Below are 56073 nucleotides of genomic sequence, written 5' to 3' on the forward strand. Positions count from 1 at the left end.
CTCGCTCCGGGCTGGACCGCGGTGGAGAAGTCCAACATCCTGCCCGAGACGCTGGAGCGCATCGCCACCGGGAAGGCGTCCGTCCAGGACGCGACGCGCGAGGCGGACCGCAGGATCGACGCGGTGATCAATGAGCGCTGATCCGCCCGGCCGCGGGCGGCGCCGCCCCCTGCCCTATCTGCTGATCGCTCCCGCGTTCCTGTCCCTGCTGGTGGTGCTGGCCTATCCGCTCGCGGACATGGTGGCCCTGGCCTTCCAGGACATGACCCGCAAGGAGCTGTTCAGCGGGCAGGCGCCGCCGTGGGCCGGTCTCGGCCAGTTCCGGACGATCCTCGGCGACGGGTTCTTCTGGACGGTGGTGGCCCGCACCGCCCTGTTCACCGTCGTCTGCGTCACCCTCACGATGCTGCTCGGCCTGTTCGTCGCGCTGCTGATGCGGCGTACGTCGGCCTGGGTGCGGGCGGTCCTGGCCGGGGTGCTGGTCGCCGTGTGGGCGATGCCGGTGATGGTGGCCGCGGCCGTCTTCCGCTGGCTCTTCGACACGGACTACGGGGTGGTCAACTGGCTGCTGTCGACGCTGCCCGGCGTCGACCTCTCCCGGCACAACTGGTTCACCGACCCGTGGCAGGGCTTCGCCGTGATCGTCGCGGTGGTCGTCTGGGGGGCGCTGCCGTTCGCCGCGGTCAGCCTGCACGCGGCGCTCACCCGGATCCCCGCGGAGCTGGAGGAGGCCGCGCTGATCGACGGCGCCCGGCCCGGCCAGCTCTTCCGGTTCGTCACCTTCCCGTCGATCAAGCCCCTGTTCGTGATGGTCACCACCCTGATGGCGATCTGGGACTTCGGGGTCTTCAACCAGATCTGGCTGATGCGCGGCGGGCAGCCGGAGCGGGAGTACTACCTCCTCGGCGTCTACTCCTTCATCGAGTCCTTCGCCGTCAACCGCTACAGCGCCGGAGCCGCCATCGCCCTGGTCACCGTGCTGCTGCTGCTCGCGGGCGCGGTCGTGTACCTGCGGCAGATGCTGCGGCTGGGGGAGGTCGAATGAGCCGGGCACGCACCGGGCGGCGGACGGCCGGGGTACGGCGCCACCGCCTCCGCCACGACCTGCTCGGCCTGCTCACCGCCGCCGTCCTCGGCTTCCCCGTCTACTGGATGGTGCTCACCGCGTTCCGGCCCGCGAGCGAGATCCTCGGTGTGCCGCCCGAGTTCTGGCCGAGCCACCCCACGCTCGACAACTTCACCCGCGCCATGGGCACGGCGGACTTCTGGGCCAACGTCCGCTCCAGCGCCGTCATCGGCCTGGGCACCGTCCTGGTCTCGCTGCTGGTCGGCACCCTCGCCGCGTTCGCCCTGGCCCGGTTCCGGTTCGCCGGGCGCAAGGCGTTCGTCCTGGTGATCCTCACCGTCCAGATGATTCCGCTCGCCGCCCTGATCATCCCCGTCTACCTGCTGCTCAACGACGCCGGTCTCACCGACAGCCTGGGCGGGGTGATCCTCGTCTACCTCGTCTTCACCCTGCCGTTCACCGTGTGGATGCTGCACGGCTTCATCGTCGCGATCCCGGTGGAGCTGGAGGAGGCGGCGATGGTCGACGGCTGCGGCCGGCTCGGGGCGTTCGTCCGGGTCGTCCTGCCGCTGCTCGCCCCGGGACTCGTCGCCACCTCCGTCTTCGCGATGGTGCAGGCGTGGAACGAGTACGTCCTCGTCTACGTGCTGCTGTCCACCCCGGAGAAACAGACCGTCAGTATCTGGCTGGTCTCCTTCCAGACCAGTTTCGGCACCGACTACGGAGGGCTGATGGCGGGCGCCACGCTCACCGCGCTGCCCGTCGTGGTCTTCTTCCTCGCCGTCCAGCGCAAGATCGCCGCGGGGCTGGCCACCGGAGCGGTCAAGGGCTGAGCGAGGGGGCCGGCGGATGGGTGCGGACGTCGCAGCCATCCGCCGGACACCCCCATGCCCTGCCGGGACCGGTGCGCCCCGCGACGACACCCGTACACCCCGCAGAGGAGAACCCTGTGACGCACGACCGCCTCGATCTCGTCTCCAAGCTGTACCAGCCCACCGACTGGCCCCGGGTCGTCCAAGCCGCCTCGGGCGAGCCGTCGGCCGCACCGCTCGTCGTGGACCTCGACCCGACCACGTTCTGCGACCTGGCCTGCCCCGAGTGCATCAGCGGAAAGCTCCTCAACCAGGGCCGGTTCACCCCGGAGCGGCTCGCCTCGCTCGCCGAGGAGCTGGTCGGCCTGTCCGTGCGGGCGGTGGTCCTCATAGGCGGCGGGGAACCGCTCGCCCACCGCGGCACCCGCAAGGTGTTACGCATCCTCGGCGAGGCGGGCCTGGCCATCGGGGTCGTCACCAACGGCACGATGATCCAGCAGAACCTCGCCGAGCTCGCCCGGTACGCCAGCTGGGTCCGGGTCTCCGTCGACGCGGGCACCGCCGAGACGTACGGGCTGTTCCGGCCCGACCGCAAGGGCCGCAGCGTCTTCGACAAGGTGATCGGCAACATGCGGCTGCTGGCCGCCGAGAAGAAGGGCGCCCTCGGCTACTCCTTCCTGGTGATGTCGCGTCAGGAACCGGGCGGGCCGACCGTGACCAACCACCACGAGGTGGGGCGGGCGGCCGAACTCGCCCACGACATCGGCTGCGACTACTTCGAGACCAAGGCCATGTTCGACGACGACCACCACATCGTGCAGGTCCCCGGCGAGATGCTGGAGTCCGTGGACCGCCAGCTCGCCGAGGCCGCCCGGCTGGAGAGCGACCGCTTCCAGCTCGTCAACTCCTCCACCCTCACCTCGCTGCGCGGCCACGTCGGCGCCGTACAGCCCAAGGCGTACGACCGCTGCCGGGTCGCCGAACTCCGCACGCTGATCACGCCGTCCGGGGTGTACGTGTGCTCCTACCACCGGGGCAACCCGCTCGCGAGGATCGGGGACGCGGTCACCGACGACCTCGCCGACATCTGGCGGGACGCGGACCGCCGGGGCATCGTCGACCCGAGCCGGGACTGCCGGTTCCACTGCGCGCGGCACCGCTCCAACCTGGAGCTGGACCGCATCGCCGACGGAACCGGCGAGCCCCCGCTCACGGAGGACTACGACCCCTTCATCTGACCTCCCACCGCGACCGGCTCCGGGTCCCGCCGAATACCCGGAGCCGCCGCGGCGGGCACCACCCGGGCCCCCGGGTGCGCGGTGCGCAGCGCCGCCGCGAGCCGGGCCGCCGTCTCCTCCAGCGCGTCCGCCCGGCAGACGCCGACCAGCGCACCGCCCCCGCCGGCCCCGCTGAGCTTCAGCGGCAGGCCGGCGGAGCGGAGCGCGAGGGCCCGCAGCTCCTCCAGGAGCGGTGTCGACATCCGCTGGTGGTCGCGCATGGCCGCGTGGGCGTCGGACATCGCGGCCCCGAGCGCCGCCAGGTCCCGGCCCCGCAGCGCCTCCCACACCCGGCCCGACGCCGCGTCGGCGGCGGCCCGGTAGGCGGCCAGCACCGGATCGCCCGCGGCGAGCTGCGCCCGGACGTCCCGGATGTGGTGGCGGGTGTCCTTGCGGGTGCCGGAGTCCACGACGAGCACCCGCCACTCCTCGGGGAGGTCGAGGCGGTCCCGTACGGCGGGGAGCCCCTCCTCCCGGCCGTCGATGAGGAGCGCGCCGCCCTCGACGACCGCGAGGTGGTCCATGCCGCCCCCGTTGAAGACGGCGAACTCGAACTCGTACGCCCACCGGGTGACCGTGGCGTCCGGGACCCGCTCGCCGGGCACGGCGTGGTCCGCGTACGCCCGGAACAGGGCCACGATCCGCGCCGTGGACGAGGACAGTCCGCTCGCCGCGGGCGCCTGGCTGCGCACGGTCACCGCGGGCGGGCGCGGGGCGAGCCCGGCCAGCCGCCCGCGCAGGAACGCCCACACCTCCCGCTGCCAGCCGTCCGCGGGCCCGTCGTCGGGCGCGGGGCCGGGCCGCACCTCCACGGTCGTCGTCAGGGAGAGGGCGAGGCTCACCGAGCGGCCCCCGCCGAGCCAGTCCAGGTCCTCCCCGGACAGGCAGGCCCGGCAGGGCACCTCGGCACGTATCGGATCCGTGGCGTTCACCGGGCCTGGAACCTTCCTTCCGCACGGTAGGTCTCGTACATGGACAGCACCACCTCCGTGGGCGGGTGCAGGGGGCGGGGCGGGGCGTCGAGCGGCCGGAAGGCGGCCCGGCGCACCTCGTCGGCACCGGGGGCCAACTCCCCCGACCAGCGCCGGGCGGTGAAGCAGAGCGCGAAGCAGTGCGTCACGTCCCCGTTGGGGTAGGTGAGGGTGTGCACCCGGGGGTCGGAGAGCGTCCCGAACGCCTCCAGGTCCTCCCGCGCCACCCGCAGACCGGTCTCCTCGGCGAGTTCACGGACGGCGGCGTCGGCGAAGTCGCCGTCCTCCTCGCAGGCACCGGCCGGCAGCTCCCAGACCCCGGTGTCCGCGCGCTGCTGGAACAGCCCGCGGCCCGCCCCGTCGACCAGCAGCACCTGTGCGCCGGGCACCAGCAGCTTGCGGGAGCCGACCCGCTGACGCAGTGACCAGATGTGGGAACCGGTGTAGCCCATGGTGTGCGTGTCGCCTCCGTCGCCGCCGGTGCGCCCCGTGGGGGCCGTCGGTGCGCAGCGTGTCACGCCCGGTCCGCCTCCTCGTACTCCTCGGCCAGCCAGCGTGGCGTGGCCTCCGGGGTAGCCAGCAGCCAGCGCACGTACCGGTCCACGCCCTCCTCGACGCCGATCCGGGCCTGCCAGCGCAGGAGTTCGCGGGAGCGCGCGGTGTCGGCGTAGCCGCCGAGCGGGTCGCCCTCGGGGCGCGGGGTGACGATCCGCCGGGCGCCGGGGAAGTACGGGGCGATCAGGTCGGCGACCTCGCGGACCGCGGTGGGGCGGCCGGTGCCGACGTTCACGGTCCGTTCGGCCATCTGCTCCTCGATCAGGGCGAGCGCGGTGGCCTCGGCGATGTCGTCGACGTGGACCAGGTCGCGGACCTGGTTCCCGCCGCCGTTGAGCCGCATGGGGCGGCCGAGGCGGGCCTGGAGCGAGAGCCAGGGCACCATCCAGGAGTGGCTGCCCGGCTTGGGTATCTGGGGCTCGCCGTAGACGGAGAAGTAGCGCACCACCGCGTACTCGGTGCCGGCCTGGGCACCGAGCATCAGCCGGGTCTGGTGCTCCGCCCAGAGCTTGCCGTTGGCGTAGACGGAGACCGGGCTGAGCGGCATGTCCTCGTGGAAGACCTGCGGCCCCTCGACGTCCGGGTCGCCGTTGCCGTACACCGACGCGGAGGAGACGAGGACCAGGCGCCGGACGGGGAAGCGGGCGGCCTGCTCCAGGACGACCTGGGTTCCCTCGACGTTGGCGCGGAAGGCGATGTCGGGGCGGCGGGTGCAGGCCGCGACGTCGGCGTAGGCGGCCGCGTGGACCACGAAGTCGGCGTCCTTCAGCAGGGCTCCGACGGTGTCGGCGTCCCGGACGTCCCCGACGACGAGCCGGGCGCCGCTGCGCGCGGTGCCGAAGGTCTCGTGGCCGGTGCCGGGGTAGGCGTCCATCCGGTCCAGGGCGGTGACGACGGCCCCGGCGCCGTGCAGCAGGCGGACCAGCCTGCTGCCGACGAGTCCGCCGCCACCGGTCACGACGATCCGGGCGTCACGGAGTTTGCCGAGGCGGGAGTGGACGGACTCGTCGCCGCCGGTCCGCTGCGAAAGGGGTAACGCGGGCATGGCAAGCCTCTTTCTGCGTCGGGGAGAGTGGGGTACGCGGCGCTCGGGCCCCGGGCTCCGGCGCATACCGGCCCCAGCATTCCCGGGCCCGCCGTCCGTCTGCCAGAGGGCCGTTTCGGCACTCTTGCGGGCCGTCCGCGCCGCCCGTACTGTCCGAATCCGGCTGGCGGATCCGGGCCCCGCGGGGTGTCCGGTGCGGGCCGGGCCGGTTCGGACCCAGGGAGGACCTATGGCACGCCCACGGCTCAGCGCGGTGGTCATGACCCACCCCAGACGCCGGGCGGCGGCCGAGGAACTGGCCCTGAGCGTGGACGGCGGCCTCTTCCGGGTCGTCATGGACCCCGACCCCACCGGCACCCCGTCGGTGCTGCGCACCGCGCTCGCCGCCTGGTCCTCGATCGAGGAGGGGGCCACCCATCAGTTGGTGGTCCAGGACGACATGGTGTTGTCCGAAACCTTCCTGGACCGGGTGCGGTCCGCCGTCGAGGAACTGCCGGACGCGGCGCTGGCCCTGTTCGCGCTCTGGGACTCGCGCAACGGGGCGGCGGTCCGGATGGGGGCGATGGCGGGCGCCCGCTGGGTCGGCGCGGTCAACGAGTACTTCCCGTGCGTGGCGATCGTGCTGCCCCGCCGGGTCGCCGAGGGATTCGTCGCGTACGGGCGGCAGCGGCTCGGCGGCTGGCCGGACGACATCCTGATGCACCGCTACCTCACCGCCCGGGGCGTGCCGCGCTATGTCGCGGTGCCCAATCTCGCCGAGCACGAGGACCGCGGCTCGATCTCCGGGAACGCCTTCCGGGGCCCGCGCCGCTCGGTCTGCTTCGTCCCCGGCGACCTGCCCGGCGAGGAGGGCCGGACACTGACCGGCCTGTCGGTGGTGCCGTTCTTCAAGCACTCGGTGGCGCAGTGCGCGGTACGGGTCGCGGGGCCCGGCCCCGAGCGGTGGCTGCATCTGGACACCGAGCAGTACCTGCGCGGGGCCGGGCTGCCGGACACACTGCTGCGCCCGCCCGGTGCCGGACAGCCCGGACCGGACGTGCGGGGGACCTGGCTGACCGCCCTGGCCATGGGGTTCGAGGCCGCCCGCACCGGGCTCGGCGCCCCGCCCGGCTCGTCGGCGGCGTACGCGGAGTCGGTGGCGACGATCGGCACCGGCGGCATCAGCAACAGCAGCACCGAGGAGCACCTCGCGCACCGTCGCGCGCCCCTGGCCGAGGTGGCGCACCGGGCGCTCGAAGCCGGGCGGGAGGCCGCCGACGGCCGGCGCTCACCCGGGCGGCGGCCGGGCGGTCCCGTCTGGCACGGGGCGGCGAACCCGCTCGGGGAGCATCTCGTGCGCAGGCTGGCCGATCTGTCGGAGCGGTCCGCCGCGGTGATCGACCTGACCGCGCTCGACTCCCCCGAGCCCCGGGTCACGGTCCGCCCGCCGGACGAGCCGGTCCCGTACACGCTGCACGTGGGCGAGGTGTACGGTCCCGGCTGTTCGCGCCGCTCCCCCATCGGCCGGATGGTGTGGGACGCGCTGCGCAGTCGGCCGGTGGTGGCCGAGGGCGACCCGGACGCGGAGGTGTGGCCGGTGTACGTGACCGACCTCGCCGACGCGATCGCGGTGGTGCTGCGCACCCGGCCCCGGGAGCGCGGGTTCGCGGTCGTGCCCGAGAAGCCGTGCACGGCCTCGGAGTTGGCGCAGGCGGTGCACGACGCCGTGCGGCCCGTGCCGGTGCGGCCGGAGCCCGGCGCCCGGCCCGGGTGGCGGCGCCCGGTGGCGGCTCCGCTCCCGGCGGGCTGGGCTCCCGCCACCGGGCGGGCGCGCGGGCTGCACGCCTTCGCCCAGTGGCTCGCCTACGAGGAGGTGCCCGAGGACTCCGGCCTGCCGTCACCGGCCGGGGACGGGCCGGCCGGTTCGTCCAGGACCAGTTCGGGGTCGTAGAGCTCCATCCAGGCGGCCAGGTCCAGGGCGCGTTCCAGGCCGCGCCGGGAGGCGGCGGTGATCTGCGGTGCGTGGCGCTCGGCGGCTTTACGGAGCCGGTCCCGGTCGACGAGTTCGAAGACGCGGTGGTCGGGGTCGGCGAGGAGCGCGCGGGCGTGTTCCTGGAGGGCGACGGCGTACTTGGGGTCCTGGGTGGAGGGGTAGGGGCTCTTGACCCGGTCGTACACCGAGCGGGGCAGTACGTCGGCGGCGGCCTCGCGCAGCAGGCTCTTCTCCCGGCCGTCGAAGGACTTGAGGGCCCAGGGCGCGTTGTAGACGTACTCGACGAGCCGGTGGTCGCAGAACGGCACCCGGACCTCCAGGCCGACCGCCATGCTCGCGCGGTCCTTGCGGTCGAGCAGGACGCGGACGAAGCGGGTGAGGTGGAGGTGGCAGATCCGGCGCATCCGGTACTCGAAGTCGCTCTCGCCGTCGAGCCGTTCGATGTCGGCGACGGCGGTGCGGTAGCTGTCCTGGATGTATCCGCCGAGGTCCAGGGCCTCGCCGAGGTCGGGGCGGAGAACGTTGGCGTCGTCGCCGAAGTGTTCGGCCATCCGCACCAGCCAGGGGAAGGTGTCGGCGGTGCGGGCCTTCTCGTCGAAGAACTGGAGGTAGCCGCCGAAGACCTCGTCGGCGGACTCGCCGGACAGGGCGACGGTGGAGTGCTCGCGGATGGCCCGGAAGAGCAGGTAGAGCGAGGAGTCCATGTCGCCGAGGCCCATCGGCAGGTCGCGGGCCCGGATCATCCTGGCCCGTACCTCGGGGTCGGCGAGGGTGTCGGGGTCGAGCACGATGTCCTGGTGGAGGGTGCCGGACTGCCGGGCCACGTCGTGGACGAACGGGGTGTCGGGGGTGGTGCGCAGTTCGTCGGCGACGAAGTTCTCGGTGCGTCCGACGAAGTCGACGGCGAAGGTGCGGACCTTCTCGCCGGTCTCGGCGAGCTGCCGGGCGGCGAGCGCGGTGACCGTCGAGGAGTCGAGCCCGCCGGAGAGCAGGACGCACCGGGGTACGTCGGAGACCAGCTGGCGGCGGACGATGTCGTCGAGGAGCGCGCGGACGGTGGCGACCGTGGTGTCCCGGTCGTCGGTGTGCGGGCGGGTCTCCAGCTTCCAGTAGACGCGGGTGCGCAGTCCGGAGCGGTCCACGGTGACGACCGTGCCGGGCTCCACCTCGTACATGCCGTCCCAGACGGCGTGGCCGGGGGTCTTGACCATGGTGAAGAGTTCGCGCAGCCCGTCGAGGGTCACCCGGGGGCGGGCCAGCGGGTTGGCGAGGATCGCCTTGGGCTCCGAGCCGAACAGGACCCCGTCGGGCGTCGGCCAGTAGTAGAAGGGCTTGACGCCCATCCGGTCGCGGATCATGACGAGCCGGTCGTGGCGGCCGTCCCAGATCGCGAAGGCGTACATGCCGTTCAGCCGCTCGGCGAGGTGCTCCCCCCACTCCAGGTAGCCGCGGAGCACCACCTCGGTGTCCGAGTCGGTGGTGAACCGGTGTCCCCGTGCGATCAGCTCCTCGCGGAGCTCGGTGTAGTTGTACGCCTCGCCGGAGTAGACGAGCGCGACCGCGCCCTCGGGGGTGCCGGCGCTCATGGGCTGGCGCCCGCCGGGCAGGTCGATGATCGCGAGCCGCCGGTGGCCGAGCGAGGCGTGCGGGGCGTTCCAGACGCCCTGGTCGTCCGGGCCCCGGCAGGACATCGTCTCCGTCATCGCTTCCACTGCCGTGACCTGCTCGGCCGCCCGTAGATCGCGGTCGAAGGAGACCCAGCCGACTATGCCGCACATGCGCGTCCTCCTGATCCGGTCCGTCCCGGACCGCCCGCACGCACGGCGCCGCCCCTCTCGTGGGCGGGCCGGACGACGGTGGCCGGCAGAACCAGTTGTATTCAGCAGCTATATGACGAGCGTCTGCCTGTGTCCGCCTGCGGTCAACACGAGTGCCACCGGTCCACGGGGTGGCGTCGGCTGCTTTCGGCCGCGGTTTCCCGCTTCGTAAAGCGTTCGTATACGGCCGCCGGACCTCCGCGACCCTTCCGAGCACGGCTTTCGCGCCCGGCGGGCGGGCGGTATTCGGCCACGGGCAAATTCTTGCCCAACCAGGTCGGCGGCTCCCCCGCGCGGCCTCGCGCCGGAGCCGCCCCCGCTCCCCAGTATGCGACCGGGGAGCGGGGGCGGCAGCGGCCGGAAAGGCGCGGGTCAGGGGTAGGAGACCACCGTCGACGGCACGGTGGCGGTGCCGGAGGTCGGGGCGCCGGTGCCGTTGACGACGTGCGCGTACTGGCCCTGGCCGCCGAGCGAGACGACCAGGAGGTGGTGGAACCGCACACCCGGCACGGTGGGCGCGGCGAAGCCGTGCTCCTGCACGATGGACGGGGCGACGTTGTAGTAGCAGTAGCTGCCCAGGCCCCAGCCCTCGTGCGCGGTGACGTGGTCGGCGACCTTGTACGCGGCGTATCCCCTGGTGGAGCCGTTCTGGATGGCGGCCTGGTCGGGGGCGTCGTACGCCTTCTCGTTCTGGTAGAAGACCGTGCGGCCCCGTTCGCCGTTCCACTGCACGTCGTACTTGTTGAAGTGCTCCACGAACAGGCCGGTCGCGAGGACGTCGTCCCCGTTGACGACGACGCCGTAGTCGGCGCGGTTGGTCTCCCATCCGACGCCGTCTCCGTGGTCGGCGCGCCACACCCAGGTGTGGTCGACGATCGTGTGGTCGCTGTTGACGACGATGCTGGTGGTGGCCCGGCCGGCGCCCGCCCCGCCGATCCGGACGAACAGGTCCTGGACGGTGGTCGGGTTGGCGGCGTGCGCGGCGCCCGCGCCCTCGGGGCCGATCTCCACCAGGACCGGGGAGTTCACCGGCCCGGCGTCGACGAGGATCCCGGCCAGCCGTATCCCGTCCACGTCGGCCGTTCGCAGCGCGGCCGCCCCGCCGCCGGGGACGAGCGTGGGGTATCCGATGCCGAGTACCACCGTGTTCGCCCGCCCGACCTCGATCGGCCTGTCGAGGTGGTAGACGCCCGGCGTGAGCAGGAGGTTCAGCCCCTGGGCGAGGGCGGCGTTGATGCTCTCCGCCGAGTCGCCCTCCTTGGCGATGTGGAACGCGGACAGGGAGAGCGACTCGCCCTGCGGGGTGCCCCTGCCCCAGCTGGTGCCGCGCGCCTCGGTGCGCAGCGCGGGCACGAAGACCCGGTACTCGCCGCCGTCGAAGTGGAGGAAGGGCTTCTCCCGGGAGACCGGGGTGGTCTCCAGCGTGGTGTACGGCGGGTCGGGGAAGGCGTCCGCGGGGGCGCCCTCGACGCCGGACTGCACCATGTTCCAGACCCCGTTGAGCCAGCCGCCGACGGCGCTGTCGCGGGTGTACCACTGCTGCTGCGAGTACGGCCGCACGGTGCCGTCGATCCGGCTGTCGGCGATGTAGCCGCCGCTCGCCCATCCGTAGCCGTCCGGCGAGAGGTTGAGGTCGCCGCGCACGTGCATGCGCCGGAACGGGGCCGCCTGCGAGACCGCCCACCGGTTGGTTCCGCTGACCGGGGCGAGCGAGAGGTTCTCCGCCGAACGCCAGAAGTTCTGGGTGGCGTTGCCCCCGAACCAGCCCGCGTCGACGGTGACGTCACCGTTGATATGGGTGTCGTCGGGCGACAGGCCGAGGCCCATGATCGAGGTGTAGAAGCCGAGCTGGGCGTTGAGGCCGCTGTAGGTGCCGGGCTTGAGGAGCAGGGCCCAGCGGCCCGTGCCGAACTGCGCGGACTCCTGCTGCCGGAAGACCTCGTCCAGTCTGGCCTGGATGCCCGGCGTTGAAGGGTCGAAGACAATGACATGCGGCCCGAAGTCCGGGTCCGCGGCATCCGTGGCCTCGGCGCGGTGGGCGGGCCGGGCCTGCGGAGGGGTGGCGGCCGCGACCGCCGGGTGGGCGAGCAGACCGCCGACCGGAACCGCCAGTGCGGCGGCGAGCGCGGTACGGCGGGCCATGGACGTCTTCACGGCGGACTCGGGCGTGGGGGGAAGCTGCGCTGACATGGGCCTCTTCTCACGTGGGGGGCGGCTCGGGGCACGTACGCCCGGGAGGGCGCGCGTGGGAGGAGTGGCACGATCCTGCGTTCATGACTTGAACGAGCTTGGCCGAGAGAGCGCTCTCTCGCGTTGGATGATTGTGCCTTCTGTAAGAAGGAGTCAAGAGTCGTGCACGGGCCCGCCCCGCCGCGGCCCTATCGGCCGGTCATCTCCGCCGTGATGGCCCACCGTTCGTGGTCGCGCCAGGCGCCGTCGATGAGGAGGAAGTCCGGCGAGAAGCCTTCGAGGCGGAAGCCGGCCCGCCGGACCAGCCCGATCGAACCGGCGTTCTCGGGCTGGATGTTGGCTTCCAGGCGGTGCAGTCCGAGCGGGCCGAAGGCGTGGTCCAGGACCAGCCGCATCCCCTCGCCGAGCAGGCCGCGCCCGGCCGCGTGGGCGAAGGCCCCGTAGCCGAGGGCGCCGCACCGGAACGCGCCGGTGACGATGTTGTTGATGTTGATGAACCCGGCGATCGCGCCCGCCCGGCCGCCCGTGCCGCCGCGCTCGCAGACGAGGAAGCCCGCCCTGGCCGGGTCGCCGGTCAGCCGGTCCGCGTACGCGGTGTACGCGGCGGTGTCCTCGGGCGGGAACAGCCAGGGCCGGTGCAGCTCCCGGCTCTCCCGTGCGCGGGCGGTGAACTCCTCGGCGTCGCCCGGGGTGAAGGGGCGGATGCCCACCCGCCGCCCCTCGGCCAGATAGTCGCGTTCGGTCATCCGGCCACCCTAAGGGCCGTTCAGTCCAGCCCGCCGCCGACCACCGGGAGCTCCAGCACGCCGGTGTCCTGCGGGGCGCTGACGACCGTGACCGGCTTGATCCCCCGGTTGCCGGAGTACGCGGTGTCGCTCGCCGCGATCGCGAATTCGAGCCGGTGGCCCGTCTCGTAGCGGTGGACGATGCCCGGGAGCCGTACCGTGAACGGGCGGGTGACATCGGGCACCCGTACCGGTGCGACCAGCCGGTTGACCAGGTTCCTGGTGCCGTCCGGGGCGACGTCGTAGACCTTGGCGAACAGGACGAGCCGGTCGGCGGCGTCGCCGCTGTTCTGGACCCGCTCCGTCGCCGGCGAGACGACCTTCAAGGTGGCCTTCGGCGCGCCGACGACGTCGACGGGGGACGTCAGCGGGGCACTCGTCCAGCCGAGGTACGTGCCCTTGATGTCGTAGGGCTTCGGGTCGGGCAGCCCGATGACCCCGGCGAGCGAACTCTCCGAATGACTGGTCGGAACAAGCCAGTTGGCGTACTGACGGCTGCCCCGGACGACCTCGGACCGGTCCCCGACGAGCTTGCCGTCGCCGGAGAGGTACATCGTCCGCGACAGGGCCGGTACGGAGGACGCCGTGCCGTACCCGCTCCGCCAGTCGCGGTAGTAGGCGAAGGCGGGGCCGGTGTCGGCGCTCCGGTCGCCCCGGAGGTAGCGGTCGAACCAGGCGAGGACGCGCCGGCCGACGTAGCTGCCCTCCAGATTGCCCTGGCCCAGGTCGAGCTCGCCGGGCTTCTGGCCGCCGCTGTGGCCCCAGGACTGCCAGATCATCCTGGTGGTGGTTCCCTGAGCCCTGAGCTTCTCGTAGGTGGCGGTGGCCTCGTTCAGGTTGAACAGGCTGTCGGTCTGGCCCTGGACGATCAGGGTGGGCGCCTTGACCTTGCCGAGGTGGTCGACGGGGGAGACGCTGCGCGCGTAGTCGAGCATCGCGGTGGTGCGGTCGGCCGGGAAGCTTCCGGAGTTGAGCAGCCGGACGGTGTCGCAGGCGCGGGTCGCGAAGTGCAGGCAGGCGAGGTTGTTGAAGCGGGACGGGTCCAGGCTCGCGTTGAGGAGGGTCTGCCCCTCCCCCATCAGGTAGAAGCCGTTGGTCCACTGCCACTTGAAGACCCCGGCGGTGTCGGAGGAGACCCCGGTGCGGGCGTCCGCGCTGTTCGGGGCGAGCGCGTACGCGAGGTCGTTCCAGGTGATCAGCGGGACGAGGGCGTCGACCCGGTGGTCGACGGAGGCGGTGGCCAGTTGTACGGCGCCGCCGTACGAGCCGCCGATCATGCCGACCCGGGGGTCGCCCGCGCCGTCCTGGACGACGTAGTCGGCCCGGGTTCCGTCGTCGGCGGCGCGGGTCCCGGCGAGGAAGTCGATGAGACCGGCGGCCGCCCGGCCGTCGACGGCCGGGTCGTCGAGGGTGATGAGGCAGCCCGACTTCCCGAAGCCGAGGCCTGAGTAGACCAGGCCGACGTAGCCGCGCGAGGCGAACGCCTTGCCGATGGCGTCGGTCGTGCCGTCCGACTTGCTGCCGCCGAAGCCGTTGGTGGCGAGGACGGCGGGGGCCGGGTGGCCGGCGTCGGCCCCGGCGGGGCGGTACAGGTCCGCGTCGACGGTGCAGGAGCGGTCACCGGCCCGGACGGTGAACTTCAGCGGGGTGACGGTGTACCCGCCCGCCCCGTCGGCGGTCGCCCGCGCCGCACCGGTGAGGACCAGCGGTGCGGCGAGGGCGGCCCCGGCCACCCAGGCGATCGACCTGCGGGAGGACGTCCGGTACCCGGACCGGGGGCGGGACACAGCACGCGACACGAGGACCTCCACACCGAGAGCGCCTTACCGAACGGTAAGTGACGGAACGCGCTCATGCTGTGACGGTGTCGCGGGGCTGTCAACGTCCCGGACGGCGATTCCTGAACACTGCTCAACTTCTTTACGAATCGCCGTGGTTCAGCGCAGCGCCGGCTCCTCGACGGTGAGGGTGGCGGGACCGCCGTCCGCCGGGGCGTCCAGCACCGCGGACACCCCGAGCGGAACGGTGAGCGAGGTCGGCCCGTGGCCGAAGCCCAGCTCCTCGACGACCGGCACGCCCAGCGGGCCCAGCCGGTCGGCGAGCACGGCCCGTACCCGCTCGTACGGCCCGCAGCCCGCCCACGACCCGCAGACCACTCCGGCGATCCCGTCCAGCGCCCCGGCCCGCAGCAGCTGGGTGAGGATGCGGTCGAGGCTGTACGGGTCCTCTCCGGTGTCCTCGATCGCCAGCAGCCCGCCGCGCGCCGAGGACCGGGCGGACGGTGTGCCGAGGTCGGCGGCGAGCAGGCTGACGCAGCCGCCGTAGACGATGCCGCGGGCCCGGCCGGGCACCAGCGCACGCGCGGTGGGCAGGCCGAGCGTCCGCACCGACTCGGGCGCGAACAGGGTGGCCCGCAGCGACTCCTGGGTGTCCGGGTCCTTGAGGAAGGTCTCCGTCCCGGCCATCGGGCCGTGCAGGGTGACGATCCCCGCCTGGCGGGCGAACGCCTCGTGGAGCACGGTGACGTCGCTGTAGCCGACGAACACCTTCGGCCCGGCCGCGCGCATCGCCGCCCAGTCGACGAGGTCGGCCATCCGGTGGGCGCCGTACCCGCCGCGGGCGCAGATCACCGCGTCCACGGACGGGTCGCACCAGGCGGACTGGAGGTCGGCGGCCCGTGCCTCGTCGGTGCCCGCGAGGTAGTCGAGCCGGGGGTGGACCGCCCGCGCGTGCGGGGCCTCGACGACCTCCAGGCCCCAGCCGCGCAGGATGTCCAGCCCCGCCTCCATCCGGTCGGCCGGGACCGGGCCGCTCGGCGACACGACGGCGACCCGGGCCCCGGGGCGCAGCCTCGCGGGGCGGGTCAGCGGTTCGAGGGTCACCGCTTCAGCTCCAGTCGGGGTACGTCGGCGTGCTCGGCGCCGAAGGCCTGCCCGTACAGGGAGAGTTCGGCCTCCAGCGCGCGGACCATGGTGTCGGCGCGGCGGAAGCCGTGGCCCTCGCCCTCGAAGGTGAGGTAGGCGTGCGGGATGCCGCGTCCGTCGAGCGCGGCGAGGAAGCGTTCGCACTGGACGGGCGGGCAGATCGGGTCGTCCAGCCCCTGGAGCAGCAGGAAGGGGGTGGTGAGCCGGTCGACGCGGGCGATCGGGGAGCGGTCGCGGTAGCGGTCCGGGACCTCGGCGAGCGGGCCGACCAGGGACTCCAGGTACTGGGACTCGAAGTCGTGGGTCTCGCCGGTCCCCCAGCCGGTCAGGTCGAGGATCGGGTAGATGATCGTCCCGCAGGCGTAGACGTCGGTTCCGGTCAGCGAGGCGGCGGTGGTCCAGCCGCCGGCGCTGCCGCCGCGGATGGCGAGCCGGCGCCGGTCGGCGGTGCCCTCCTTCGCCAGTGCCTCGGCGACGGCGGCGCAGTCCTCGACGTCGACGACGCCCCACTGGTCGCGCAGCCGGTTGCGGTACTCCCGGCCGTAGCCGGTGGAGCCGCCGTAGTTGACCTCGGCGACGCCGATGCCGCGCGAGGTGAAGTAGGCGATCTCCAGGTCGAGCACGAGGGCGGCGTGGCCGGTGGGGCCGCCGTGCGCCCAGACCACGTAGGGCGGCAGCTCTCCGGCGGGGCCGGTGTGGCCGGGGTTGCGCGGCGGGTAGAGGTGGGCGTGGATCTCGCGTCCGCCGGGGCCGGTGAAGGTGCGCTGTTCGGGCATCGGGTAGTACACGGGGTCGACGACGTCCCGGTGCGGCGCGCCGATGACCCGGGTGCGGCCGGTCGCGGTGTCCAGTTCGACCACTTCGTACCCGCTGTACGGGCTCGCCGCCACGCCGACGACGCGGCTGCCGTGCACGGCGAGGGTCTCGGCCCATTCGGTCCGGGGCCCGGCGACGTCGACGAGTTCGCCGGTCCGGGGGTCGAGGATGCCGAGCGTGGTGGTGCCCTTGCCGTGGATGGTGGCGATCAGCCCGTTGTCCAGCGGCCGGAACCAGGCGAGGCCGATCTTCCAGAGGGGGCCGGCGAACTCCTGCTCGCGGGGGCAGAGGGCGATCGCGCCCCGGTCCGGGTCGTCGCGGTAGAGGTTCCACCAGCCGCCGCGGTCGCTGGCGAACAGCAGCCGCCCGTCGGCGTCCCACTCGATCTGCGGCACCGACTCCTCGGGTCCGCCGAGGTGGGACCGGGTGCGGTGGAAGGTGCCGTCCTCGGCCACGTCCGCGAGCATCACCTCGGTGCCGTCCCACGGCATCCGGGGGTGGTCCCAGGCGATCCACGCCACCTGTGTGCCGTCCGGCGAGAGCTTGGGGCCGGTGACGAAGCGGTGGCTGTCGTCACCGAGTTCGCGGACGGCCCCGCGGTCGTCGGCGGCCGAGCCGTCGAGCGGCACGGCGGCGATCACCCGGCGCAGTTCGGTGGGGCCCTCGCCGGTGAACTCCTCCAGGACGCACCAGACCTCGCCCCGCCCGACATGGAGCTGCGGGTCGGCCCAGCGCAGTCCACCGCCGGTGGCCGAGAGCGGGGTGAGCGGGCGGGGCGCGTCCGGCCCGTCGGGGGCGTAGGCGTAGAGCCGCTGGTCGGCGAAGTGGACGAAGACGATCAGCGGGCCGCCCTCGGCGCGGGCGGTTCCGGCCCAGGGCACTCCGCCGTATTCGATGACCCGGCTCCGTACGTTCCACGGGGCGGGCAGGACGGACCCGGTCGTGCCGTCGGCCCGGCGGCGGACCAGGGCGCGGCGGCCGGACTCGGCGGGGCGCGGTTCCGTCCACCACACCTCGTCGCCGACGGTGCCGACGTACTCCGGGCGGCCGTCCTGGGAGGCGGCGAGCGCGGCGTCGATCGGCGAGGGCCAGGTTCCGTGGGGCCCGGTGTGCTGCATGTGTCGATTCCCCCTCTGCCGTCAGGCAGTACGCAGGTAGTGGTCGAGGACGCGGACGCCGAAGTGCAGGGCGTCGACCGGGACGCGTTCGTCGACTCCGTGGAAGAGCGCCTGGTAGTCGAAGCCGATGGGCAGCCTCAGCGGCGAGAAGCCGTAGCCGGTGATGCCGAGCCGGGAGAACTGCTTGGCGTCGGTGCCGCCCGACATGCAGTACGGCACGACGTGGCCGTCCGGGTCGAAGCGCTCGATCGCGGCGCGCAGTTTCGCGAAGGTGGGCGAGTCGACGGGGGCCTGGAGCGGGATCTCCCGGTGGTGGAACTCCCAGTCGACGTCGGGGCCGGTCAGCCGGTCCAGGGTGGTGTGGAACTCGTCCTCGCCGCCGGGCACCATCCGGCCGTCGACGAACGCGGTGGCGTGGCCCGGGATGACGTTGACCTTGTACCCGGCGTCCAGCATCGTCGGGTTGGAGCTGTTGCGGACGGTGGGCGCGACCAGGTCGGCGGCGGGGCCGAGCTTGCCGAGCAGTTCGTCCACGTCGAAGCCGGGGGCGTCGAGGTCGGCGCGGATGCCGTGGAGGGCGGCGATCTCGGTGAGCGCGGCGCGGACCGTGGGGGTGAGCCGGACGGGCCATTCGTGGGCGCCGATCCGGGCGACGGCGGCGGCGAGCGCGCTGACCGCGTTGTTCCGGTTGACCTTGGAGCCGTGTCCGGCCTTGCCGTGCGCGGTGAGTTTCAGCCAGGCGGTGCCGCGTTCCCCGGCGGCGATCGGGTAGAGCGGCATGTCGGGTCCGGCGTGGAAGGTGAAGGCGCCGGACTCGCTGATGCCCTCGGTGCAGCCCTCGAAGAGATCGGCGTGCCGGTCGGCGAGGAAGCCCGAGCCGTCGTCGGCGCTGGCCTCCTCGTCGGCGGTGTACGCGATGACGATGTCGCGGCGGGGCCGGATCCCGGCCCGCGCCCAGCCGCGTACGACGGCCAGGACCATCGCGTCCATGTTCTTCATGTCGATGGCGCCGCGTCCCCAGACGACGCCGTCGCGGACCTCGCCGGAGAAGGGGTGCACGGTCCAGTCGGCGGCCTCGGCCGGGACCACGTCGAGGTGGCCGTGGACGAGGAGGGCGTCGGCCGAGGGGTCGGTGCCGGGGATGCGGGCGACCACGTTGGTGCGTCCGGGGGTCCGCTCCAGCAGGGTCGGCTCGATCCCGGCGGCGGCCAGCCGCTCGGCGACGTACTCGGCGGCCGGCCGTTCCCGGCACTCGCCGTCGCCCCGGTTGGTGGTGTCGATCCTGATCAGCTCGGAGGTGAAGGCCACCGATTCGTCGAGCGCCTGCCGGTCGACGCCGTCCTGGGTACCGGTCGCCTCAGCCATACTGTTCCTCCACGGCGGACGACACGATCGTCGTCACGGCCTTGAACGTGCGGATTCCTTCGTACATCGTCGCGCTGGTGTAGGCGACGCGCCGTTCACCGCTGGGCGCCACGCCGGGGACGACGGTGGCCGCCTGGGCCAGGTGCTCGGCGTCGAACTCCAGCTCCACGGTGAAGGGGCCGCCCGCGACGGGTTCGTACCGTCCGGCGAGCGCGGTGGCCTCCTTGGCGGCGGCCCTGATGTCGGCCGCGGTACGGGCCGGGGTGCGGCAGACCGCCGCGTACCGGGACACGTAGTCCTTGACCGCGACCTTGCGCGCCGCCGGGGCGTACCCCTCCGCGTCCACGCAGGTCAGGTTGTCGCCGGTGACCAGGACGACGGGGACCCCGTACTCGGCGACGACATGGGCGTTGAGCAGGCCCTCGCTGGCGCGGGCGCCGTTGAGCCAGACCCCGGTGATGGAGTTGGCGAGGTAGGTGTGGGCGAGGACCCCTTCCGCGCCGGCGCCGGTGTGGTAGCCGATGAAGGCGATGGCGTCGACGTCACCGTGCTGGATGCCCTCGACCATGGAGAGGGACTTGTGCCGCCCGGTGAGCATCTCGACCCGGTCGTCGAGCCGCTCCAGCAGGAGGTTGCGCATGGACCAGTGGGCCTCGTTGACGAGTACCTCGTCCGCGCCGCCGTCGTGGAAACCGAGCACCGCCGCGTTCACGTCGGAGGTGAACATGGCGCGGCACCGCTCCCACTGGGGCGTGCCCGGCAGCACGTCGGCGGGCCAGGTGACGCCGGTGGCGCCTTCCATGTCCGCGCTGATCAGGATCTTCATGCCGGGCCACGGTACGCGCCCGAGAACCGCCAGGCCAGAGCCACGGGCACGTTCAATGGTCCAGTCCTCCGAAGGGTGTGCGACGCACACCGCGAACGGGCGCATCACGGACACCGACCCCCGCGGGAGCGGCGCCGGGGCGCCGGGGCCGCCTTGACACATTCCACTACCCCAGACCATGATTCCATTAATTGACTAATGGAATTGAGGCGAAGTGCATGGCAGACGCATTGACTCCGGCCGGCTCGTCCGGTGCCTGGGCCCTGGAGGCCCGTGGCCTGGGTAAGCGCTACCGTCGCGGCCGGGCGCTGGAGGATGTCTCCTTCCGGCTGCCGGCCGGCCGGATCTGCGGCCTGGTCGGCCCCAACGGAGCCGGGAAGAGCACCCTGCTCGGCATCGCGACCCGTCAGGTGCAGCCCACGGAAGGCAGCCTGAGCATCTTCGGCGTGCCGGTGGACGACCCCCGGGCGATGCCGAGATTCGCGTTCCTCGGCCAGGACAAGCCGCTGTTCAAGCGGTTCACCGTGGCCGAGACCCTGCGCATGGGCAGCGAGCTCAACCCCAACTGGGACGCCGCCTCGGCGGAGCGGATCGTCCGGGCGGGCCAGGTGCCGATGGACGCCAGGGTCGGCACGCTCTCCGGCGGCCAGCGGACCCGCGTCGCGTTCGCCCTCGCCTTCGGCAAGCGGCCCGACCTGCTGCTGCTCGACGAGCCGATGTCGGACCTCGACCCGCTGGCCCGCCACGACATGAGCACACTGCTGATGTCCGAGGCGGTCGAGCACGGCACCACCGTCGTCATGTCCTCCCACATGCTCTCCGAGCTGGAGGACATGTGCGACTACCTGCTGGTGCTCGCGGGCGGCCGGCTCCGGATGGCGGGGGACGCGGACGCGCTCGTCCCGGCCCACGCACTGGTGACCGGACTCGCCGCGGACGGCGATCCCGCCGCCCTGCTCGCCCCCCACACGGTCATCGAGTACCGCGTCCAGGGCCGGCAGTTCCACGCGCTGGTCCGGCCCCAGGGCCCGCTGTCCGGCGACTGGGTGGTCGCCGAACCCAGCCTGGAGGAAGTCCTCCTGGCCCATCTGCGCTCGCCGCAGGCGCCCCCCTTGTTCACACCCGGTGCCCGTACCGAGGCCGAAGGGAGCCACACCGCATGAGCACCACCCTCACCGAAGCCCCCCGGTCCAACGACACCACCAAGCCGCGGCTGCTGCGCGGGCTGAGCTGGCTCGTCGTACGCCAGCACCGGGGCGCCCTGCTCACCCTGCTCGGCGCGACCGTACTCGGCTCGCTCTGGATCGTGTACGAGCGCAGCGGCATGAAGGACGTCCTGGAGGCCGCGGGCTGGCCGGCGAAGGACGTCATGTCGCTGAACTTCGACTCCGACGGCGTGAACCTCGTCGTCAGCGCGCTCGGGGCGCTGCCGCTGCTGCTCGCCGTCTTCGTCGGCGCCCCGCTGATCGCGGGCGACAAGGAGAACGGCACCGCGCAGCTGGTCACCACCCAGTCCGTGACGCGCGGACGCTGGGCGGTGGCGAAGCTCGCCTGGACCTACGGCGCGGTGCTGGTGACCGGCGTGGTGCTGTCGGCGGTCTTCACCTGGTGGTGGAAGCCCTACCGCTCGGTGTTCCCGTACGACTGGGCGAGCGGGTCGATCTTCGACACCACCGGACCGGTGCTCCCCGCGTTCTGCCTCTTCCTGACCGCCGCGGGCGTCACCATCGGCGTACTGGTGCGCCGGACCCTCCCGGCGATGGCGGCCGGACTCTTCTTCTCCTGGGCCTTCGGGGTGTTCTGGGACCGGATGATCGTCAACCTCGCCTCGACCCGCACGCTCGTCTACCCGCTCGACGACGACATGCCCGCCCGGCTGAACGAGTCGCTGGAGGTGGACCGGTGGATCGGCTCCGCCGACGGACACCTCTACGGCTGGGGCCTGTGCTCCAAGACCACCGAGAAGGCGTCGAACGCGTGCATCGAGAAGCACGGCATCGTGAACAATGTCTACGAGTACCTGGAGTACGACCAGATGGGCGGCATGCAGTGGCTCGGGGCGGCCCTGCTGCTCGCGGGCACCGCGGTGCTCACCGCGTTCGTCCTGTGGCGGGTGTCCCGTCGCCCGCTCTAGAGCCTGGCAGATGGGAAGGTGAAGGCAGTGGTCGTGTTCCGGATCGACCGGCGCAGCGGAGTGGCGACGTACCTCCAGATCGTGCGCCAGGTCGAGCAGGCACTGCGGATGGGTGCCCTGGAGGAGGGTGACCGGCTGCCCACGGCCGCGCAGGTGGCGGCCGACACCAAGGTCAACCCGAACACCACGCTCAAGGCGTACCGGGAGCTGGAGCGGGCGGGTCTCGCCGAGGTGCGGCAGGGGGCGGGCACCTTCATCACCCGCACCCTCGTCCCGCCCCAGGCGGGCACCGACTCCCCGCTGCGCGCCTCGCTCACCGAGTGGCTGACCGAGGCGAAGGGGCAGGGACTCAGCGGCCAGGAGGTGGACGCCCTCTTCCGCTCGGCGTACGCGGCCGTGTACCCGCCCGGGGCGGACACCGGCTGACCACGCGCTCCGGTACGTACGGCCGCTCCGGCCCCCGGCAGGGGACCGGAGCGGCCTTCGTTCACCGCGCCGCCGGGTAGTCGCCGGTGGCGCCGTCGGTCCGTTCGCGCAGCAGGTCCGCGTGGCCGTTGTGACGGGCGTACTCCTGGATCATCACCAGGTACACCCAGCGCAGGCTGACGGTCCGGCCACGGGTGGCCGAGACGAACGTCTCGTCGAGCCCGCGCCCCGCCACCACGGCCTCGCACGCCGCGACCTCGTCGCGGTAGCGGGCGAAGTCGCGCTCCGCGTGCGCGGCGTCGACGCCCTCCAGCCCCTCGTCGCCGTCGTCCGGTCCGGTGAAGACGTCGCCGAGCGGCTCACCGGCGAAACTGCGGCGGAACCACCAGCGTTCGATCTCCGCCATGTGCCGGACCAGGCCGAGGAGGCTGAGGCCGGACGGTTCGGCGGCGGTCCGCGCGAGCCGGGCCGGGTCGAGCCCGGCGCACTTGGTGAGCAGCGTCTCCCGGTGCCAGCGCAGCCAGCCGTCGAGCAGCACGCGCTCGTCGGCGGCGCTCGCCACGTTCAGCTGGTCGCCGCCCGGGGTCGTACGGTCGACCCGGGGCGCCGTCCACGTCCTCCCGTCCATTGCGGGTCACTCCCCGGTGGCGCCGTCGAGGCGCTCGCGGAGCAGGTCGGCCTGGCCGTTGTGGCGGGCGTACTCCTCGATCAGATGGGTGAGGACGTACCGGAGCGAGAACACCTCCTCGCCGTGACTCCCGGTGATGTCGAGGGAGTCGGCGGCCTCGACGGTGGCCCGGGAGCGGGCGCACTCCTCCTCCCAGATACGGAACGCCTCGGCGGGATCGGCGTCCGCCACGTCGAACTCGGCGAACTCTCCGGGGTTCGGCCCCGGCCAGTGCGGCGGTGCCACCTCCTCCTTCAGCACCCGCCGGAACCACGAGCGTTCGACCTCGGCGAGATGGCGCACGAGCCCGAGCAGGGTCAGGTCCGAGGGCGGCACGGCTGCCGTCCGCAGCTGCGCGGCGGTGAGCCCGGCGCACTTCATGGCCAGGGTCTCCCGCTGGTACTGGAGGAAGCCGCTCAGTGACGCACGCTCGTCGCCCACCTGCGGGGGCCTGCTTCTCGCATCGTCGGTCATCGCGTCATCATGCCAAGCCCGGTTCCCGGTGCGCCCGTGGTTTCCGACGGGCGCACCGGGTGCGGCCGTTGCTCAGGTGCGGCCCAGGACGAACCAGCGGGCGGGCAGTTCGACGCGGGCCCCGTCGGGCAGGTGCACGGTCTGCACCAGGGCGCCCGCACCGTCCGCCAGCAGGGTGAGGCCGGTCTCCCCGAGCAGTCGGCGCACCTCCTCCTCCGTGGCCTCGGCGGGCCGGAGCCCGTGCTCCAGGACCCGGCGCAGCTTCTCCGGCGGGCCGTCCGGGCCCTGGGCCACCTGCCGGAGCACGTCCTTGGAGGCGGGGGTCGGTTCGGTCACGAAGGCCCTCCCCCGTTTCCCGACCAGCGTGGCGACCGCCGCGGCGACGGCGGGCCGGGCCCCGGGCTCGCTCTGGTGGATCACCGCGCGCAGGTAGACGTGGGCGTCGCCGATCCGTTCGTGCAGCGCGGCCACGGCCGCCGCGTCGACCAGGTCGAGCTGGGCGAACTCGGCGGCGCCCCCGGGGTCGGCGCGGCGGGCGTGCGCGACGGCCGCGTGGGAGAGGTCCACTCCTATCGCGCGGACGAAGCGGGTGGCGAGGTAGCGGGTCTGGGTTCCGTTGCCACAGCCGAGGTCGAGGACGGGCAGCGCGGGGTCGGCGTACGGCAGCAGCCGTTCGATGTCGGGGGCGGCGGTGACGGACGGGTCGGCGTCCCAGATCGCGTCGCCCGGAGTGTCCGAGGTGGCGGCCCAGTAGCCCTCCCACGCCTCGCGGTACCGCTGTGACACGTCCATGCGCACTCCCTGCTGTCCGTCCCGGGTGGTCCCCCGCGTCCGGGACCGGCCTACCGTCCCGGCACGGCCGGGGCAAGGGGGCGTGCGGTGAACCTTCCGCGGCCGGTCCGTGCGCCGGTCACCGGGCGGGGCGCGGCGCCGGGTCGATCGCCTGCTCGAACCAGACGGTCTTGCCGTGCCCGGTGCTGCTGGTGCCCCAGGTCCGGGCGAGGCTGCTCACCACCCGCAGGCCGCGCCCCGACTCGTCGTCGTGGGCGGCGTCGAGCAGGGTGGCCGGCGCGGGCTCGTCGTCACGGACCTCGCAGAGCAGGGCGTCGGTGCGGACCAGCCGCAGCTCGACGGGGCGGCCGCCGCGGGCGTGCCGTACGGCGTTGGTGACGAGCTCGCTGACCATCAGTTCGGCCGTCTCCACCGCGTCCGGCAGCCCCCAGTCGCGCAGCCGGCCGCGCACCAGGCGCCGGGCCCGGGCCACCTCGCGCGGGTCGGGGGCGAGGTGCCAGGAGGCGACGTGGTCCTCCGGGATTCCGTTGAGCCGGGCCATCAGCAGGGCGACGTCGTCCTTGCGCCCGCCGGCCGGGTTCAGGGCGCGGATGATCGCGTCGCAGGCGTCGTCCATGGAGGCGGCGGGGTGGGCGGCAGAGGCGCAGAGCGCGGCCAGTCCGGCGCCGATGTCCTGGCCGCGCACCTCGACCAGCCCGTCGGTGCAGAGGATCAGCCGGTCGCCGGGGCGGACCCGTACGGTGGCGGACCGGAAGGCGACGCCGCCGACACCGATCGGGGCGCCGGTGGGCAGGTCGAGCAGCTCCGCCCGGCCGTCCTCGGCATGGACCAGCACGGGCGGGATGTGGCCCGCGTTGACCAGCTGCACCTCGGAGCCGATCGGGTCGTAGACGGCGTAGAGGCAGGTCGCCAGATACTGCTCGCCGAGGCGCTGGGCGAGGTCGTCGAGATGGCGCAGCAGCTGGGCGGGGGCCATCTCCATCGTCGCCATGGTCAGCACAGCGGTGCGCAACTGGCCCATCATCGCCGCCGAGTTGAGCCCGTGGCCCATGACGTCGCCGACGACGAGCGCGGTCCGGGAGCCGGGCAGTTTCACCGAGTCGAACCAGTCGCCGCCGACCCGGCCGAGCCGGGCGCCGGGCAGGTACCGGGTGGCGATGTCGCAGCCGGCCATCCGGGGCGCGATCCGGGGCAGCATGCTGTCCTGGAGGGTCTCCGCGACGTTCTCCTGGTAGGTGTACATCCGGGCGTTGTCGAGCACGAGACCGGCGCGGGCGGCGAGTTCGGCGCCGGTGGTGCGGTCCATGTCGTCGAAGGGCTCGCGGTCGGGGCGGCGCATCAGGACCATGAAGCCGAGGACCACGCCGCGCGCCTTGAGCGGCACGATGAGCAGCGAGCGGTGGGTGATCAGCGGGCGCAGGTCGCGCTTCTCGAACTCGCCGGAGATCCGGTTGCTGAGCTCCTCGTCGACGTACGGGACGAGCACGGGCTCACCGGTGACCATGCAGCGGAAGAACGGGGTGTGCTCGGGGAAGGCGATGGACTCGCCGACGGGGACGGTGTCGTCCCAGCGGCCCGGCTCGTCGTTGTGCTCGACCCAGACCCGGTGCCAGACGGTGGTGACGTCGGGCGGCCCGTCCGGGAACCCCTCCCCGGCCAGCACGGCGGCGCGCAGGTGGGTTCCGGCGAAGTCGGTGAAACGGGGTACGGCGGCGCTGGTGACCTCGCGGATGGTGCGGGCCAGGTCGAGGGAGGTGCCGATGCGGTCGCTGACCTCGTTGAGGAACTCCAGCCGTTCGCGGGCCGCCGCGTGTTCGAGGTCCGCCTCCCGGCGGGGCGCGGTGCCGGGGACGGGCGTCCGGCCGTGGTCGCCGTGCGGGGCGGGGCGGCGTGCCAGGCGGCGGGGCACGCCCCAGTCGGGGGTGACCGGAGCCTGGCTGCGGTGGCTGAACTCCAGGACGGGGTAGCCGAGTTCGAGTACCTGGTCGACGATCCGGGTGGCCTCGCCGACGCTCATGCTGGGCAGGATCTCGGGAAGGCGGCCCGCCAGTTCGCGGGAGCCGGGGAAGTCGGTGTGGAGGGCGAAGGCGGGGGCGGCCGTCCCGGCCTCCCGCCCGTCGCCGCCCAGCCTCCCGCCGTCCGCGGCGAGCACCAGGAGCCGCTCGGGCCCGGGGCCGATCAGTGGATACGCCCACCACAGGACGTCGATCCGGCCCCGTACGGGTTCGTCGAGACGGGCCCGGCCGGACATCGGGTGGTCGAGGGCCCCGCCCGGTCCGGGGCCGGGCCCCGGGTCGGATCCGTCGCCCTCCCCCGTCTCCTCCGACCGGTTCAACGCCCCGTACACCGGCAGGAGTTCGGCGGCGGGACTGCCGATCGCCGCTTGCCTGCCGACACCGAAGAGCCGTCCCGCGCCGCTCGACCAGTGGGAGATCCGCCCGTCCTGGTCGACCACCGCGACGGCGAGCGGGACCCGGCCCGTCGCGGCGTCGTACAGCACGGGCGACCGTTGGCCCGGCACCTCGCGGTCCATGGGTGGAAGGCTCCTTCCCCACCGCGACGTTCCGCGGTGCGTGATTCCACGGTACGGCCCGGCGACCGGTGTGCGCCGGTCGTCGGGCCGATCGTCGCCGGGAGCGGTTCCCCGGTCCCTCACCGATGAATACTCAGTCCTCGTGGCCGAGTTGGAGATCGCGTTCGGTCCGTCCGCCGCCCGCGACCTGGAGGACGGTGGCCACCGGCGGGTAGCCGGCCGCGATCACCGTGTACTCGCCGGTGGACAGGTCCACGAAGCGGAACGTGCCGTCGGCGCCCGTGGTGAGGGTGTCGACCACGTTGCCCGCCGCGTCCAGCAGGGTGACCCGGGCGTCCTCGACGGGCCTGCCGCCGTTGGCCCGTACGACGCCGCGCAGCACCGCGCCGCCCGCCAGCTCGATGTCCTGCCGGGTCTCCCGGGCCGCCTGCACGCTCACCGGCAGCGCGGCGGGCCGGAAGGCGGGGGCGCTGGCCGCGAGGGTGTACTCGCCCGCCACCAGTTCCGTGATCACGTAGCCACCCTCGCGGCCGCTGCGGGCGGAGGCGACGACCTCGCCGCGGACGTCGGTGAGGGTGACGGAGGCGTCGCGCACCGGGGTGCCGTCGGCGGTGGTGACGACCCCGGCGAGGCGCCCGGCCCCGCCGAGCACCACGTCGAGTTCGACCGGCCGTTCGCCGACGGTGACGCTGACGGCCTGCGGCTGGTGTCCGCCCGCCGCGGCGATCAGGACGTACGACCCCGAACCGGGCGCGCTCAGCGCGTACCGCCCGTCGGCCGCGCTGGCGCCCCGGCCGACCTGCCGTCCCTGGACGTCGATGAGGGTGAGCGCGGCACGGGCGACCTTGGTGCCGTCGGGGTGCTGGACATGGCCGGAGACCGCGACGCCGGAGCGCGGGGAGGCGGGCGGGACGGCCCCGGTGGCCGGTGCGGCCGGGAGCGCCGGGACGGTGCGGGCGACCGGGACGGCGGGGGACTCGGTGGTGACGGACTCGGTGGTGCTGTCGGGGCTGTGGTGGGACACCAGCGGTTTCTCCTTGAGGAAGAAGGCGAAGAACAGGCCGAGCGCGAGCACCGGCACGAGGTAGAGGAAGATCCGCGGCATCGCGTCGGCGTACGCCTGGATGTAGCTGTCGCGCAGCGCGGGCTCCATCGCGTGGACGAGCTGCGGGGTGATGGACTCGGGGTCCGGGAGGTCGGCGCCGGACGGGAGCCGGACGGCGAGCGCGTCGGCGAGCCGGCCGGCGAAGAGCGTCCCGAAGACGGCGGCGCCGACGCTGCCGCCGATCTGCCGGAAGTAGTTGTTGGCGCTGGTGGCGGAGCCGATGTCGGCGGGGACGACCGAGTTCTGCACGGCGAGCACCAGCACCGGCATGACCAGTCCGATCCCGATGCCGAGTACGGCCTGCGCGATGCTGTACTCGATGCGCGGGGTGTCGACGTCGAGGAAGGAGAGCAGCCACATCCCGACCACCGAGGTCCCGCTGCCGATGATCGGGTACAGCCGGTAGCGGCCGGTGCGGGAGATCAGCTGGCCGGAGACGACGGACGCGACGACGATGCCGCCCATCATCGGGAGCATCAGCAGTCCGGACTCGGTGGCGCTGGCGCCGTCGACCATCTGGAGGAAGGTCGGCAGATAGCTGGCGGCGCCGAACAGGCCCACCCCGATGACCGCCCCGACGAGCGCGGTGACGTTGAAGATCGAGTCGCGGAACAGCCGCAGCGGGATGACGGGTTCGGCCGCCCGGCGCTCGACGGCCAGGAACAGCAGGGCCGTCGCGAGTGCTCCGGCGCCCAGCCCCAGGATCATGGGCGAGCCCCAGGCGTACTCGGTGCCGCCCCAACTGGTCAGCAGCACCAGACAGGTGGACGCGGCGGCGAGCAGCAGCGCGCCGAGGACGTCGAGCCGGGGCCGCACGGCGGGCCTGGGCAGTTTCAGTACGACGGTGATGACCGCGAAGGTGACCAGGCCGAACGGGACGTTGATGTAGAAGCACCAGCGCCAGGAGGCGTGGTCGGTGAAGAATCCGCCGAGCAGCGGGCCCGCCACCGAGGCGAGGCCGAAGGCGGCACCGATGAGTCCCATGAACCGGCCGCGTTCGCGGGGCGGCACGACGTCCGCGATGATCGCCTGGACGCCGATCATGAGCCCGCCGCCGCCGATGCCCTGGACGGCCCGGAAGGCGATCAGCTCGTCCATGGTGCGGGACCAGCCGGCCAGCGCGGAGCCGATCACGAAGACGACGATGGCGAACTGGAAGACGCCCTTGCGGCCGAAGAGGTCGCCGAGCTTTCCGTAGATCGGCAGGCCGATCGTGGAGGCGAGCAGATAGGCCGTGACGGCCCAGGACATCTTCTCCAGGCCGTGCAGCTCACCGACGATCTTCGGCAGCGCGGTGGCCACGATCATCTGGTCGAGCGCCGCGAGGAGCAGGGTGAGCATCAGCCCGATGAAGATCAGCCGGATGCGGCGGGGGTCGGTCTCCGGCCCGCCCTCACCGACGCCCCCTGCGCCCGCCTTCCCACCGGCCTCGCCCGGTGGCGCGGACGACCCGGAGCGTTGCTCCGGTAACGGCCCGACGGACCGCGGGGGCGGTACGACGACCGTACGGGCCGTCTCCTCGCCACCCGGTTCTTCCTCCAGCAGAGTCTTCCCGCCCACCACGTGTCCGCTCCCCTCGTCGCGTCTGCGCCGCCCTTTTGTCGCACTGCGCGGGGAGCGAGGCAAACGCGGCGGGGGGCGCCGACGGCGGGCGCGAAACGGTTTAAGGCCCGGTGGGAGCCGCTGCGGCGGGTGGACCGGCGCACCGGGAAAACCACCCGAACCGGTGAGGCGGATCATGGCCGTCCCGGGCCTGGTCTGGCGTTCGGACCGGGCCCGGGAGAGGCGCCGGGGCTACTTCTCCACGCGGGTGGCGAGGTTCTGCAGCAGCTCGTCGTAGATCCGGGCGAGGCCCTTGGGCGCGAAGGTCCGCTCGAAGAACCCGCCGATGCCGCCGGCGCCGTTCCAGACGGTCGAGACGACCGCCTTCGACCTGCCCTCGCCGGCCGGGGTGACGGTCCAGGTGGTGACCATCGAGGAGTTGCGGTCCTTCTCGACGAGCTGCCCGTCGGTGGGCTCGGTGACCTCCAGCAGGCAGTCGCGGACCCGCTTGCTGGTGGCCTGGAGCTTCCAGTGGACGAGGGTGCCCTCGCCGTCGCCGCCCTCGCGCACCTCGTACTCGCTGAAGTGTCCGGGCAGCACCTCGCCCCGGACCTCCTGGTAGTCGGCCAGGGCGTCGAACACCGTCTCCGCGTCCGCCGCGATGACTCGCTCCGTGGTGGCCTCGACCTGCGCCATGGCTCTTCCTCCAGCACTCGGTTGTTCGGGGGACTCCGAGCCTTCCATCTCCGGCACCGCGCTCAAAATCCGGCCCGGACGCCCGCCGCCGCCCGCTTCCGTCCGGCCCGGGACGAAGGGGAGAAAACGATCAAGGGAACAAGTGTTCTATTCTCGGGCCAGTGCTACCGAGGAGGCGTCCATGCGCTGGGACCATCTGACCGGGAACCCCGCGACGGCCGGGGACGGCGGGCTCTTCGCCGCGGACGCGGTGACCACGCGCACCGTCGACACCCCGGAGTTCCGGGGGATCACCTTCCACGAGATCCGGGCCCGTTCGATCGTGAACCGGGTGCCGGGCGCGTCCCGGATGCCGTTCGAGTGGACCGTCAATCCGTACCGGGGCTGCTCGCACGCCTGCGTCTACTGCTTCGCCCGCAAGACGCACAGCTACCTGGATCTCGACACCGGCCTCGGCTTCGACACCCAGATCGTCGTCAAGGTCAACGCCCCGGAGCTGCTGCGCGCCCAGCTCGCCTCCAGCCGCTGGCACGGCGCGCACATCGCGATGGGCACCAACGTCGACTGCTACCAGCGCGCCGAGGGCCGGTACGGCCTGATGCCCGGCATCCTCGCGGCCCTGCGCGACCACGCCAACCCCTTCTCGATCCTGACCAAGGGCACCCTGATCCTGCGCGACCTGGAGCTGCTCCGGCAGGCGGCCGAGGTGACCGAGGTCGGCGTCTCCATGTCGGTGGGCTTCGTCGACGAGACGCTGTGGCGGACCGTCGAGCCCGGCACCCCCTCCCCGGCCCGCAGGCTCGACGCCGTCCGCAGGCTGAGCGAGCACGGCATCGACTGCGGCGTCCTGATGGCCCCGGTCGTCCCGTTCCTCGGCGACCACCCCGACCAGCTGCGCGCCACGGTCCGCGCCATCGCCGCGGCCGGGGCCACCTCGGTGACCCCGCTCGTCCTCCATCTGCGCCCCGGCGCCCGCGAGTGGTACACGCAGTGGCTGGAAAAGCACCACCCCCACCTGGTCCGGCGCTACGAACGGCTGTACGCCCAGGGCGCCTACGCACCCACCTGGTACCAGCGCCGCATCACCCGGTACGTCCACGAGCTGGCGGCCGAGTACGGCATCGGCCCCGCCCGCCGCGGGGCCGCCCGGAAGCTCCCCGCCCGCGAGGAGCGGCCCGCCACGCCAGACGGCCCCGGCCCCACCCAGCTGTCCCTGCTCTGACCCGGCACCCCGCCGCTCGGGCGGCCGGACGCAAGCCGGACGGGCAAACGGGTCAACTCTCCACACAACAGGTCCTACCCGGCGCGAATGCGGGGAGCATGCGGCGGGGGCCGTGCCCCCGCGCAGCCGTCTTTCCCCCACCTCGGGAGGCCATATGACGAAACGTCCGGGAATTCTTCTCACCATCGGTGCGACGGTCGCCGGTCTGGTGACCGCCGCACCGCCCCCGGCGACCGCCGACGGGGGCGCCCGGCCCGCCGCCGCGCAGCTCCGCTGGACCGACTGCGGCACCAAGGCGTATCCGCGGCTCCAGTGCGCGAAGGTCACCACCCCGCTCGACCATGACAATCCGTCGGGCCGGCGGATCACGCTCGCCCTGTCCCGCGTCCCGCACACCTCGAAGAACTTCCAGGGCCCCCTGCTCGTCAACCCGGGCGGTCCCGGCGGCAGCGGCCTGACGATGGCCGGATTCGTGGCGTCCGCGCTGCCGAAGGCGGTCGCCGCGGGCTACGACGTGATCGGCTTCGACCCGCGCGGGGTCGGCCGGAGCAGACCGGCGCTGGACTGCGTGCCGCGCTACTTCGACCCGGTGCGCCCCGACTCGGTGCCGGACTCGCCCGGCGCGGAACGGGCCAACCGGAACCGGACCAGGGCGTTCGCCGAGGCGTGCGGGCGCAAGTACCCGGACCTGCTGCCGTTCTTGGACACGGTCAGCGCGGCGAAGGACCTCGACGTGATCCGCCGGGCCACCGGCGCCCGGCAGCTCAACTACTTCGGGTACTCCTACGGCACCTACCTCGGCGCGGTGTACGCCAAGCTCTTCCCGGAGCGGGTGCGGCGCCTGGTCCTGGACTCCAACGTCGACCCGGACGACGTCTGGTACGACGCCAACATCGCCCAGGACCACGCCTTCGACGCCCGCCACAAGGCGTTCACCGCCTGGATCGCGAAGCACGACGCCACCTACCGCCTCGGCACCGACCCGGCCCGGGTGGAGCGCGCCTGGTACGCGATGCGCGCGGCGGTCGGGCTCCACCCCGCGGGCGGGAAGGTCGGCCCGAGCGAGCTGGAGGACACCTTCCTGCCGGGCGGCTACTACGACGGCTACTGGCCGGAACTGGCCGAGGCGTTCGCCGCGTACGCGCACGACGGCGACGAGGACGCGCTGGTGGACGCGTACGAGAGGTTCGGCGCGGTCGACGCCGAGGGCGACAACGGGTACGCGGTCTACGTGGCCGTGCAGTGCCGCGACGCCCGGTGGCCCCGGTTCTGGAACACCTGGCTCGGCGACAGCCGCCGGACGCACACCAAGGCACCCTTCTTCACCTGGAACAACAACTGGTACAACGCGCCGTGCGCCGACTGGCCGGTCGCGCCGCTGAACCCGGTGCGCGTCTCCAACCGGTCGCTCCCGCCGGCCCTGCTCTTCCAGGCCACCGACGACGCGGCCACCCCCTACCCGGGCGGGGTCACCCTGCACCGCCGGCTGCACGGTTCCAGCCTGGTCGTGGAGCAGGGCGGCGGCAACCACGGCATCACCCTCGGCGGCAACGACTGCCTGGACGGCTACCTGGCGGACTACCTCGCCAAGGGCACCGTCCCCCGCGCCCGGCACGGCCGGGACGTCGCGGACGCGGTCTGCCCCCGTACCCCCGAGCCGGAGCCGCCGGCCGACGGGCCCGCCGCCAAGTCCGTGCGCCCGACGGACTCCGGGAGCCGGGGCGCCGTCCTGCACCGCATGCTCGGCCCCCGCGCCTGACCCGCCGGACCCGCCCGCCCGCGGGCCGTCCCGGCGGCTGCGCCAGGATGGCCCGATGGACCACACGGCACGACCGGACGTGCGCATACGGAACATGACCGCCGACGACTGCGCGGCGGTCACCCGGCTCCGGGCGCGCGGCTGGCGGGCGGCGTACACGGGCCTGGTGCCGGGGACGTACCTCGACGCCATGGAACGCGACATCGCCGAGGACACGGAGCGTCGGCGGGCCGCCCTCTCCCGGGGCGGCCCGCTGGTGAACCTGGTGGCCGAGGCGGACGGCCCGGGGGTGATCGGCTGGGCCTGCTACGGGCCGGTCCAGGACCCCGCCGCCCCGCCCGGGCGGGGCGAGTTGTACGCGCTCTACGTGGCGCCCGAGCGGATCGGGACCGGGACGGGTCGGGCCCTGACGGCCGAGGTCCTGGCCCGCGCGGCGGCGCGGGGGCTCACCGGCCTGGAGCTGTGGGTACTGAAGGAGAACACCCGGGCCCGCCGCTTCTACGAACGCGCGGGCTTCGCGGCGGACGGCACCGAGGAGTCCTTCGAGGCGGACGGCGTACTCGTCCCCGAGGTGCGGTACGTACGCGCGGCGGCCGGGGAGCCTGTCGGGTGACCTTCGATCGATGGGCGGACGCGGCCCGGTGCGTGCGATTCCGAGGCGCCGGGATGTCCTTGCAGCGGAGGCGCTCGGCCATTCCGGCAACGCCGGAAGCGCGCGTGCTAGGGGGTGTCTGATAAATGAGTGCGGGTGAAGGAGCGGGGGCCGGTGCGTGCGATCGCAAGGCGCCGGGGCGTCCGCGTGGCGGAGCCACGTGGGCGGTTCGGCAACGCCGCGAGCGTGCGTGCCGGACCCCGCGACGCCGCAGGCATTTGTCAGACACCCCCTAGGCCGCGTCCGCCCGGTCAGAGGTCACCCGACAGGCTCTCAGCCCCGTCGCGGCCCCGCGTCCGGTCAGCCGGTGCCCAGCCGGGCGAGTGCCTCCCGGGCCGCGCCGCCCAGTCGCGGATGCGGCACCGCCGCCGCCAGCAGGGGACGGGCCCGCTCGTCGCCCAACTGCCCCAGCCCCTCCACGCAGGCGAGCGCCACCCGCCAGTACGGCTCGCCCGGTGCCAGCAGCCGCTCCAGGGTGCTCATCAGCGCGGGCACGGATTCCGGGGCGCGCAGCGCGGTGAGCAGCCGTACCGGGTGCAGGGCGTAGGCGGTGCGCAGGGCGTTGGTCGCCAGGGCGGCGGCGGCCCGGGGGGTACGGGGGTCGCCGAGGCGCGCCAGGGCGACGGCGGCGGAGACACAGCGCTCGGGATCACGGTGGTTGAGCAGCAGGACCAGCGCCTCGAAGGCCCGCCGGTCGCCGTCGCAGCCGAGCCGGAAGGCGGCCATCTCCCGTGCCCAGAGCGGGCGTTCACGCTCCACCAGGACACCGGCCAGCTTCTCCGGGTCCTCGGTGGCGAGCAGGGCGCGGAAGGCCGCCGACTGCCCGGCCGCCTCCGCCTCGTCGGCAAGCCGGTCGGCCAGCGACCGGAACTCCTCGTCCATGACCGTCAGCGTATCGGCGGGGACGCAGCGTATCGAGGGGGCGCCGGGATGTGGCACGGCACACAACGGCCGAGGTCTGGCGCGCTCGTTACCCGGCAGTTAGTCTCATGTGAGCGGGACATCCTCCCCGCTCTGCTCCGACGGCCTGGTGACGCAGCCGCCCGGAGTGCTTGTCGGTTCGGCAGTTCTGCCAGACGTGGCTCCGGGACAGAGCCCGTCACCCTTCTCCGGTTCCCGGTGCGTCCATCGCTCCGGACCCGTTCTCCACGACACGCAACGCCCGCGTGTGCGGCGCCTGTTCGCCCTTCCGGCGCGCGCCGCGCCCTCTCACAGCCGTCACTCTTTCTCTGGAGTCCCGTGATGGACACCCCCATCGGCACCATCGCCGTCGTCGGTCTCGGCACCATGGGCACCGGCATCGCCGAGGTCCTGGCCCGCGCCGGTCACCAGGTCATCGGCATCGACATCAGCGACACGGCCGCCCGCCGGGCCGTCGCCGCGCTGGAATCCGCGACCGCCCGTGCCGTGCGGCGCGAGCGGATCACCGAGCGGGAGCGGGGCGAGGCCATCGCCCGTTTCCGTACCTCCACCGAGCTCGCGGCCGCCGCCGGGGCGGAGTTGGTGATCGAGGTCGTGCCCGAGTCGTACGAGATCAAGCAGCGGGTCTTCCGGGAGCTCGACGCGATCGTCTCCCCGACCACGATCCTGGCGACCGGCACCAACGCCCTGTCGGTGACCCGGCTGGCCGCCGAGTCGCTGCGCCCCGAGCGGGTGCTCGGGCTGCACTTCTTCAACCCGGCACCGGCGATGAAGCTGGTCGAGGTGGTCTCCTCGGTGCTGACCGCGCCGCCGGCCGTCGAGGCGGTCACCGCGCTCGCCCGCAGCCTGGGCAAGGAGCCGGTCGCGGTCGGCGACCGTCCCGGCTTCGTCGCCGACGGTCTGCTCTTCGGCTATCTCAACCAGGCCGCCGCGATGTACGAGGCCAACTACGCCTCCCGGGAGGACATCGACGCGGCGATGCGGCTCGGCTGCGGTCTGCCGATGGGCCCGCTCGCGCTGCTCGACCTGATCGGCGTCGACACCGCCCGCACCGTCCTGGAGGCGATGTACGCCGAGTCCCACGACCGGCTGCACGCCCCCGCCCCCGTACTGCGCCAGCTGAGCGACGCCGGGCTGACCGGCCGCAAGGCGGGGCGCGGCTTCTACACGTACGCGGAGGCCGGGAGCCAGGAGGTGGTGCCGGACGCGCTGACCCCGAAGGACGGCGGCTCGGCGGTGGCCGGGCGGCCGGTGCGCTCGGTGGGGGTGGCCGGTTCCGGGACGATGGCCTCGGGGATCGCCGAGGTCTTCGCGAAGGCCGGGTACGACGTGGTGCTGGCCGCGCGCGGCCAGGAGAAGGCGGACACCGCCAAGGGCCGGATCGCCAAGTCCCTGGAGCGTTCCGTCGCCAAGGGGCGGCTGACGGCCGAGGCGCGGGACGTGGCGCTGGACCGGATCACCCCGGCCGGTTCGCTGGACGCCTTCGCCGGGGTCGACCTCGCGGTGGAGGCCGTGGCGGAGGACCTGGCGGTCAAGCAGCAGCTGTTCGGGACGCTGGACAAGGTCTGCAGGCCGGGCGCGGTCCTGGCCACCACCACGTCCTCGCTGCCGGTGGTGGCCATCGCGCGGGCGACCTCCCGTCCCGAGGACGTGATCGGGATGCACTTCTTCAACCCGGCACCGGCGATGAAGCTGGTCGAGGTGGTCCGTACCGTACTCACCGCCGACGATGTCCACGCCACCGTCCGCGAGGTGTGCGGCGCCGTCCGCAAGCACCCGGTGGACTGCGGGGACCGCGCCGGGTTCATCGTGAACGCGCTGCTCTTCCCGTACCTGAACAACGCGATCAAGATGGTCGAGCAGCACTACGCCAGCCTCGACGACATCGACGCGGCGATGAAGCTGGGCGGCGGCTACCCGATGGGCCCGTTCGAGCTGCTCGACGTGGTCGGGCTGGATGTCTCGCTGGCCATCGAGAAGGTGCTGCACAACGAGTTCCGCGACCCGGGCCTGGCGCCGGCGCCGCTGCTCGAACACCTGGTGGCCGCCGGCTGTCTCGGCCGCAAGACCGGGCGCGGCTTCCGCGAGTATGCCCGTCGCTGACCGCGGGGCCGGGTGGGGAGGGCTGCTCGATCCGTCGGGCGGCCCTCCCCCACGGGCGCACTCCCCGGACCCGATGCAGTACGTTCACACCATGTCCCAGCCCGCCAGGTCCTCCCGTGCCACCGCCGCGCCCGACGCCCCGGAAAGTGCCGCAGGCACGCGCGCCGCCGCCCAACGGCTCAAAATGCGCCGTGAGCTGGCCGCCGCGGCCATGGAGCTCTTCGCCACGAAGGGCTACGAGGCGACGACCGTCGACGAGATCGCGGGCGCCGCCGGGGTCGCCCGGCGGACCTTCTTCCGGCACTTCCGCTCCAAGGAAGAGGCGATCTTCCCGGACCACGACGACACTCTCGTCCGGGCGGAGGCCGTCCTGAACGCCGCACCGGCGCACGAGCACCCCCTCGACACCGTCTGCCGCGGCATCAAGGAAGTCATGAAGATGTACGCGGCGAAGCCCGCGGTCTCCGTGGCCCGTTACAAGCTGACCCGAGAGGTGCCCACCCTGCGGGAGGCGGAGATCGCCTCGGTGGCCCGCTACGAGCGGCTGTTCACCCGCTATCTGCTGGGCCATTTCGACGAGCGCGACCACCATGTCGGCAACGACGACCCGCTGCTGGCGGAGGTCGCGGCGTCCGCCGTCGTCACCGCGCACAACCATGTGCTGCGCCGCTGGCTGCGGGCGGGCGGCGAGGGCGACGTGGAGGCGCAGCTCGACCACGCCTTCGCGATCGTCCGGGACACCTTCGGCACCGGCATCGGAGCCGGCCGGACCACCGGTGCCGAGCCCGCGCCGCAGCCGGCCGCGTCGGTGTCGTCCCAGGGCGAGGTGCTGGTCACCGTGGCGCGGACGGACGCGCCGCTCGACGAGGTCATGCGCACGATCCAGCAGGCGCTCCGGGACCGCTGACCTGCGGGTACCCCGGACGAAAATCCGGTTGCCGCCCCCGCACCCCGGTGCTGGGGTGGCCGGATGACTACACCCGCCCCTGAAGCACTGCTGTCCCTCTTCGACCGCGAGAGGCGTGAGCACCCCCGCCCGGACGGCCCGGGCGTCCGGGTCGAGCACACCGGCGACGTCGTACGCCAGTCCGGCACCGCCGACGACTGGAACGGCGTCGTCTGGTCGGACCCCGGCCTGGATCCCGCGCGGGCGGACGCGGTGATCGCGGCCCAGGTGGCGCACTACGCGGCGCTCGGGCACGACGAGTTCGAGTGGAAGCTGTACGGGCACGACCGGCCGGCCGGTCTGGCGGACCGGCTGCTGGCGGCGGGCTTCGAGGCCGAGGAGCGGGAGACCCTGATGGTCGCCCCGGTCGGGGAGGTCTCGACGGAGGTGGCGCTCCCCGAGGGCGTACGGCTGCGCACCGTGCGGGACGCGGCGGACGTGGAGCTGATGGTCCGTGCCGGCGAGCGGGCGTTCGGCGCGCCCCATCCCCATCTGCGGCACCAGGTGCTGACCCGGCTGGCCGAGGACCCGGACGACTTCGTCGGCGTCCTCGCGATGGCGGGCGAGGAGCCGGTCAGCTCGGCCCGGATGGAGCTGTACGCGGGCACGGGCTTCGCGGGGCTCTGGGGCGGCGGCACGGTCGAGGAGTGGCGCGGGAAGGGCGTCTACCGGGCGATGGTGGCCTTCCGGGCCCGGATCGCGGCGGAGCGCGGCTACCGCTACCTCCAGGTGGACGCCATGGACACGAGCCGCCCGATCCTCCAGCGGCTCGGATTCCTCGCCCTGACCAGCACGACCCCCTTCATCCACCGCTCCCACTGATCGATCATCCATCGGGCATTTCCCCTCAGAACACCCCACTTTTCGCTCATCGGTGCCAGGGTGCCGACAAGTGAGAGAAATTGTTGGCACGGAGTGCCTTGCCACGTGTCACGGAGTGCCATACGTTGAAGTGGTCCGGGCGGCCGCCGGAGCGAGAACTCGCGAACGGCGGCTGTCCCAGCGGGCGGAACACCCGCGTGCCCGGACGCCTGCGTCACAGGCAGCCCTTCCGCTCCACAGAGCAAGCCGAAGTTCTCCACCGCCGGACCGACGGCACCCGTTTCTCCACTCCACCGCACCCCTCTGCCCGCAGGGACTCTCAAGCGTTCCCTCAGCGCCCCCACCCGCCGGAGGCACCCCGTGAAGGAAATCCTGGACGCGATCCAGTCGCCGGACAGCACCGCCGCCGACTTCGCCGCCCTGCCCATGCCCGAGTCGTACCGCGCGGTGACCGTGCACAAGGACGAGACCGAGATGTTCCACGGGCTCGCCACACGCGACAAGGACCCCCGCGAGTCGCTGCACCTGGACGAGGTCCCGGTGCCCGAACTCGGCCCGGGCGAGGCCCTGGTGGCCGTCATGGCGAGTTCGGTGAACTACAACTCCGTCTGGACCTCGATCTTCGAGCCGATGTCCACCTTCGGCTTCCTGGAGCGGTACGGGCGGCTCTCCGAGCTCACCAAGCGCCACGACCTGCCGTACCACGTCATCGGCTCCGACCTCGCGGGCGTCGTCCTGCGCACCGGCCCCGGCGTCAACGCCTGGAAGCCCGGCGACGAGGTCGTCGCGCACTGCCTGAGCGTGGAGATGGAGTCCAGCGACGGCCACAACGACACGATGCTCGACCCCGAGCAGCGCATCTGGGGCTTCGAGACCAACTTCGGCGGACTGGCCGAGATCGCCCTGGTCAAGTCCAACCAGCTGATGCCGAAGCCCGGCCACCTCAGCTGGGAGGAGGCCGCCGCGCCCGGCCTGGTCAACTCCACCGCCTACCGCCAGCTGGTCTCCCGCAACGGCGCCGGCATGAAGCAGGGCGACAACGTCCTCATCTGGGGCGCCAGCGGCGGACTCGGCTCGTACGCCACCCAGTTCGCACTGGCCGGAGGCGCCAACCCGATCTGCGTCGTCTCCTCCCCGGAGAAGGCCGCCATCTGCCGGGCCATGGGCGCCGAGGCCGTCATCGACCGCAACGCCGAGGGCTACCGGTTCTGGAAGGACGAGCACGAGCAGGACCCGCGCGAGTGGAAGCGGTTCGGCAAGCGCATCCGCGAACTGACCGGCGGCGAGGACGTGGACATCGTCTTCGAGCACCCCGGCCGCGAGACCTTCGGCGCCTCCGTCTACGTCACCCGCAAGGGCGGAACCATCGTCACCTGCGCCTCCACCTCCGGCTACCAGCACGAGTACGACAACCGCTACCTGTGGATGTCGCTCAAGCGGATCGTGGGCTCGCACTTCGCCAACTACCGCGAGGCGTGGGAGGCCAACCGCCTGATCGCCAAGGGGAAGATCCACCCCACCCTCTCGAAGGTCTACTCCCTGGAGGAGACCGGCCAGGCCGCCCACGACGTCCACCGCAACCTCCACCAGGGCAAGGTCGGCGTACTGGCCCTGGCGCCCCGCGAGGGACTCGGCGTCCGGGACCAGGAGATGCGCGCGAAGCACCTCGACGCCATCAACCTGTTCCGCGACGCCCCGACGGCGCGGACCGGCGAGCACGGCCGGGGCGTCTGACATGGGCGGGCGTCAGAAGGACCGCCCGTGGCTCATGCGGACGTACGCCGGCCACTCGACCGCCGAGGCGTCCAACGAGCTCTACCGGCACAACCTCGCCAAGGGCCAGACGGGCCTGTCCGTCGCCTTCGACCTGCCGACGCAGACCGGCTACGACCCCGACCACGTCCTCGCCCGCGGCGAGGTCGGCCGGGTCGGTGTGCCGGTCTCCCACCTCGGCGACATGCGGAAGCTGTTCCAGGACATCCCCCTGGAACGGATGAACACCTCGATGACCATCAACGCCACCGCGATGTGGCTGCTGGCGCTCTACCAGGTGGTCGCCGAGGAGCAGGGTGCCGACCCCACGAAGCTCCAGGGCACCACCCAGAACGACATCGTCAAGGAGTACCTCTCGCGCGGGACGCACGTCTTCCCGCCCGGCCCCTCGCTGCGGCTGACCACCGACATGATCGCCTACACGGTCGGCCGCATCCCGAAGTGGAACCCGATCAACATCTGCAGCTACCACCTCCAGGAGGCGGGGGCCACCCCGGTCCAGGAGATCGCGTACGCCATGTCGACCGCGATCGCGGTGCTGGACGCCGTGCGCGACTCCGGCCAGGTGCCCGCGGAGCGGTTCGGCGACGTGGTCGCGCGGATCTCGTTCTTCGTCAACGCGGGCGTCCGCTTCATCGAGGAGATGTGCAAGATGCGCGCCTTCGGCCGCATCTGGGACCGGATCACCCACGAGCGGTACGGCATCACCGACGCCAAGCAGCGCCGCTTCCGCTACGGCGTCCAGGTCAACTCGCTCGGGCTGACCGAAGCCCAGCCGGAGAACAACGTCCAGCGGATCGTCCTGGAGATGCTGGCCGTCACCCTCTCCAAGGACGCCCGCGCCCGCGCCGTCCAGCTGCCCGCCTGGAACGAGGCGCTGGGCCTGCCCCGCCCCTGGGACCAGCAGTGGTCGCTCCGCATCCAGCAGGTGCTCGCGCACGAGAGCGACCTGCTGGAGTACGAGGACATCTTCGCGGGCTCGCACGTGATCGAGGCCGCGGTGGACAAGCTGGTCACCCTCTCGCTCGCCGAGATCGACCGGATCCAGGAGATGGGCGGCGCCATGGCCGCCGTCGAGTCGGGCTACCTGAAGTCCGAGCTGGTCGCCTCGCACGCCGCCCGGCGGGCCCGGATCGAGGCGGGCGAGGAGCGGATCGTCGGCGTCAACATCTACGAGACGACCGAGCCGAACCCGCTCACCGCGGACCTCGACGGGGCGATCATGACGGTCGACCCGGCCAACGAGGCCACGGTGGTCGCCGCCCTGCACGCGTGGCGCGACGACCGTGACGAGGCCCGTGCCACCGAGGCGCTCGCCGCGCTGAAGAAGGCCGCCGCGGGCACCGAGAACATGATGGAAGCGACCGTGGAGTGCGCCCGCGCGGGTGTCACCACCGGCGAGTGGTCCTGGGCGCTGCGCGACGTCTTCGGCGAGTTCCGGGCCCCGACGGGCGTCTCGTCCGCCCCGGTCGCGGTGACCGCCGAGGCGGGCTCCCCGCTGGCGCTGGTCCGCGAGAGGGCCGCCCGCACCGCGGCCGACCTCGGCGTGGGACGGCTGCGGCTGCTGGTCGGCAAGCCGGGCCTGGACGGGCACTCCAATGGCGCCGAACAGATCGCCGTACGGGCCCGCGACGCCGGGTTCGAGGTCGTCTACCAGGGGATCAGGCTGACCCCCGAGCAGATCGTCTCGGCCGCCCTCGCCGAGGACGTGCACTGCGTCGGGCTGTCGATCCTCTCCGGCTCGCACGCCGAACTCGTACCGGACGTGCTCGGCCGGCTGCGGGTGGCCGGTGCCGCCGAGATCCCGGTCATCGCGGGCGGGATCATTCCGCCCGCCGACGCCGCGGCCCTGGTCGGGGCCGGTGTCGCCGCCGTATTCACCCCGAAGGACTTCGGTATCACGGAGATCATCGGCCGTATCGTCGACGAGATCCGGAAAGCGAACAAGCTCGACCCTCTGGAGGTCCCCGCATGACTGCCGTCAACCGCCTGCGTCCGCGCCGCTCGTGCCTGGCCGTGCCCGGCTCGAACCCGCGGTTCCTGGAGAAGGCCCAGGGCCTCCCCGCCGACCAGGTCTTCCTCGACCTGGAGGACGCCTGCGCCCCGCTCGCCAAGGAGGGCGCCCGGCACACCATCGTGGACGCGCTGAACAACGGCGACTGGACGGGCAAGACCCGGGTCGTCCGCGTCAACGACTGGACCACGCACTGGACGTACCGCGACGTCATCACCGTCGTCGAGGGCGCCGGCCAGAACCTCGACTGCATCATGCTGCCGAAGGTCCAGGACGCCCAGCAGGTGGTCGCCCTCGACCTGCTGCTGACCCAGATCGAGAAGACGATGGGCTTCGAGGTCGGGCGGATCGGCATCGAGGCGCAGATCGAGAACGCCAAGGGCCTGGTGAACATCGACGACATCGCGGCCGCCTCGCCCCGGCTGGAGACGCTGATCTTCGGCCCGGCCGACTTCATGGCCTCGATCAACATGAAGACCCTGGTCGTCGGTCAGCAGCCGCCCGGCTACGGCGCCGACGCGTACCACTACATCCTGATGCGCATTCTGATGGCGGCCCGCACGCACGACCTCCAGGCGATCGACGGCCCCTTCCTCCAGATCCGGGACGTGGACGCGTACCGCGAGGTCGCCGGGCGCGCGGCGGCCCTCGGCTTCGACGGCAAGTGGGTGCTGCACCCCGGCCAGGTCGAGGCGGCCAACGAGGTGTTCTCGCCCTCGCAGGAGGACTACGACCACGCCGAGCTGATCCTCGACGCGTACGAGTGGTGCACCTCCGAGGAGGGCGGCAAGAAGGGCTCGGCGATGCTCGGCGACGAGATGATCGACGAGGCCAGCCGCAAGATGGCCCTGGTCGTCGCGGGCAAGGGACGCGCCGCCGGTATGCAGCGCACCTCCAAGTTCGAAGCCCCGGAGGCCTGACCATGCAGTTCGGCCGCACATACGAGGAGTTCGAGGTCGGTGCCCTCTACAAGCACTGGCCCGGAAAAACGGTCACCGAGTACGACGACCACCTTTTCTGCCTGCTGACCATGAATCATCACCCGCTGCACATGGACAGCAACTATGCGGAACGGACGACCGATTTCGGAAAGAACGTCGTCGTCGGCAACTACGTCTACTCGCTGCTGCTCGGCATGTCCGTACCGGACGTCTCCGGAAAGGCGATCGCGAATCTGGAGGTCGAGTCGCTGAAGCACGTCGCACCGACCTTCCACGGGGACACGATCTACGGCGAAACCACCGTGCTCGACAAGATTCCGTCAAAATCCAGGAGCGACCGCGGAATCGTCCACGTCGAGACCCGCGGATACAAGCAGGACGGGACCCTGGTCTGCGTGTTCCGCCGCAAGGTGATGGTCCCCACCGAGACGTACATCAAGGAGCGCGGCGGGGAGCAGCCCGGCCGCCCCGAGCTGAAGCAGCCTTCGCAGAAGAACGTGGAGAAGTAGCCATGACGCGACTCGCCCAGACCGCCGGCCTCACCGATGTCCAGCGGGAAATCCTCGCCACGGTCCGGGATTTCGTCGACAAGGAGATCATTCCGGTCGCGACCGGGCTGGAGCACCGCGACGAGTATCCGACCGAGATCGTCGAGGGACTCAAGGAGCTCGGCCTGTTCGGGCTGATGATCCCCGAGGAGTACGGAGGGCTGGGTGAGTCGCTCCTCACATACGCGCTGTGCGTGGAGGAGATCGCCCGCGGCTGGATGAGCGTGTCGGGGATCATCAACACGCACTTCATCGTGGCGTACATGCTCAAGCAGCACGGCACCCAGGAGCAGAAGGACACCTTCCTGCCCCGGATGGCGCTGGGCGAGGTCCGGGGCGCGTTCTCGATGTCCGAGCCGGCGCTGGGCTCGGACGTCTCGGCGATCAGCTCCCGGGCGGTCCGGGACGGCGACGCGTACGTGCTGAACGGCCAGAAGATGTGGCTGACCAACGGCGGCACCTCCTCGCTGGTGGCCGTGTTGTGCCGGAGTGACGAAGGCCACCCCGAGGGCACCGCCCCGCACAAGTCGATGACCACGTTCCTGGTCGAGAAGGAACCCGGCTTCGGAGAGGTCCGGCCCGGACTCACCATTCCCGGCAAGATCGACAAAATGGGCTACAAGGGCGTCGACACGACCGAGCTCATCATGGATGGACTACGAATTCCAGCCAATCGAGTGCTGGGGGGCACCACCGGTCGGGGTTTTTACCAGATGATGGACGGCGTCGAGGTCGGCCGGGTAAATGTGGCCGCCCGTGGCTGCGGAGTCGCGCAGCGTGCGTTCGAGCTGGGCGTTTCATACGCGCAGCAGCGCCAGACCTTCGGAAAGCCGATCGCGCAGCACCAGGCCATCCAGTTCAAGCTGGCCGAAATGGCCACCAAGGTGGAAGCCGCCCATGCGATGATGGTAAATGCAGCCCGCAAAAAGGACTCCGGCGAACGAAACGACCTGGAGGCAGGGATGGCGAAGTACCTCGCCTCCGAATACTGCAAGGAAGTCGTCGAGGACGCCTTCCGTATCCACGGCGGCTACGGCTTCTCCAAGGAGTACGAGATCGAGCGCCTCTACCGGGAGGCACCGATGCTGCTCATCGGCGAAGGTACCGCCGAGATCCAGAAAATGATCATTGGGCGCCGACTCCTTGAGGAGTACCGGTTCCAGGGGTGATTGTCCCCTTGCGGGCGATTTGACCGCGAAGAAGATCACACCCTGTCACCCTCGGCCGGTGCCTGCCCCCCGTCCGACTCGGCTGCTGGCTTGCCCAGTTGTTGCTCGCAACCGATAACATCGCCGGAAAAGCCGCCGTCCCCCGTTGCCAGCGCGGCCTCATCCGCTACGAAGGTCATCCATGCCCGACAGCCAAACCTCTGCACCACGCGGCGGGGTCCGCCTTGCGCGCGGAGCTTCGCCGTGGCTCCTCCCGACCGTCGCCACCGCGGCGCTCAGCCTCTCCCGGGCGCGCAAGTCCGGACGCTGGGCCGCGGTGGCCGTGCCCACCACCGCGCTCGCGGCGGGCATGCTGTGGTTCTTCCGCGACCCCGAGCGCGAGATCGCCCAGGGCCGGGTCATCTCCCCGGCCGACGGCGTGGTGCAGAGCATCATGCCGTGGAAGGACGGACGCACCCGTGTCGCGATCTTCATGAGCCCGCTGAACGTCCACGTCAACCGTGCGCCGCTGGCCGGCACGGTGACGTCCGTCGAGCACGTCCCCGGCGGTTTCGTTCCGGCGTTCAACAAGGAGAGCGAGAACAACGAGCGCGTCGTCTGGCACTTCGACACCGAGCTCGGCGACATCGAGATGGTGCAGATCGCCGGTGCGGTCGCCCGTCGCATCGTCCCGTACATCCCGCAGGGCACGAAGGTGGAGCAGGGCGAGCGCATCGGCCTGATCCGCTTCGGCTCGCGGGTCGACATCTACCTTCCGGAAGGTGTCGAGGTCGCGGTCGAGGTCGGCCAGGCCACCACCGCGGGGGTGACTCGAATTGACCGTGATTGATCCTGATACAAAGGCCGGCTGGGTGCCGGAGTCGGAGTCCGAGGAGGACGCCGGCGAGGACATGCCGCTCTCTCTGCGGCTGTCGATAGCGGACACCCTGACGCTCGGCAACGCGACCTGCGGATTCATGGCGGTGTACTTCACCACCACCGGAATCCTCATCCCGCACCTGACGGGCAGCGACGAGAGCGGCATGGCGCGGCACTCTGCGGCCACCGCCGTGATCCTCATGCTCCTGGCCGCGGTCTTCGACCTCTTCGACGGGCTCGTGGCGCGCAAGCTCCGCTCCTCGCCGATGGGGGCCGAGCTGGACAACCTCTCGGACCTGATCAGCTTCGGGCTCGCCCCGGCGTACTTCGTCCTGGTCTACGGCATGGTCGCGGACGACGCACACCAGCGGGTGTCGGCGCTCGCGGCGGTCGTGGTGCTGCTGGCGGTGGTGCTCAGACTTGCCAGATTCTCCTGCGTGACCATGAAGGACGGCATGTTCCAGGGCATGCCGAGCCCCTTCGGAGCGCTCACGGTCGTCTCGATCGTGCTCCTGGAGCTGCCCTTCGTGCCGACGCTCCTCGCGATCATCGGGGTGGCGTGGCTGATGGTCAGCAGGGTCGAGTACCCGAAGCCGCGGGGTGTGCTCGCGGTGGCGATGCTCAGCTGGATCGTCTCCGCGATGGGGCTGCTGGCCGCATGGGCGCTGGACGCCCCCGGCGGGCAGCTGCTCCTGCAGACCGGCTGCGCGCTCCAGGTGGTCCTGGGCGCGGTCATCCCGCTCTTCGCGACGGCCCGGCGGGTGAACACCTTCCGCGACAACCGCCGCGAGGCGCGCACGGCGCAGCTGCCGTAACGCTGCACGGAACGTGACGAGAAGGACCCGGGTGCTCCCCAGCACCCGGGTCCTTCTCTTGTGCTGCGGTCCCGCGCGGGCGCCCCCGCGCGACGGCGCGGGCACAGTATGTTGGCCCCTGGGGAACGGGGGCTTCCGGGCCGTGTCCGGCGGACACGGGCCACGGGCATCCGCGGAGCGGAGCCATGGGGCGCGGTTCCTGGAAGCCAGGCCATGATCACGAAGGACGCGGACCCCGATGACAGAGAACGCCGACATGATCGAGTTCGTCCGGGCGCGCCTCGCCGAGGAGGAGCGCCTCGCGCTGGAGGCGGGCGGCGACAGCTGGCGGTGCCCGGCCGGGGTGCCCGGCGAGATCCACGACCGCTCGGGGTCGATCGCGTTCACCCTGCGCACGCTCGGCTTCGACCAGCACATCGCGCTCCAGGACCCGGCGCGCACCCTGCGCCGGATCGAGACGAGCCGGGTCCTTCTGAACGAGTACGCCGAGGTGGCGGACCTGGACACCGACCGGCCCGAGGCGGAGTTCCGGTCCGGCCGGGCGGTGGGGCTGGGGTTCGCCGTGCGGCAGCTGGCCGCGGAGCACGCCGCCCACCCCGGGTACCGGGCCCGGTGGCTGCCCCGGTTCATCCAGTAGCGACCGTACGGGCGGCGGCGGATGGGCCTAAGGTTTCAGAAGGGGCGTATCGGACCGCCCGGGGACGCCATGCACCGACACCGCAGGGAATCGGAGACCGCCCAGGAGCTCCTCGTGGACCTCGGGCGCCTCGTCGACCAGGCCCTGGAGGACATCAGGCACCAGCGCGCCCGCGCCGAGCTGGGGCTGGAGCTCCAGCGGCACATGCTCCCCGCCGGGCTGCCGGACTTCCCGGGGCTGCGGATCGGGGCCCGGTACTCGCCCTCGCAGAACGGTCTGGCCGTCGGCGGCGACTTCTACGACGCGTTCGCCCTGCGGGACGGGGCGGTGGGGATCGCCATCGGGGACGTGCAGGGGCACGGGGTGGAGGCCGCCGCGCTCATGGGCGAGGTACGGGCCAGTCTCCGGGCGCTCGCCAGTGTCACCACCGACCCCGGCAGTGTGCTGGCCCGCGTCAACGACCTGCTGATCTCGCTGGGCGGCGAGCTGTTCACGACCTGCTGCCTGCTGAGCATCGCCCCGGGCAGCGGCCGGTTCTCGGTGGCGCGGGCCGGACACGTGCCGGTGGTGTGGGGCGGCGACGACGGCGGGTCCGGGGTCCTCCTGGACCCGGGCGGGGTGCCGCTGGGCATCCTGGACGACCAGCGGTATCCGGTGACCCGCCGGCGGCTGCCCGGACCGGGGTACCTGGTGCTGCTGACCGACGGGGTCGTGGAGGGGCCCGCGTACCCGGTCGACCGGGGGCTCGCCGCGGTCGCGGAGCTGGTCGGTGCGGCGCGCGGGGCCGATCCCGAGACGCTGGCCGGGCAGGTGATCGAGGTGGCGGACCTGACCGGCCACGAGGACGACGCCGCCGTGCTCGTGGTGCGGTACGACGGGGCGCCGCGGGTGGGCCGCTAGGGCGTGTTTCGAAAGTGGCGTCGTCTGCCCGGAGGGCAGGCCCGGGGGTGCCCGGTGCGTGCGATCGCAAGGCGGAGGGTCGCCCCGATACTGGATGTATCGGGGTGATCCCGACAACGCGGCGAGTGTGCGTGCCGGGGGCCCCCGGGCAGACGGGACTTTCGAAACACGCCCTAGGCCCTGTCCTCACAGTGCCGTCGTCCGGCCGGAGGCCGGGCCGTACGGTGTCCGGTGCGTGCGGTCGCACAACGGAGGATCGTCCCCGCACTGGGCCTACGGGGACGACTCCGACAACGCGGCGGGCAATGGGGCCTCCCTCGCCCGGGCGGAGCCGAGAGCTCGGGGAAGGGCCGGGGCGGCGCACGGCGGACGGCAGTTCGGCGACAGGGCCCAGGGGCTGCCTGAGGCGGCGGGCGGCGGCGCGGTGCCCGATGCTGGGAGGGTGGACAGGACGCGGTTGCGGCAGCCTACGGTGACGGTCCTGACGGTCCTCGCGGTGGCCGCCTGCTACTACGCGACGGCCCGGCTGGGGCTGCTCCAGCAACTGGTGCACGGGCAGGTCACCGCGCTCTGGCCGTCGACCGGGATCGCGGTGGCGGCGCTGCTCCTGTTCGGGCTGCGGGTCTGGCCCGGGATCGCGCTCGGCGCCCTCTGTGTGAACATCACCATCGGGCCGTCGCTCTCGTACGTGCTGGTGATCGCCGCCGGGAACACGCTCGCCCCGCTCTGCTCCGTCCTGCTGCTGCGCCGCGCGGGGTTCCGCGACGAGCTGGACCGGCTGCGGGACGCGCTGGCGCTCGTCTTCCTGGGCGCGCTGGCGGGCATGCTGATCAGCTCCGTGACGGGGGTCGGCGCCCTGGTCGCCTCGGGGACGCTCTCCACCGCGGAGTTCTGGCCGACCTGGTCGGTCTGGTGGACGGGCGACGCCATCGGGGTCATGGTCGTGACGCCGTTCCTGCTCGCGCTGCGCAGGGTACGGCTGCCGCTCGATGCCGGACCGGCCCGGTGGGCGGAGGCCGCCGTGCTGGCGGTGGCGACCGGGGCCGTCACCGTCCTGGTCACCGGGGTGGTCGGGGCGCCACTGCTCTTCCTCGTCTTCCCGTTCCTGGTCTGGGCGGCCTTCCGCTTCGAGCGCGGCGGTGCCGCGTGCTGCGCGCTGGGAGTGTCGGTGCTCGCGGCGCTCGGTGCCGGACGGGGCACCGGGCCCTTCGCCCACCACAGCCTGCTCGCCAACATGATCACGCTCCAGGCGTTCATCGGCACCGCCGCGCTCACCTCGCTGCTGGTGGCCGCGGTGGTCACGGAGCGGAGCGCCACGTACCGGGAGATCAAGCGCCTCTGCGACCAGCTCTCCGGGAAGGTGAGCCGGCAGGAGCCCTGAGCTCACTCCATCGGCCCCGTGTCGGGTGCGCGAAGCGGTGACGCGCAGCAGGCTGACGGATGACGGCACCGCGACAAGGGCAACCGGACGGCCGCTGAACGGGCGTACGGTCGCCGTAAGAGGTGGAGCCATGCCCCATGTTTCTGCGCATGTCCATGTGTCCCGCCCCGCCGACGAGATCTTCTCGTTCCTGCGGGATCCGCGGAACCTGGCGGAATGGTCCTCGACCATAGACCGGGTGGTCGAGGGTCCGGTCGCCGCCGAACCGGGCGACGAGTACACCTGCAAGTTCCCCGGCAGACGGCGGATGCACCGGCTGCGGTGCACCGCGAGCACCCCGGGCGAGTACCTGGCCTTCCGCGGTACGGGCATGTGGACGCCGCTGGGCCGCCACTACGCCGAGCTGGAGTTCCGGCTGAGTCCCGGCGGGGAGGGGACGACGGTCACGGTCTCGGTCCGGCCCCATCTGGACGGCGGCATGATCATTCTGACGCCGTTCGTGACGATGGCCTGGCGCCGGGACCTGCCCTCGGAGCTCCACTGCCTGGCCGAGCTGCTGGGCGGCGGGCGGCCGGACGAGGAACGGGAGGACCGGGATCCGTCCCCGTCCAAGGGCTGACGCGCGGGGGCCGGGGCTGTCCCCCCGGCCCCCGCGCGATCCCCGCTCAGGGCAGCAGGAAGTCGCGTGCGAGCGCCTCGGCGGCGCGTTCCAGCAGGGGGCCCGCCTGGGCCATGGAGACGGCCGGGTCCGGCTCCAGGTCCGCGAGGGCGTACGCCCGCCGGATGCCCGCCGCCGTCAGGGCCTCCGGGGTCAGGGCGAGCCGGCCGCAGACCGCCACGGTCGTGACCCCGGCCGCGCGGGCGGCGGCCGCCACCCCGGCCGGTGCCTTGCCGTGCAGGGTCTGCTCGTCGAGCGAGCCCTCCCCGGTGATCACCAGGGTGGCCCGGGCCAGCGCCGGGGCGAAGCCGAGGACGTCGAGCATGACCTCGATGCCGGGGCGGAAGCGGGCGCCGAGGGCGACCAGCGCCCCGTAGCCGATGCCGCCGGCCGCTCCGGCGCCGGGCAGCCGCGCCTGTTCCGGGCCGAGAACGGAGGCGTAGTGGGCGAGCGCGGCGTCGAGGACCGCGATGTCGTCCTCGCTCGCGCCCTTCTGCCGGCCGTAGACCTCGGGGGCGCCCTTCGGCCCGGTCAGCGGGTTGTCGACGTCGCTGGCGAGGATCAGGTCCACCTCGGCCAGCCGGGGGTCGAGGCCGGACAGGTCCGCCTTCGCCAGGGCGGCCAGCCCGCCGCCGCCGGGGCCGACCGGCTCGCCGCCACCGTCCAGGAAGCGGGCCCCGAGTGCGGTGAGCATGCCCGCGCCGCCGTCCGTGGTCGCGCTGCCGCCGACACCGAACACGAGGGTGCGGGCCCCCGCGTCGAGCGCGGCGGCGAGCAGTTCGCCGGAGCCGTACGTGGTGGCCGTGAGCGGGGCGAAGACCCCCGCGGGCAGGTGCTGGAGGCCCGAGGCCTCGGCCATCTCCACGACCGCCGTGGTCCCGCGCAGCGCGTACGCCGCAGTCACCGGCTCCCCCAGCGGCCCGGTCACCCGCGCCTCGCGGCGCTCGAATCCGGCGGCCACCGCCGCCGCGACCGTGCCGTCGCCGCCGTCCGCCACGGGCAGGGTCTCCACCCGCACCCCGGGGACGGCGCGCCGCAGCCCGGCCGTCACCCGCTCCGCGACCTGCACGGCCGTGAGCGAGCCCTTGAACTTGTCCGCCGCGACGAGCACGCGTGCGGTCTCCATCACTGCTCCGTCCGCCACCTTGCATCCCTTGCTCTCGAACAGGCAGTCGCGCCGCCCCGACCCTATCCGCAGGGGATACCCCCTGCCCAGAGCCATGGTCGCCCGGTTCCGCCCGGCCGTTACGCTGCCCGCGTGACCACTTCTGACTACGCCGCGTACATCGCCGGACTCCCCCGGGTGCTGGCCGCCGCGGCCACGCTGTTCCGGGACGAGCGGGGGCGGGTGCTGCTCGTCGAACCGAACTACCGGAAGGGCTGGGCGCTGCCCGGCGGGACCATCGAGTCCGACGAGGGCGAGACCCCCCGGCAGGCCGCGCGGCGCGAGACGGCGGAGGAGATCGGGCTGGACCTGCCGCCGGGGCGGCTGCTCGCCGTGGACTGGACGCGCGGCCCGCACCGTCCGCCGATCGCCGCGTACGTCTACGACGGCGGGGTGCTGGACGCGGCGCGGCTGGCGGCGATCCGGCTCCAGGAGGAGGAACTGCTGTCCTGGCGGCTGGTGGAGCCCGCGGAGACCGACCGCTATCTGCTCGGTGCGCTCGCCTCGCGGGTACGGGCGGCGCTGGGGGTGCTCGGTCACGGCGGGGGGCCGGTGGAGCTGGAGGACGGGCGTCCGGTGGAGGTACGGCCCGGGGAGGAGTACGGCACCCGGATCACTCCATAGTCGCATACGAGTCGAATTCCCGTTGTGCCCCGTTGTACTGACGGGGCGTCACCTGGTAGTCCGGTCGACGGCTGCCGGAATCGTGCGTTCATGTGCTCTTGGCCCGCCGTGCACGCCCGACCGGCATCATCCGGAACTCCACGGACAGCGGAGGGATCATGCGTACGCACTCGGGACTCCTCGGTGGGCGGCCGGCCGCGGTGGCCGTCGCCGCACTGGCCTGCGCGGCGGTCGTCGCCACCGCGCCGACGGCGCTGGCCGGACCGGCACCGGCCACCGCGGCCGCCGCCCGCTCCACCCTGCCGTCGTCGGTCGACGGCGGTGCCTGGCAGTCCGGCCATCTCCAGGGCATGGCCATCGACCGCCGCAAGGGCTTCATGTACTTCTCGATGACCAACCTGCTGGTCAAGACGGATCTCGCCGGCCGGCCGGTCGGCTCGGTCACCGGCTTCACCGGGCACCTCGGCGACCTGGACTTCAACGAGAAGGACGGCCGGGTCTACGGCTCGCTGGAGTACAAGGAGGCGAAGTCCTTCTACATCGCGATCCTCGACGTCGACCGCATCACCCGGATGAACATGGACGCCCAGTCCACCGGGGTCGTCTCGACCGTCTACCTCAAGGAGGTCGTGAAGGACTTCACCGCCGACATGAACGGCGACGGCGTCTTCGACGGCGACACCGGCGCCACCCCCGACCACCGATACGGCTGCAGCGGCATCGACGGCGTCGCGTTCGGCCCGGCCTTCGGCGACCGGCGCGGCAAGCGCGCCGGGACGCGGCTGACCGTGGCGTACGGCGTGTACGCCAACACCGGCCGCACCGACAACGACCACCAGGTGCTGCTCCAGTACGACGTCTCCCGGTGGAGGAAGTACGAGCGCCCGCTGACCGAGTCGGCCCCGCACACCAGCGGCCCCGCCCGGGTCGGCGGCAAGTTCTTCGTGTACACCGGGAACACCACGTACGGCGTGCAGAACCTGGAGTACGACGGCCACAGCGGCAACTGGCTGATGGCGGTCTACAAGGGCACCAAGCCCGGTTTCCCCAACTACTCGGTCTTCGCCGTGGACGGGGCCCGCAAGCCGGTGCGCGGGCCGGTGCGCGGACAGCAGCGACCGGAGCGCGGCCTGCTGCTGCCGCTGCTGCCCGCGGGCGCGCACGATCCCGCGACCGGTACGCACGGCTGGCCCGCGCCGGGCCAGTACGGGCAGTACGGGCTGGTCTCGCTCGACGACGGGCGGTTCTACGTGGCGCGCAGCGGCACGGTCCAGGACGGCGGGGTCACCCGGCAGACCGCCCACGCCATGCTGAACACCTGGACGGGGCTCACCCCGTCGCCGTTCACCCCCGTCCCCTGACGTCCGCCCCCCGCACCGGGGGAAATCGTCTCGCGGAGCCCGCCCGGCGCTGCGTACGCTCGCGGCATGACGCTTGTCGCGATCCTCAGCGGCGCCGGGATCTCCACGGACTCCGGCATTCCCGACTACCGCGGCCCCCAGGGGCTCTGGCGCAAGGACCCGGAGGCGGAGAAGCTCGTCACGTACGACTTCTACATGGCCGACCCGGAGATCCGCCGCCGCTCCTGGCAGATGCGCCGGACCAGCGCGACCTGGGCCGCCCGGCCGAACGCGGCGCACCGCGCGGTGGTGGAGCTGGAGCGGTCCGGCACCCCGGTCCGGGTGATCACCCAGAACGTAGACGGTCTGCACCAGCTGGCCGGGCTGCCCGCCCGCAAGGTCCTGGAACTGCACGGGACGGCGCGCGAGGTGGTGTGCACCGGCTGCCACGCCCGGTCGTCGATGGAGGAGGCGCTGGCCCGGGTGGAGGCCGGCGAGGCCGATCCGCCGTGCACGGCCTGCGGCTCCATCCTGAAGTCGGCCACGGTCATGTTCGGCGAGCGGCTCGATCCGGTGGTGCTGGGCGACGCGATGGCGATCGCCAAGGGCTGCGAGCTGTTCATCGCGGTGGGGACGACACTCCAGGTGCAGCCCGCCGCCTCGCTGGCCGGGATCGCGGTGGAGCACGGGGCGCGGCTCGTGGTGGTGAACGCGGAGCCGACGCCGTACGACGCGCTCGCCGAGGAGGTCGTGCGGGAGCCGATCGGTACGGCGCTGCCCGCGCTGCTGCGGCGGCTGGCCCCTCGGGGCGGCGCGGCCGGAGCGTGAGGGGCCGCGCTCAGCTCCGGTCGAGCTCCTGCTGCACGCGGCGCGAGGGGCGGAACGTGTAGAGGTCGAGGATCTCCGGTGGTTCGGCCACTCCCGGGCCACCGGCGGCGACCCAGGCGACGATGTCGTCGGCCGCTTCCGGGTCGTTGACCAGGCCGAGCCAGACCGGGCGGCCGCCCGCGCGGCGGCCCTCGGCCGACGGCTGCACGACGATCACGTTGGCCTGCTCGCAGGCGTCCAGGCACTCCACGGCGCGGACCCGGGCCGCGCCCTCCAGCGACCGCCGCAACCCCGCGAGCTGCCCGGCGTGGTCCACGCCGGGGACCTTGGGAGTGCCGCAGCAGCAGCCCCGGCAGACGCTGACGGTGGGCCGGGGAGCCCCCTGGTCGGGGACGGTTCCTCGGGTGCGGCGGCTCATGCGGGGCGGCCTCCGGTGCGGGCGCGGACGATCACCCGGGGACTCTACCCGGCAGTCGTTCGAACACTCGATCGCCCACGGACCGGCGGGGCTGGGGTAGAGTGGGCGGCTGCGAAGGGGAGTAGCCCCGCAAACCGGTCGTCGACACACTGGAACCCCCGGGTTCCCGGTGGCCGGGCCCGTGGATCGTCGCGGGCGGGCGAGACCTTCGGTCAGGTATGACACGCCCGCATCCGTGGGCGCCGACGTCATGCCGGGCCGAGTGGTCCTCCGGATGCCCACCGTGGCGCTTCGCGAAGGCCCGGGGCCCGGCTCCTAGAGAAAGCCACCCGGAATGCATCTCGACCCCCTGGCGATCGTCACCGCCTTCGGGCTCATCTTCCTCGCGGAACTCCCCGACAAGACGATGTTCGCGTCGCTCGCGATGGGCACCCGCATGCGGCCGCTGTACGTCTGGTTCGGCACGTCGTCCGCGTTCATCGTCCATGTCGCCATCGCGGTGGGGGCGGGCAGCCTGATCGGGCTGCTGCCGGACTGGACCGTCAAGCTCGTCTCCGCCGCCCTCTTCGGGTTCGGGGCGTTCATGCTGCTGCGTTCCGGTGGTGGCGACGACGACGAGGAGGACGGTGGCGCGAAGACGGTGACCGGCTTCTGGCCGGTGTACTCGACCGCGTTCATGGCCGTCTTCATCAGCGAGTGGGGCGACCTCACCCAGATCACCACGGCCAACCTGGCCGCGAGCAACGGCACCTGGTCCACCGCGATCGGTTCGGCCGCCGCCCTGATGTCGGTGTCGGCGCTGGCGCTGCTCGCCGGGCGCTTCATCGCCAAGCGGGTGCCGCTGAAGACGGTCCAGCGGATCGGCGGGCTCTGCATGCTGGGGCTGGCGATCTGGACCCTGGTGGAGATCTTCGTCGGCTGACGCCGTACGGACGGGCCCGGACCACCCCTGCCTACGGGGTGGTCCGGGCCCGTCCGCGTGTCAGAACAGGGCCGGGGTGTCGTCGGCCGCGCCGCTCTCGAAGGCCAGCAGCCGCTGCTTGCGGTCGAGCCCGCCGCCGTAGCCGGTGAGGCTTCCGGAGGCGCCGACCACCCGGTGGCAGGGGACGATGATGCCCACCGGGTTCTTGCCGTTGGCCAGCCCCACGGCGCGGGAGGCGCCCGGCTTGCCGAGCTCCTCGGCCAGTTCGCCGTACGAGCGGGTCTCGCCGTAGGGGATGTGCTGGAGCAGCGCCCAGACCTCGCGCTGGAAGGGCGTGCCGTCCAGTCGCAGCGGCAGGTCGAAGTCGCGCAGTTCCCCGGCGAAGTAGGCGTCGAGCTGGCGGACCGCCTCGGTGAACGGGCGCGGGTCCGGCGCGCCGAAGGTCTCCTCGGCCGGGCGGTGGCGCTGCGCGGTCATGTAGAGGCCGCAGAGGACGCCGTCGGCGGCGACGAGGGTGAGCGGGCCGTACGGGCTGTCGACGACGGTGTGCCGTCGGGTCGCCGGGTCCGGAGATGTCGTGGTCATGGCTGGGCTTCCCGGTCTTGGTCAGGTGGGCAGGTGGTTGATGGGGTGGTCGTCGACGGTCCACAGGTACTGCACCGCGTACGCCCGCCACGGGCGCCAGGCGGCGGCACGGGCGGTGAGCGCCGCGGGGGTGGCGGGGAGACCGAGGTGCGCGGCCGCGCGCC

Annotated in this window: 51 protein-coding genes (2 of these 51 cut by a window edge); 29 read left to right on the forward strand and 22 right to left on the reverse strand. The window is 72.7% G+C overall.

Annotated features, from left to right (window positions below; all coding sequences use genetic code 11):
- The 4 genes from ACIQGQ_RS22885 to ACIQGQ_RS22900 form a co-directional block, all read left to right on the forward strand.
- A protein-coding gene (locus ACIQGQ_RS22885) for an extracellular solute-binding protein (RefSeq protein ID WP_402398477.1) crosses the window boundary here: on the forward strand, positions 1–141 show its 3' portion. Its footprint begins 1032 nt before the window's first position; only the last 141 of its 1173 coding nucleotides appear in the window; its start codon lies beyond the left edge, outside the window; it ends in the stop codon at positions 139–141.
- Complete coding sequence (locus ACIQGQ_RS22890; protein WP_402398478.1) at positions 131–1045, forward strand: carbohydrate ABC transporter permease; 915 nt, start codon at positions 131–133, stop codon at positions 1043–1045. Before ACIQGQ_RS22885 ends, ACIQGQ_RS22890 begins: the two co-directional genes overlap by 11 nt.
- Complete coding sequence (locus ACIQGQ_RS22895) at positions 1042–1899, forward strand: carbohydrate ABC transporter permease (RefSeq protein ID WP_402398479.1); 858 nt, start codon at positions 1042–1044, stop codon at positions 1897–1899. The genes ACIQGQ_RS22890 and ACIQGQ_RS22895 overlap by 4 nt, the downstream gene beginning before the upstream one ends.
- A 116-nt stretch (positions 1900–2015) precedes the next feature.
- The gene (locus ACIQGQ_RS22900; protein WP_402398480.1) at positions 2016–3116 is read left to right on the forward strand and encodes a radical SAM/SPASM domain-containing protein; all 1101 of its coding nucleotides are present in this window, start codon (positions 2016–2018) and stop codon (positions 3114–3116) included.
- Here ACIQGQ_RS22900 and ACIQGQ_RS22905 read toward each other — a convergent pair.
- From ACIQGQ_RS22905 to ACIQGQ_RS22915, 3 genes are read right to left on the reverse strand one after another with little or no spacing between them, the layout of a single operon-like run.
- Positions 3098–4087, reverse strand: a complete 990-nt coding sequence (locus ACIQGQ_RS22905) for a galactokinase (RefSeq protein WP_402398481.1) — start codon at positions 4085–4087, stop codon at positions 3098–3100. The genes ACIQGQ_RS22900 and ACIQGQ_RS22905 overlap by 19 nt on opposite strands.
- On the reverse strand, positions 4084–4644 hold the full coding sequence (locus ACIQGQ_RS22910) for an NUDIX domain-containing protein (RefSeq protein ID WP_402398482.1): 561 nt from the start codon (positions 4642–4644) through the stop codon (positions 4084–4086). The genes ACIQGQ_RS22905 and ACIQGQ_RS22910 overlap by 4 nt, the downstream gene beginning before the upstream one ends.
- Positions 4641–5726 (reverse strand): NAD-dependent epimerase/dehydratase family protein, encoded by a 1086-nt coding sequence (locus ACIQGQ_RS22915; protein WP_402398483.1) that lies wholly within the window; start codon positions 5724–5726, stop codon positions 4641–4643. The genes ACIQGQ_RS22910 and ACIQGQ_RS22915 overlap by 4 nt, the downstream gene beginning before the upstream one ends.
- 229 nt (positions 5727–5955) lie before the next feature.
- Between ACIQGQ_RS22915 and ACIQGQ_RS22920 the strand changes: the two genes are divergently transcribed.
- Positions 5956–7656 (forward strand): hypothetical protein, encoded by a 1701-nt coding sequence (locus tag ACIQGQ_RS22920; RefSeq protein WP_402398484.1) that lies wholly within the window; start codon positions 5956–5958, stop codon positions 7654–7656.
- Here ACIQGQ_RS22920 and asnB read toward each other — a convergent pair.
- From asnB to ACIQGQ_RS22960, 8 genes are all read right to left on the reverse strand, one after another.
- Positions 7569–9476 carry an asparagine synthase (glutamine-hydrolyzing) gene (gene asnB, locus ACIQGQ_RS22925; protein ID WP_402398485.1) on the reverse strand — a complete coding sequence of 636 codons (1908 nt, stop codon included), beginning with the start codon at positions 9474–9476 and terminating at the stop codon, positions 7569–7571. The genes ACIQGQ_RS22920 and asnB overlap by 88 nt on opposite strands.
- 411 nt (positions 9477–9887) lie before the next feature.
- On the reverse strand, positions 9888–11705 hold the full coding sequence (locus ACIQGQ_RS22930; protein WP_402398486.1) for a coagulation factor 5/8 type domain-containing protein: 1818 nt from the start codon (positions 11703–11705) through the stop codon (positions 9888–9890).
- Positions 11706–11893: 188 nt separating this feature from the next.
- Positions 11894–12451: a GNAT family N-acetyltransferase gene (locus ACIQGQ_RS22935; protein ID WP_402398487.1), complete on the reverse strand. Its 558-nt coding sequence runs from the start codon at positions 12449–12451 to the stop codon at positions 11894–11896.
- A 20-nt stretch (positions 12452–12471) separates the two neighbouring features.
- Positions 12472–14277: a CocE/NonD family hydrolase gene (locus ACIQGQ_RS22940; protein WP_402398536.1), complete on the reverse strand. Its 1806-nt coding sequence runs from the start codon at positions 14275–14277 to the stop codon at positions 12472–12474.
- Positions 14278–14427: 150 nt separating this feature from the next.
- Positions 14428–15372, reverse strand: coding sequence for an LD-carboxypeptidase (locus tag ACIQGQ_RS22945; RefSeq protein ID WP_402398488.1), 945 nt, complete (start codon positions 15370–15372; stop codon positions 14428–14430).
- Positions 15369–17348 carry a prolyl oligopeptidase family serine peptidase gene (locus ACIQGQ_RS22950; RefSeq protein ID WP_402398489.1) on the reverse strand — a complete coding sequence of 660 codons (1980 nt, stop codon included), beginning with the start codon at positions 17346–17348 and terminating at the stop codon, positions 15369–15371. Before ACIQGQ_RS22950 ends, ACIQGQ_RS22945 begins: the two co-directional genes overlap by 4 nt.
- A 21-nt stretch (positions 17349–17369) precedes the next feature.
- The gene (locus ACIQGQ_RS22955; RefSeq protein WP_402398490.1) at positions 17370–18713 is read right to left on the reverse strand and encodes a M20/M25/M40 family metallo-hydrolase; all 1344 of its coding nucleotides are present in this window, start codon (positions 18711–18713) and stop codon (positions 17370–17372) included.
- Positions 18706–19539 (reverse strand): M55 family metallopeptidase, encoded by an 834-nt coding sequence (locus tag ACIQGQ_RS22960; RefSeq protein WP_366297262.1) that lies wholly within the window; start codon positions 19537–19539, stop codon positions 18706–18708. Before ACIQGQ_RS22960 ends, ACIQGQ_RS22955 begins: the two co-directional genes overlap by 8 nt.
- Positions 19540–19757: 218 nt before the next feature.
- Here ACIQGQ_RS22960 and ACIQGQ_RS22965 point away from each other — a divergent pair, with 218 nt between their 5' ends.
- From ACIQGQ_RS22965 to ACIQGQ_RS22975, 3 genes are read left to right on the forward strand one after another with little or no spacing between them, the layout of a single operon-like run.
- The gene (locus tag ACIQGQ_RS22965) at positions 19758–20702 is read left to right on the forward strand and encodes an ABC transporter ATP-binding protein (protein WP_402398491.1); all 945 of its coding nucleotides are present in this window, start codon (positions 19758–19760) and stop codon (positions 20700–20702) included.
- A complete protein-coding gene (locus ACIQGQ_RS22970; RefSeq protein ID WP_402398492.1) occupies positions 20699–21673 on the forward strand; it encodes an ABC transporter permease in 975 nt (324 codons plus the stop codon). Before ACIQGQ_RS22965 ends, ACIQGQ_RS22970 begins: the two co-directional genes overlap by 4 nt.
- Before the next feature lie 18 nt (positions 21674–21691).
- Positions 21692–22099 carry a GntR family transcriptional regulator gene (locus tag ACIQGQ_RS22975; RefSeq protein WP_402398493.1) on the forward strand — a complete coding sequence of 136 codons (408 nt, stop codon included), beginning with the start codon at positions 21692–21694 and terminating at the stop codon, positions 22097–22099.
- Between the two features lie 61 nt (positions 22100–22160).
- On the opposite strand, the gene ACIQGQ_RS22980 is transcribed toward ACIQGQ_RS22975, so the two are convergent.
- The 6 genes from ACIQGQ_RS22980 to ACIQGQ_RS23005 all read right to left on the reverse strand — a co-directional run bounded on the left by ACIQGQ_RS22980 (position 22161) and on the right by ACIQGQ_RS23005 (position 29908).
- Entirely contained in the window at positions 22161–22727 is a 567-nt protein-coding gene (locus ACIQGQ_RS22980; RefSeq protein ID WP_402398494.1) for a DinB family protein, read from the reverse strand.
- A 6-nt stretch (positions 22728–22733) separates the two neighbouring features.
- Positions 22734–23240 (reverse strand): DinB family protein, encoded by a 507-nt coding sequence (locus tag ACIQGQ_RS22985; RefSeq protein WP_402398495.1) that lies wholly within the window; start codon positions 23238–23240, stop codon positions 22734–22736.
- Positions 23241–23312: 72 nt separating this feature from the next.
- Positions 23313–24032 carry a methyltransferase domain-containing protein gene (locus ACIQGQ_RS22990; protein ID WP_402398496.1) on the reverse strand — a complete coding sequence of 240 codons (720 nt, stop codon included), beginning with the start codon at positions 24030–24032 and terminating at the stop codon, positions 23313–23315.
- A gap of 118 nt (positions 24033–24150) precedes the next feature.
- The gene (locus ACIQGQ_RS22995) at positions 24151–26565 is read right to left on the reverse strand and encodes a SpoIIE family protein phosphatase (protein WP_402398497.1); all 2415 of its coding nucleotides are present in this window, start codon (positions 26563–26565) and stop codon (positions 24151–24153) included.
- A 133-nt stretch (positions 26566–26698) separates the two neighbouring features.
- The gene (locus tag ACIQGQ_RS23000; RefSeq protein WP_402398498.1) at positions 26699–29233 is read right to left on the reverse strand and encodes an MFS transporter; all 2535 of its coding nucleotides are present in this window, start codon (positions 29231–29233) and stop codon (positions 26699–26701) included.
- Positions 29234–29464: 231 nt separating this feature from the next.
- Entirely contained in the window at positions 29465–29908 is a 444-nt protein-coding gene (locus tag ACIQGQ_RS23005; RefSeq protein ID WP_352279646.1) for an SRPBCC family protein, read from the reverse strand.
- Between the two features lie 181 nt (positions 29909–30089).
- Between ACIQGQ_RS23005 and ACIQGQ_RS23010 the strand changes: the two genes are divergently transcribed.
- From ACIQGQ_RS23010 to ACIQGQ_RS23020, 3 genes are all read left to right on the forward strand, one after another.
- Complete coding sequence (locus ACIQGQ_RS23010; protein WP_402398499.1) at positions 30090–31130, forward strand: Rv2578c family radical SAM protein; 1041 nt, start codon at positions 30090–30092, stop codon at positions 31128–31130.
- A gap of 154 nt (positions 31131–31284) precedes the next feature.
- Entirely contained in the window at positions 31285–32889 is a 1605-nt protein-coding gene (locus ACIQGQ_RS23015; protein WP_402398500.1) for an alpha/beta hydrolase, read from the forward strand.
- Positions 32890–32944: 55 nt separating this feature from the next.
- Complete coding sequence (locus ACIQGQ_RS23020; RefSeq protein ID WP_402398501.1) at positions 32945–33502, forward strand: GNAT family N-acetyltransferase; 558 nt, start codon at positions 32945–32947, stop codon at positions 33500–33502.
- Between the two features lie 339 nt (positions 33503–33841).
- On the opposite strand, the gene ACIQGQ_RS23025 is transcribed toward ACIQGQ_RS23020, so the two are convergent.
- Positions 33842–34423 carry a HEAT repeat domain-containing protein gene (locus ACIQGQ_RS23025; RefSeq protein ID WP_402398502.1) on the reverse strand — a complete coding sequence of 194 codons (582 nt, stop codon included), beginning with the start codon at positions 34421–34423 and terminating at the stop codon, positions 33842–33844.
- Positions 34424–34783: 360 nt separating this feature from the next.
- Between ACIQGQ_RS23025 and ACIQGQ_RS23030 the strand changes: the two genes are divergently transcribed.
- The 14 genes from ACIQGQ_RS23030 to ACIQGQ_RS23095 all read left to right on the forward strand — a co-directional run bounded on the left by ACIQGQ_RS23030 (position 34784) and on the right by ACIQGQ_RS23095 (position 49988).
- Entirely contained in the window at positions 34784–36565 is a 1782-nt protein-coding gene (locus tag ACIQGQ_RS23030) for a 3-hydroxyacyl-CoA dehydrogenase family protein (RefSeq protein ID WP_402398503.1), read from the forward strand.
- A 91-nt stretch (positions 36566–36656) separates the two neighbouring features.
- Complete coding sequence (locus tag ACIQGQ_RS23035) at positions 36657–37472, forward strand: TetR family transcriptional regulator (RefSeq protein ID WP_352279654.1); 816 nt, start codon at positions 36657–36659, stop codon at positions 37470–37472.
- Between the two features lie 63 nt (positions 37473–37535).
- A complete protein-coding gene (locus ACIQGQ_RS23040) occupies positions 37536–38333 on the forward strand; it encodes a GNAT family N-acetyltransferase (protein WP_402398504.1) in 798 nt (265 codons plus the stop codon).
- A 360-nt stretch (positions 38334–38693) separates the two neighbouring features.
- Positions 38694–40067 (forward strand): crotonyl-CoA carboxylase/reductase, encoded by a 1374-nt coding sequence (ccrA, locus tag ACIQGQ_RS23045; protein ID WP_402398505.1) that lies wholly within the window; start codon positions 38694–38696, stop codon positions 40065–40067.
- Between the two features lies 1 nt (position 40068).
- Complete coding sequence (locus tag ACIQGQ_RS23050; RefSeq protein WP_402398506.1) at positions 40069–42081, forward strand: protein meaA; 2013 nt, start codon at positions 40069–40071, stop codon at positions 42079–42081.
- On the forward strand, positions 42078–43040 hold the full coding sequence (locus tag ACIQGQ_RS23055) for a CoA ester lyase (RefSeq protein WP_366297282.1): 963 nt from the start codon (positions 42078–42080) through the stop codon (positions 43038–43040). The genes ACIQGQ_RS23050 and ACIQGQ_RS23055 overlap by 4 nt, the downstream gene beginning before the upstream one ends.
- Positions 43041–43042: 2 nt before the next feature.
- Entirely contained in the window at positions 43043–43570 is a 528-nt protein-coding gene (locus ACIQGQ_RS23060; RefSeq protein ID WP_352279664.1) for a MaoC family dehydratase, read from the forward strand.
- A 2-nt stretch (positions 43571–43572) separates the two neighbouring features.
- Positions 43573–44778, forward strand: coding sequence for an acyl-CoA dehydrogenase family protein (locus ACIQGQ_RS23065; RefSeq protein WP_402398507.1), 1206 nt, complete (start codon positions 43573–43575; stop codon positions 44776–44778).
- Between the two features lie 181 nt (positions 44779–44959).
- On the forward strand, positions 44960–45607 hold the full coding sequence (locus ACIQGQ_RS23070; protein ID WP_352279667.1) for a phosphatidylserine decarboxylase: 648 nt from the start codon (positions 44960–44962) through the stop codon (positions 45605–45607).
- A 22-nt stretch (positions 45608–45629) separates the two neighbouring features.
- The gene (pssA, locus tag ACIQGQ_RS23075; protein WP_366297285.1) at positions 45630–46451 is read left to right on the forward strand and encodes a CDP-diacylglycerol--serine O-phosphatidyltransferase; all 822 of its coding nucleotides are present in this window, start codon (positions 45630–45632) and stop codon (positions 46449–46451) included.
- Positions 46452–46689: 238 nt separating this feature from the next.
- Entirely contained in the window at positions 46690–47088 is a 399-nt protein-coding gene (locus ACIQGQ_RS23080) for a DUF6221 family protein (protein WP_402398508.1), read from the forward strand.
- A gap of 69 nt (positions 47089–47157) precedes the next feature.
- Positions 47158–47988, forward strand: a complete 831-nt coding sequence (locus tag ACIQGQ_RS23085; protein ID WP_402398509.1) for a PP2C family protein-serine/threonine phosphatase — start codon at positions 47158–47160, stop codon at positions 47986–47988.
- 442 nt (positions 47989–48430) lie between these two features.
- Positions 48431–49369, forward strand: coding sequence for an MASE1 domain-containing protein (locus ACIQGQ_RS23090; protein WP_402398510.1), 939 nt, complete (start codon positions 48431–48433; stop codon positions 49367–49369).
- A 130-nt stretch (positions 49370–49499) separates the two neighbouring features.
- Entirely contained in the window at positions 49500–49988 is a 489-nt protein-coding gene (locus ACIQGQ_RS23095) for an SRPBCC family protein (RefSeq protein WP_402398511.1), read from the forward strand.
- A 46-nt stretch (positions 49989–50034) separates the two neighbouring features.
- Here the strand turns inward: ACIQGQ_RS23095 and ACIQGQ_RS23100 are convergent, their stop codons facing one another.
- Positions 50035–51153 (reverse strand): glycerate kinase, encoded by a 1119-nt coding sequence (locus ACIQGQ_RS23100; RefSeq protein WP_402398512.1) that lies wholly within the window; start codon positions 51151–51153, stop codon positions 50035–50037.
- A 132-nt stretch (positions 51154–51285) separates the two neighbouring features.
- Between ACIQGQ_RS23100 and ACIQGQ_RS23105 the strand changes: the two genes are divergently transcribed.
- The 3 genes from ACIQGQ_RS23105 (at position 51286) to ACIQGQ_RS23115 (ending at position 53984) form a co-directional block, all read left to right on the forward strand.
- Entirely contained in the window at positions 51286–51816 is a 531-nt protein-coding gene (locus tag ACIQGQ_RS23105) for an NUDIX domain-containing protein (protein WP_402398513.1), read from the forward strand.
- 158 nt (positions 51817–51974) lie between these two features.
- Positions 51975–53177, forward strand: coding sequence for a hypothetical protein (locus tag ACIQGQ_RS23110; protein ID WP_402398514.1), 1203 nt, complete (start codon positions 51975–51977; stop codon positions 53175–53177).
- A gap of 66 nt (positions 53178–53243) precedes the next feature.
- The gene (locus tag ACIQGQ_RS23115) at positions 53244–53984 is read left to right on the forward strand and encodes an SIR2 family NAD-dependent protein deacylase (RefSeq protein ID WP_402398515.1); all 741 of its coding nucleotides are present in this window, start codon (positions 53244–53246) and stop codon (positions 53982–53984) included.
- A 10-nt stretch (positions 53985–53994) separates the two neighbouring features.
- Here ACIQGQ_RS23115 and ACIQGQ_RS23120 read toward each other — a convergent pair whose 3' ends face one another.
- Positions 53995–54402, reverse strand: a complete 408-nt coding sequence (locus tag ACIQGQ_RS23120) for a (2Fe-2S) ferredoxin domain-containing protein (RefSeq protein ID WP_402398516.1) — start codon at positions 54400–54402, stop codon at positions 53995–53997.
- Positions 54403–54736: 334 nt separating this feature from the next.
- Here ACIQGQ_RS23120 and ACIQGQ_RS23125 point away from each other — a divergent pair, with 334 nt between their 5' ends.
- Positions 54737–55324 (forward strand): TMEM165/GDT1 family protein, encoded by a 588-nt coding sequence (locus ACIQGQ_RS23125; RefSeq protein ID WP_352279685.1) that lies wholly within the window; start codon positions 54737–54739, stop codon positions 55322–55324.
- Between the two features lie 60 nt (positions 55325–55384).
- Here ACIQGQ_RS23125 and ACIQGQ_RS23130 read toward each other — a convergent pair whose 3' ends face one another.
- Complete coding sequence (locus ACIQGQ_RS23130) at positions 55385–55909, reverse strand: methylated-DNA--[protein]-cysteine S-methyltransferase (RefSeq protein ID WP_402398517.1); 525 nt, start codon at positions 55907–55909, stop codon at positions 55385–55387.
- A 21-nt stretch (positions 55910–55930) separates the two neighbouring features.
- On the reverse strand, positions 55931–56073 hold the 3' portion of the coding sequence (locus tag ACIQGQ_RS23135) for an AlkA N-terminal domain-containing protein (RefSeq protein WP_402398518.1). The gene runs 1333 nt beyond the window's last position; 143 of the gene's 1476 nt are visible here — the last part of the coding sequence; its start codon lies beyond the right edge, outside the window — the gene reads right to left on this strand; its stop codon occupies positions 55931–55933.

The organism is Streptomyces sp. NPDC092952 (assembly GCF_044754785.1).
Classification (GTDB): domain Bacteria; phylum Actinomycetota; class Actinomycetes; order Streptomycetales; family Streptomycetaceae; genus Streptomyces.

What these genes read in the sequence shown, in the direction of transcription:
- ACIQGQ_RS22890 (WP_402398478.1), top strand. Translation starts at nt 131, where the DNA reads ATGAGCGCTGATCCGCCCGGCCGCGGGCGGCGCCGCCCCCTGCCCTAT.
- ACIQGQ_RS22895 (WP_402398479.1), top strand. Translation starts at nt 1,042, where the DNA reads ATGAGCCGGGCACGCACCGGGCGGCGGACGGCCGGGGTACGGCGCCAC.
- ACIQGQ_RS22915 (WP_402398483.1), bottom strand. Translation starts at nt 5,726, where the DNA reads ATGCCCGCGTTACCCCTTTCGCAGCGGACCGGCGGCGACGAGTCCGTC.
- ACIQGQ_RS22920 (WP_402398484.1), top strand. Translation starts at nt 5,956, where the DNA reads ATGGCACGCCCACGGCTCAGCGCGGTGGTCATGACCCACCCCAGACGC.
- asnB (WP_402398485.1), bottom strand. Translation starts at nt 9,476, where the DNA reads ATGTGCGGCATAGTCGGCTGGGTCTCCTTCGACCGCGATCTACGGGCG.
- ACIQGQ_RS22930 (WP_402398486.1), bottom strand. Translation starts at nt 11,705, where the DNA reads ATGTCAGCGCAGCTTCCCCCCACGCCCGAGTCCGCCGTGAAGACGTCC.
- ACIQGQ_RS22935 (WP_402398487.1), bottom strand. Translation starts at nt 12,451, where the DNA reads ATGACCGAACGCGACTATCTGGCCGAGGGGCGGCGGGTGGGCATCCGC.
- ACIQGQ_RS22950 (WP_402398489.1), bottom strand. Translation starts at nt 17,348, where the DNA reads ATGCAGCACACCGGGCCCCACGGAACCTGGCCCTCGCCGATCGACGCC.
- ACIQGQ_RS22955 (WP_402398490.1), bottom strand. Translation starts at nt 18,713, where the DNA reads ATGGCTGAGGCGACCGGTACCCAGGACGGCGTCGACCGGCAGGCGCTC.
- ACIQGQ_RS22960 (WP_366297262.1), bottom strand. Translation starts at nt 19,539, where the DNA reads ATGAAGATCCTGATCAGCGCGGACATGGAAGGCGCCACCGGCGTCACC.
- ACIQGQ_RS22965 (WP_402398491.1), top strand. Translation starts at nt 19,758, where the DNA reads ATGGCAGACGCATTGACTCCGGCCGGCTCGTCCGGTGCCTGGGCCCTG.
- ACIQGQ_RS22970 (WP_402398492.1), top strand. Translation starts at nt 20,699, where the DNA reads ATGAGCACCACCCTCACCGAAGCCCCCCGGTCCAACGACACCACCAAG.
- ACIQGQ_RS22980 (WP_402398494.1), bottom strand. Translation starts at nt 22,727, where the DNA reads ATGGACGGGAGGACGTGGACGGCGCCCCGGGTCGACCGTACGACCCCG.
- ACIQGQ_RS22985 (WP_402398495.1), bottom strand. Translation starts at nt 23,240, where the DNA reads ATGACCGACGATGCGAGAAGCAGGCCCCCGCAGGTGGGCGACGAGCGT.
- ACIQGQ_RS22990 (WP_402398496.1), bottom strand. Translation starts at nt 24,032, where the DNA reads ATGGACGTGTCACAGCGGTACCGCGAGGCGTGGGAGGGCTACTGGGCC.
- ACIQGQ_RS22995 (WP_402398497.1), bottom strand. Translation starts at nt 26,565, where the DNA reads ATGGACCGCGAGGTGCCGGGCCAACGGTCGCCCGTGCTGTACGACGCC.
- ACIQGQ_RS23005 (WP_352279646.1), bottom strand. Translation starts at nt 29,908, where the DNA reads ATGGCGCAGGTCGAGGCCACCACGGAGCGAGTCATCGCGGCGGACGCG.
- ACIQGQ_RS23010 (WP_402398499.1), top strand. Translation starts at nt 30,090, where the DNA reads ATGCGCTGGGACCATCTGACCGGGAACCCCGCGACGGCCGGGGACGGC.
- ACIQGQ_RS23015 (WP_402398500.1), top strand. Translation starts at nt 31,285, where the DNA reads ATGACGAAACGTCCGGGAATTCTTCTCACCATCGGTGCGACGGTCGCC.
- ACIQGQ_RS23020 (WP_402398501.1), top strand. Translation starts at nt 32,945, where the DNA reads ATGGACCACACGGCACGACCGGACGTGCGCATACGGAACATGACCGCC.
- ACIQGQ_RS23025 (WP_402398502.1), bottom strand. Translation starts at nt 34,423, where the DNA reads ATGGACGAGGAGTTCCGGTCGCTGGCCGACCGGCTTGCCGACGAGGCG.
- ACIQGQ_RS23030 (WP_402398503.1), top strand. Translation starts at nt 34,784, where the DNA reads ATGGACACCCCCATCGGCACCATCGCCGTCGTCGGTCTCGGCACCATG.
- ACIQGQ_RS23035 (WP_352279654.1), top strand. Translation starts at nt 36,657, where the DNA reads ATGTCCCAGCCCGCCAGGTCCTCCCGTGCCACCGCCGCGCCCGACGCC.
- ACIQGQ_RS23040 (WP_402398504.1), top strand. Translation starts at nt 37,536, where the DNA reads ATGACTACACCCGCCCCTGAAGCACTGCTGTCCCTCTTCGACCGCGAG.
- ACIQGQ_RS23050 (WP_402398506.1), top strand. Translation starts at nt 40,069, where the DNA reads ATGGGCGGGCGTCAGAAGGACCGCCCGTGGCTCATGCGGACGTACGCC.
- ACIQGQ_RS23055 (WP_366297282.1), top strand. Translation starts at nt 42,078, where the DNA reads ATGACTGCCGTCAACCGCCTGCGTCCGCGCCGCTCGTGCCTGGCCGTG.
- ACIQGQ_RS23060 (WP_352279664.1), top strand. Translation starts at nt 43,043, where the DNA reads ATGCAGTTCGGCCGCACATACGAGGAGTTCGAGGTCGGTGCCCTCTAC.
- ACIQGQ_RS23065 (WP_402398507.1), top strand. Translation starts at nt 43,573, where the DNA reads ATGACGCGACTCGCCCAGACCGCCGGCCTCACCGATGTCCAGCGGGAA.
- ACIQGQ_RS23070 (WP_352279667.1), top strand. Translation starts at nt 44,960, where the DNA reads ATGCCCGACAGCCAAACCTCTGCACCACGCGGCGGGGTCCGCCTTGCG.
- ACIQGQ_RS23080 (WP_402398508.1), top strand. Translation starts at nt 46,690, where the DNA reads ATGACAGAGAACGCCGACATGATCGAGTTCGTCCGGGCGCGCCTCGCC.
- ACIQGQ_RS23085 (WP_402398509.1), top strand. Translation starts at nt 47,158, where the DNA reads ATGCACCGACACCGCAGGGAATCGGAGACCGCCCAGGAGCTCCTCGTG.
- ACIQGQ_RS23095 (WP_402398511.1), top strand. Translation starts at nt 49,500, where the DNA reads ATGCCCCATGTTTCTGCGCATGTCCATGTGTCCCGCCCCGCCGACGAG.
- ACIQGQ_RS23100 (WP_402398512.1), bottom strand. Translation starts at nt 51,153, where the DNA reads ATGGAGACCGCACGCGTGCTCGTCGCGGCGGACAAGTTCAAGGGCTCG.
- ACIQGQ_RS23110 (WP_402398514.1), top strand. Translation starts at nt 51,975, where the DNA reads ATGCGTACGCACTCGGGACTCCTCGGTGGGCGGCCGGCCGCGGTGGCC.
- ACIQGQ_RS23115 (WP_402398515.1), top strand. Translation starts at nt 53,244, where the DNA reads ATGACGCTTGTCGCGATCCTCAGCGGCGCCGGGATCTCCACGGACTCC.
- ACIQGQ_RS23120 (WP_402398516.1), bottom strand. Translation starts at nt 54,402, where the DNA reads ATGAGCCGCCGCACCCGAGGAACCGTCCCCGACCAGGGGGCTCCCCGG.
- ACIQGQ_RS23125 (WP_352279685.1), top strand. Translation starts at nt 54,737, where the DNA reads ATGCATCTCGACCCCCTGGCGATCGTCACCGCCTTCGGGCTCATCTTC.
- ACIQGQ_RS23130 (WP_402398517.1), bottom strand. Translation starts at nt 55,909, where the DNA reads ATGACCACGACATCTCCGGACCCGGCGACCCGACGGCACACCGTCGTC.